Origin of the sequence: Marinilactibacillus piezotolerans (genome assembly GCF_900114235.1) — a bacterium.
In the GTDB taxonomy this organism is placed as follows: Bacteria; Bacillota; Bacilli; order Lactobacillales; family Carnobacteriaceae_A; genus Marinilactibacillus; species Marinilactibacillus piezotolerans.
The window spans coordinates 1-57671 of the sequence record NZ_FOSJ01000005.1 but is presented as its reverse complement, the minus strand read 5'-3'; the positions used below and the strand labels follow the sequence as shown (position 1 = coordinate 57671).

The window sequence follows — 57671 nt, the reverse complement described above, 5'->3', positions numbered from 1 at the left end:
AATCGTTGATTCTCCTGAGAATGAACTACCAATCCCAAGTAAAAGTCCCATAAATGCAAGCAATGCTACAGGTAACATGAATGTTTTACCTAATCCCTGAAAAAACTCCCAAAAACTTACTTTTTTCTTGTTTTTCATTTTTATCCCTTCCTTTGCTAAATTTGCCCGGGCATTTAATATACTTTTATTATATGGACTATAATAGCGAAATGCTACCGCTTACATAACGTTGGAAGTTCTTACACGATTATGTACCGATTTACATTATCTAATGCTTCTCTCCAGCATATCGAATCAACAATAAATCTAATATACCAGTTAGTGCTACTCTAGAACTCAAATCTACTTCTCCAAAATATAGGGGTTCAACAATTGCCTTTAGAGTATAGGTAGCCATTTTCTCTAAAGAACTATTATTGACTCCTACAACAGCAATAATAGGTACATTATTTTTTACAAAATTAGTAGCATATTCAGTAACATGGATTGTTTCCCCACTTAAACTGACTATTATAGCTAAGTCTCTTTGAGTTAATGATCTGGAAATCGATCTTAATTCATCCCAGTCTGTTCGAGCTGTAGCTTTTTTCCCTAATGCTATAAGTTTTTTTGCTGTATCTATACAAGTTGGTAAACTTCCACCTACTCCTATAATTTCTATCGTATCAGCTTCTTTCATTAGCTTTGTTACTTTACTGACAACTTCATCATTAACATTTTCAAAAGACTTAGAAATTTGGAGCTTTAAATTATCACTAAAAAGAGAAGTTTCTTTTGATAACTCTTTAATATTGGTCTGGCCTCGCTCTTTATTTGTATAATGTAAGATAGCATATTTCAACTCCTGAAACCCTTTAAAACCAAGATGCTTTGCTGTACGAGAAATTGTTGCAGTAGAGATAAAAAGTTTATCAGCTAATTGCTCAATCGTAATCTCTGATACTTCAATAGGATTTGCTAAAATATATTCCAAAACTTGATTTTCTAGGTTACTTAATTTTGATTTCTTTTTTTGCAACTTACTAATTAGAGAATCCATCAGTTTCCTTCTTTCAAGTATGTTTATAAAAAGCATACCACATAAAAGAGGTATCCGCTTTATTTGAATGTACTTTACTATTTGTTTGTGCTACATTAAAAATAAAGGAGTCCTAACCTGTGAAAGAAGATAAAAATAATGAGTTCTCAAAAGAAAAAGATACTTCTGCTGATTCAAATACGGGTATGGGAATTGGTGTAGGTGTAGCTTTAGGAGCTGCAATTGGGTTAATGATGGATAATCTAGCTGTTGGTCTAGCCATTGGTATTGCCCTAGGTACCGTTATCGGGGCTGCAACTTATACAAGTAAAAACAATAAAAATGATGAATGAATTAAAGCACAGTATCCTTATTTTCTTGGGTACTGTGCTTTATTCTTGAGAAAAATGTTGTATTTATTATTCTTATTTTCTTTACTAGACCTTCAATCCTTTTCCAGATTCTCTGTTATTGAATATAGATTTTTTTTATTCAGCAGTCATCAATTCTAATGGAGAAGAAATTACGTTTTCTACATCTTTTCCTGAGACATAGTCATAGGCTGCTTGCACTGCTAATGAGCCCATTTCATATGGTTGTTGCGCTACTGTTGCATCTAATCGACCTTCTTCGATTTGAGCAAGTGCATCTTCATTTCCGTCAAATCCGATTACTACAATATCTTCTAATCCTGCTGCTTCTATAGCTTCTATAGCACCCAATGCCATTTCATCATTTTGAGCAAATACAGCATCAATATCTGAGTTGGATTGTAGTAGGTTTTCCATTACGGTTAATCCTTCTGATCGGCTAAAATTAGCAGATTGACTATCTACAACATCTAATTTTTCATTTGCTACATTATTAAATCCTTCACCACGTTCATTAGCAGCAGAAGCACCTGGAGTTCCTTCTAATTGAACAACTTTAGCATTTTCTCCAACTAACTCAACAATGTGCTCTGCAGCCATTTCTCCTCCTTGAACATTATCTGAAGCAATTAATGTAACGACTTCTCCACCTTCACTTGAACGATCTAAGGTAATGACAGGGATACCTGCTGCATTAGCAGATTCAATAGCTGGCGTGATGGCATCAGAATCTACTGGATTAATTAAAAGAACATCTACGCCTTGTTGAATCAAATCATCAATCCCATTGATTTGTGTAGCTGTATCGTCTTGAGCATCAACCGTTCGCACTGTCGTACCATTTTCTTCGGCTTTATCTTCTACCCCTTCTTGCAGCTGACCAAAAAATGGATTGTTTAATGTTGAAATAGATAGACCAATAGTCATTTCATCTGGAGATATTTCTGCTACTTTTTCACTTTCATCAGATTGTTCTCCTTCTAATGTTGCTGAACCACAAGCTCCTAAAAGAAACATTGTAAAGATTGTTAATAGTCCAAAAAGTTTTTTCATGTTAATTCCTCCATTTATTCTATTTTTTTCTGTCTAACAATACTGCAATAATAATAACGATTCCTCTAACTACTTGCTGATAAAAACTAGATACGCCAAGGAGATTTAATCCATTATTTAATGTACCAATAATCAATGCTCCAATAAGTGTTCCCACTATACGTCCTTTTCCTCCTGCTAAGCTTGTGCCACCAATTACTACAGCAGCAATTGCATCTAATTCATAAGCGGTCCCGGCAGTAGGTTGTGCAGAATTTAATCTCGAAGTTAAAATCAGTCCGGCTAATGCTGACATCATTCCTGAAATAGCATAGACGGTATATTTAACTCTATCACTTTTGATTCCAGCTATATAAGATGCATTTTCATTCCCACCAATCGCAAAAGTCTTACGACCAAATGTCATTTTGTGTAAAAGAACAAATAGTATCCCGAAGGCAATAGCCATTAATACTACTGGGAATGGTATTCCAAATAGATACCCCCTTCCAAAAAATAAAAATGTGAAATCATCACTAAATCCTGTGATGGGATTCCCTTCTGTATAAACTAACGTTAATCCACGAAATATTGTCATTGTCGCAAGCGTTGCAATAAATGGAGCTACTTTACCTTTGGTAATCACAATCCCATTCAGTAACCCTAACGCTGCCCCTATTAATAGACCAGCAAAAATTGCGACAACAGGTGGTACACCTGCAGCTAGAATCCCAGCAGTCAAAGCTCCACTAAGCGCTAGTGTGGATCCTACTGATAAATCAATTCCTCCGGTAATAATAACGAATGTCATACCAAAGGCAATTAAAGCATTAACAGATACTTGTCTTAAAAGATTTAAAATGTTTGTCGGATTGATAAAATTTGTATTCAAAAATGTTACCACAACAACTAAAACTATTAGGGCAATTAGTGGCCCTAACTTCCTAAATAATTCACTTCTTTTGGCTTTTGTTTGAGTAATGCTTTTAGATTTAGCTTCCATTAAGATCCTCCTGTTGCTAATGTCATAATTTTTTCTTCAGATAAAGATTCTTTTGAGAGTTCTCCTGCTATTTTTCCTTCGTGAACTACAATTACACGATCACTAACACCGATTACTTCTGGTAAGTCACTCGATACCATAATAATCCCTACGCCTCTTTCCGTTAATTCTTTCATCAAACTGTAGATTTCTTTTTTTGCTCCTACATCCACTCCACGAGTTGGTTCATCTAGAATCAATACTTTCGATCCAGCACCAATCCATTTGGCAAGCACAACTTTCTGCTGATTCCCTCCAGAAAGAGCAGAAGCTGGTAACTCCATATCTGTTGTTTTAACCGTCAGTCTTTTAATTAGTAAATCAACAAAATCTGCTTCTTCTTTACGATTAATCCAACCATATTTAGAAAATTCTTCAAAAGCCGTCATGCTGATATTATCTCGTATAGAGAAATCTAAAAATAACCCTTCATCTTTACGATTTTCTGTTAGGAATCCAATCCCTTTTGAAATAGCATCATTCGGCGTTTTTATCTCTACTTTTTTACCTTCTATAAATATTTCTCCTTTTTCTAATCGATCAATCCCAAATATTGCCCGCATGATTTCCGTACGACCCGATCCCATTAATCCAGAAAATCCAATTATTTCACCTGAATGTAGCTTAAAAGAAATTTCATTAAAAAGGGTTGATCGAGATAGTTCTTTAACCTCTAATACCACCTCTCCCTTCTCGCTTTCGATAGTTGGGTAATAGTCCTCTAAGTCTCTTCCAACCATTTGACGAACGATTTCGTCGTAATAAGTTTCCTTGGTTGGTTTAGTACTGATTGAGATTCCATCCCTCATAACTGTTACACGATCACTAATTTTAAAAATTTCTTCCATTCGATGAGAAATGTAAACAATCGCTACATTTTTTTCCTTAAGTTGATTAATTATTTTGAATAATAGCTCAATTTCTCTATCCGTTAATGCAGCTGTTGGCTCATCCATTATGATGACCTCAGTATCATTCATTAACGTTTTTGCAATCTCAACTAATTGTTGCTGCCCTACGCTTAATGTCTTCATTTGTTTCTCAAAGTCAATATTGATTCCCAGTTCTTTAAAAATATTGTTTGCCTTATTTTTCATATCTTTTGTTTTTATCCAACCAAAATTTGTTTTTATTTCTTTTCCCATAAACAAATTTTCTAAAACGGTCATTTCCGGCCAAGTAATCATTTCCTGATGAATAAAGCTAATACCATAATTTTCAGCTTCCTTTGGATTCTCGAATAACTGCTCCTTTCCATCAATAACTATTTGTCCATCATCTTTTTTGTGTAGTCCTGTCATGATATTCATTAAGGTAGATTTTCCTGCCCCATTTTCTCCCATGAGTGCATGTACTTCACCAGCTAGTAGATTAAAGTCCACTCCTCTTAAGACGGTGTTACTCCCAAACGACTTAGTAACCCCTTTCATTTCTATGTTCATTTTTGCACCTCCTAGAATAATACTCCGGATTGTAAAATCACATTTGCATAGGGTGTAGATTCTCCAGTTCGAATAATGGTTTTAGCAAATTTAGACTGTTCTTTAAATTCTTCATGTTGTATATAGATAACTTCAATGTCAGACTTTTTTAATTTATCTACTGTTCTTCTATTTAGATCCGCATTTTTATTTTTTATTTCTTTAGCCAATATTGCTTTTTCTATTTTCATTTCATTCATCATTAAGTTTAAAAGTTCTTCAAAACTGGGTATTCCTTCAGATATCGATAAATCGATTTTTTTCACTCCATTAGGGACTGGAAGGCCGCAATCTGCAATAATCAATTGATCCGTATGTCCCATATCAGCTAATATTTTACTGATTTCACTATTTAATATCCCATTTTTTTTCATATTCTATTTTTCCCTTCATCTCATCTAGTATAGGCATTCCATTTTGTGCTCCTTCATTTTGAATAGCAATAGCTGCGGCCAAGTTTCCGAATTTTATACTCTCTTCCATCTGTAGACCAGAAGTAATTGCTACAGAGAATGCTCCATTAAAGGTATCTCCTGCTCCTGTAGTATCCATTACATTTTCAACAGGTATTGACGGTACTTTAATAATCGTTTTACCATCGTGGAATACTGCTCCTTTTGACCCTAAAGTCACTATTAATTTCTTTGGATACTGCATTAAGACATCTTCCAGAATTTCATTTGGAAACAGCGCCTTAAACTCTGTTTCATTTGGAGTCAGAAATGTTAGTTTCTCAATAGTATCCTTTGTTATTGTTCTAGCTGGAGCTGGGTTTAATAAAACAGGTATATTCTCCAAATTGCATAGATCAATTAAGCTTTCTACAGTTTCTACTTTTGTCTCATTTTGTACTAATACTAAATCAATTTTTTCATCTTTTTTATTTTTAAAGTAAATTTCGACATCTAGTGGACTATACTTAGCATTTGCTCCTGGTACATATATGATAGAATTATCACCTTTAACCAAGGTGATTACTGCTGAACCTGAAGGAGAATGTGTAACCCGTTCCACATTGTTTATATTTATATTATTGTTTTGAAGATTCTGTAAAAGTCTTTCCGCAAATTCATCTCCTCCAACAGCTCCTAGCATCGTTGTATTTGCTCCTAAGCGAGCACAAGCAACTGCCTGATTAGCTCCTTTCCCTCCAAAATCTGTTGTAAAACTTTTTCCTTCTATCGTCTCTCCTACTAAAGGTCTTTTATCTGCTCCGACAATAAAATCGGTTGATATACTTCCTACCACTATAATATTTGACATTTCTAAGCTCCTATCTTAAAGTTTCTCGCTGAACAAATTCCGGCTTTAAAATAACTTTTTTTTGCGTAATTGATTTTTTTTCAATTAAATTAAATAACATTTCCGCTCCTCTATAACCTACTTCATATGCTGGTTGAGCAATTGTGGTTAGGCCTGGAAACATATACCGACTAAAGGGCATATCATCGTATCCGATAATTTGTAAATCCTCTGGAATACGATATTTTCTTCGCATAGCTTCTTTCATAACTGCCAATGCGAATACATCATTACTAGCTATTACGCTATCAAAATTTTCAAATGTCTCAAAAAGATTTCTTGCTATTTTCTCCGCTTTATCAACTTGATAAGTATTGGTTTCAAATATTTTATAATTTATATTAGAATGATTTAGAACTTGAAGATTTCCAGTAAGTCGATCATTCGCTCCAGGTACTTTTTTTGGTCCAGCCATTACAATGACATTTTCAGCCTTCGTTTCTTCTATGGCTCTAGCCGCCAGCTTACCCCCTAAAAGATCATCTGTAGAGATAGAGTAATCTTCTTTTTCCATCGCTCTATCTAACAATACAAACGGTATACTAGATTTTGCATCTTTCTGTATAGCAGATGCAGATAAAACCCCACTAACATTATATTGCGAAAAAAATTTAACATAAGTACTTTCTTTTTCTAAATTGTCTTCTACGTTTCCTAGTATGACCATATACCCTTTTTCTTGAGCACAATCTTCGACACCCTTTGCTAGTAAGGGGAAATATGGATTAGAGATATCAGGCAGTAATAATCCTATCATCTTAGATGTTTTTTGAAACAAGGACCTAGCCACTTCATTAGGGTAATATTCTAAAGTTTTGATCGCTCTTTCTACCTTTTTCCTTGATTCTTCTCCCACATATCCACTATTATTTAACGTTCTTGAGACTGTGGCAACGGATACCCCAGCAAATTCTGCAACATCTTTGATTGTAGTCATCTTATCTCCCTCTATCTGTAACCGATTACACAATTAGTTTACCATCATTTTCTACTTTGTCAACTATAAATAATTATCTTCGAAAAAAGCATGCTTTCTAAAATAGTTTACTAAGGATACACATTGCCTTACTGGCGTTATACTGATTAAAAAACGTTTTTTCAATATACAAAACCAGCTATATTAAGCCTATTAAACTCTAGTCCTAACATAGCCAGTTAACTTTATTTTACTTACTCAATCTCAATTCATACCAATTATTTTAGAACTTAATACATTATTTATTGCCTCATGATTAACATCAGGGTACATTTGCTTCAATAATTCTAACGTTTTTCTGGCTCCGGTATCCATTGAATGGGCTCCAGATATCAATAAAATATCTTCTGGATTTAAACGTTCAACGCCTAATTGCAGTGCATCGTCTAATTCTTCAAAAAAGGCTACGTTTATTTTATTTTTCTGCATCACTTCTAAGAATGCATTCAGCTCTTCTTCCGTAACCTGATCTTTTTTCATTACATGTGATCGACTAGTTGTTAAAATGATGTTTTCTATATTCATTTTGTTAAACCATCCGGCTATAGATTCTGCTATTTCTTTGCTTAGTTCTGGTCCATTACTTCCTCTGATAGCATGCACAAGATGCATATTTTCGTATTTCAGATGTCCAATTGCTTCCATACAGGAATCGATATTGTTTTTATTGAGTAGCAAATCATCAATGACCTTAAATTCTTGATCATAAAGGATTTGAAACCTTCGTTCTACTCCTTTGAAGTTCTCAATCCCTCTTTTAACGTATTCAAGAGGGATGGATATTATTAATTAATGCCGTTAGGATTGCTGTCGTTGCATTATATATAGAATGATAGTCTGGAACCGATAATTGGATTTTGAATGTTTCAGGGTTTATTTGCGTTCCATCTAATGTATTAAAAGGGTCCATAATATTGATGACAAAAGATGGTTTCCCAGAAGATAGGTCAATATCTGTTATTTTAACAGTACTTGAATCGTTCTCAATACCAAAGGTTACAACTTGAGCTTCGGTTTGGTGTATGAGTGGATTTAATAGCGGTTCGTCAATATTAAGAATTGCAAAGCTATCTGCTGATGCATTTCTTATAAGAGAAGCTTTCGCATCAAAATAAGCTTCAAAAGATTCATGTAATTTAATATGTTCTGGGCTTATGTTCGTAAAAGCAACTACATCAAAATCTGTTCTGTGAACACGCTTAAGTTCCAGTGCTGAAGATGAAACCTCCATAGAGACATGAGAAATTTCTTCATCCGCCATTTTTGAAAAATATTTTTGCAAATCATAAGATTCAGGTGTAGTCAGTACACTGGTTTCTACTTCATGATCAATTTTAGTAATAATAGTGCCGATAAGACCGATTTTCAAGTTATATGCTTTAAAGATTTCATCAGTCATATATGTAATTGTCGTCTTACCATTAGTTGCTGTGACTCCAAAAATTCGCATAGACTTAGAAGGATGTTCAAAAAAATTACTTGATATAGTTGCTAAAGCTTCACGACTATCTTTTACTTTGATCTGAAGAACATCCAGTCCATTGATAAACTCCTCTACTACAATGACAGTTGCACCTTTAGCTACAGCTTTTTCTGCATACTGATGACCATCTGCAAGATGACCCTTGATACAAACAAAGAGTGTATCTTGACCAGCTTCTTTTGAATGATATGCTACTTTTTTTATATTCAATTTTTCAGTATACTTTTTTTCTTTAGAAAGACGTTTCGAATCAATCTCTACCGATTTTAATAGTTCAGTTAATTCCATTTAATAGTGTCTCCTCCCAGAGATTGCTTACAGTAGCTTTTAAGGACTAAATAATTTCGTTTCGCGAGTCTATTTAACAAGGGGTATCATTTAGTTTACTATTTAATTGGTATTATGTCATTTTATTTGCTTGTATAAACAAATACTGAGATTATTCTAAATCAGTTTAAAAATTTTATTTTTCGATTTCTATTGATTTATCCAAGTCACAATGAATATTAAGATTCCTTGATGCAGCGGGTAAAACACGTAGGAAAAAATACTTAGATACTTTAGGAAGTTTAATTCTTATATTACCTAGAAACAATGGAAGGGCCATTAAAGAAAATGCTTGAACCGAAACACCCATAATAAATTGTATAATAATGGAAAACAAAATACCTTGGTCGCGATTATACTCCTTCATCCAATATATTCCCCAGCCAAACAACATACCATAAACTCCATATTCCACTGGGATGCTCAAGAGTAAAAACACTATAAAATATTTCTTATATTTTATAGAAAGGGAGAATAAAGCAAGTAAGAAGATGACATTTAAAGTGTTCGGTGTGATCGGCATAGAGATTACTCCAAGTATTAATAGTCGTATAATATACTTTTTATAATTTTTAGTCCGCTTTGTTCCTTCTATAATGCCATATAAAAAACAAGGAAAAGCAATTCGCCCTATTACTCGCATCCATAATAACTGTGGAAATAAAAAATAGCCCATATGATCGATCAGCATTGTAATTATCCCGATCCACTTGATTGTATTTAATTTATGGTCAAACGATTTTTCCATATCCGTTTTCCTTTCAGAGATGCATTTGATCCAGCTTATTATTAAAACAACTTTAGTCTATTATAACAGGTTCCTTCTACTTTTGAGACTGTCACCTCATAGCCCTTCTATAAAGAGTAAAAATCAGTACTCTAAACGATTATATACGTTGAGAGTACTGATCAGTGACTATTCCATTCTTTATGATAAAGGTTTTCTGGCACTCAATACATATCGAGAAGCTTCTTGTCCTGCACTCTCTTTTTCAGCATCATAGAACTGATCGATCTGCATTTTTTCAAACCCGATCGCTGCAAGTTCATGCTTTAAATCTGCACTGTCTATTCCGTGCCCGTGATGAGTGGGATTTGTTTCTTGTTTCTGCATTTTAATGATCAATGGGATGGTAAAGGTATTCTAAACTAAAGTCAATAGGAAAAGGTGGTTTAATATGAAGAACTCGTTACACTAAAAAAACCCCTAAAAGGGTTGTAAAAATACAACTCTTCCAGAGGTTCTCTATAGTTTTAAGACCTTCCAAGACTTATGGTTCGGTCTCTTAATATTAATCTGTAAGTTATATGTCAGAAAATTACTTAGTTCATTACTTAGCTACTTTAGATTCAAGACCTTCAGCTTTTAAGAATTCACTAAATGGTACTAATTCTTCAGCTTCGTATTTTTCTTTGTAAGCTTTGATTTCTTCTGCACTGTATAATGAAGGATCTAATTTTAATGTCTCAACTGGAATAGGACGATCTTTAGTAATTTTAGCATCTACTACGACTGTTTTGCCTTCTTTATAAGCTTTAACAGCATCAGCCATTACTTGGTCGATATCTTCAATACGGCTTACTGTGAAACCAACTGCTCCTTGAGCTTCCCCAATTTTTGCGTAGTCTACATCAGTAAAGTCAGTACCGAAAGTATTTGTGTTTGTATCTTCATACTTATTCTTGATGAATGCATATTCAGTGTTAGTGAATACGATGTTGATAACAGGCATGTTGTAACGTACGTTAGTAACGATATCTTGATAGTTCATTGAAAACGCACCATCACCCATGATGTTAAAGACTTGACGATCTGGATATACGTTCTTAGCACCAATACCCCCAGGAAGTCCAATCCCCATAGTCGCGAACAATGGAGACGTTCTCCACATATTCTTAGGTGTCATGTGTAAGTGACGAATAGAAGTTTGAGTAGAGTTACCAACGTCGATTGAATAAATAGCATCTTCATCAGCGTATTTGTTGATCGCGTTGTATACTTGATAAAGTTGTAACGCTCCGCTTTCTTTTGTTTCCAACTTAGTCATGTAGTCACGCCAGTTTTGAATGTTTTTCAAGTTAGCATTCCACCAAGCTGATTCTGGAACTTCTGTTACTTTTGCAAGTAATGACTGAACAGCTTCGCCTGCATCTCCAAGAATCGCAACATCTGCATTATGACGTTTACCAAGCATAGCTGGGTTATTATCAATTTGGATGAAGTTTTCAGTATTTGAGAATGTACCTTCAATTTCAGCAAACGGGAAGTTTGATCCAACGAATAGAATAGTATCTGCTTCTTTAACTGTTTCATTAGCTGGTTTCCAACCAACACGGTATGTTGAACCTGCTAATGCTTCAAAGTCATATTCGAAAGTTTCAAAGTTTTTACCAGTTACAATGACTGGCGCTTTAAGTTTGCGAGATAATTCTTGAACTGCTGGACCGTGTCCCATAGTTCCAACACCCGCATAAATTGCAGGACGCTCAGCTTTGTTTAAGATTTCAACTGCAGCATCAACATCCGCTTCGTTAATCGCTGGAGATACATAATCACGATAGCTGTGACCTGAAGAATAGAATGCATCTTCATCGATTTCATGGTAACCGAAATCACCAGGTACTTCGATTACAGCTACTCCATTTTTAGCTAGCGCTGTACGGATTGCATCGTCAATCATTTTTGGTAATTGTTCAGCATAAGCCACACGACGGTTGTATACCGCAATACTTGCGAACATTGGATTTTGGTTCAATTCTTGGAACGCATCCATGTTCAACTCTTTCTGAGGGCGAGATCCTAAAATAGCTAAAACTGGAGTGTTATCCATCGCTGCATCATAAAGACCATTGATTAAGTGAGAAGCACCAGGTCCACCTGATCCAACACAAACAGCAATATTTCCGCCGAATTTGCGTTGCATTACAGCTGCCATTGCGCCAACTTCTTCATGTTTTACTTGTAGAAAATTAATGTTTGTTTCTTCTTGTTCACCTAAAGCTTCCATTAGAGGAGCCAAAGTTCCTGAAGGAATACCATAAATTGTATCTATTCCCCATCCTTCAAGAACTTTTAGTGAAGCTGTACTGACTTTAGTTTTTCCGTTCGTCATTTCAAAAATCCTCCTAGATTAATTTCACAAAATTCATGCTAGAATATTTTAACACGTTTAACTCAAGAATCAAAGTATATTTTTCATTAAAAAACATAATCTAATTATCAATCCCGAAAAAAACATCATTTATTCTACATATTTACAATTAAAAATAATAAATCTTTTAACTTACGTAGGTAAAAATGACTTTGTTAATAAATTTACAAATTATATATTATTGGGAAAAGTCGACAAAGATATGCACAAAAGAAAAGTTCTCTTCTACAATATTAACAATCCTTAAAGCGCATCTTCTTTATTCTTTAAATAAAGTTAACTCTGCATACTAGATTTCGGTCTAACATATAAGGTTTGGCACTATTCTACTAGATTTTTCTTTTTAATGGTTCTAAAGAAACTTTTATCTTAGTCTTCTTATAATATATTTATTTTTTTAGAGTATCTACACGTAAAATCTTCTCCATTTTCTTGCCTTTCGCCAGTTCATCGATCATCTTGTCGAGATAGCGGATTTCTTTCATTGTGGGCTCTTCGATTTCTTCAATTCTCACTCCGCATATTATGCCTTTTACTTGTACTCGGTTGGGATTCATTTCCGGCGCCTGCTCAAAGAATGTTTCAAAATCTGTTCCGTCTTCTATTACTGCATCAAGTTCGGCCTGTGAATATCCAGTCAGCCAGCGAATGATTTCATCTACTTCTGCTTTTGTACGTCCTTTTTTCTCGGCTTTGGTAACATAATGCGGATAGACACTTCCAAAACTCATTGTATAGATTTTGTGTTTTGCCATCATTACCCTTCCTTTTTATCAAATATTGGTTTCTTACGGTGATAAGTACTTTGTTCATATGCATAAGCACATTCTAACAGAATTGGTTCTGAGTATTGTCCAGCCGTAAAGGTTATCCCTACTGGTTCGCCAACTGGAGTATAGCCGGCTGGCACCGTGATTGAAGGATATCCCGCTTTAGCCGGAATAGTTGCGCCCACATTGTTCGGTGTGATGATAGCATCTAACTGATTGTCTGCCAGCACTGCATCAATGCCTTTTTCTCGAGATTGTTCCTGGTCAAAAACTAAGCTGTTCAAGTAATCGGAATCTATCAAACGACCGCTCGTTCTTTCTGCTTGATAGAATAATGCTTGCCCGTACTTCAGTGCTTTTGTTCCAAGTCTGCGATTGCCTTGGATTAAATCATTTAATGTATTTAAATCAGTCGACACATTTACGGTCTTCAAATAAGTCTCGACTGCTGATTTGAATTCATACAGCATTACATTGATATCCCAATCATTATTAGCGGAAGGAATTTTGATATCCTCTATTATGATTGCACCAGCTGCTTTTACTTCTTCGATTGCAGCATCGATCACTTTTCGATGTTCTTCACTTACATATTCAAAGAAAGGCTTACGGGCAACTCCGATACGCTTTCCTTTTAAACCATCTTTTTTTAGAGAATCGGTAAAATCTTTTTTCCCGAAAGGGTTGGTACTAGTGATCGGGTCATTTTCATCTTCGCCGTTCAATACATTTAATAAAATAGCCCCGTCTTCAACAGTTCTTGTCATGGGTCCGGCAGTATCTTGAGTAATTGAGATCGGAACAATACCACTACGACTGATCAAACCTACAGTCGGTTTAATTCCAACTAACGAATTCTGACTAGCTGGACTAAGAATCGAACCTGAAGTTTCTGTCCCAACCCCTGCTGTAGCCAGATTGGCTGCAACAGCTGCTCCTGACCCTGCGCTTGATCCTCCGACTATAAAACTTTTTCCATAAGGATTTATTGTCTGCCCACCACGGGAACTATAGCCAGTCGGCATATCTTCCGCAATAAAGTTTGCCCACTCTGTCAGATTCGTTTTCGCTAGAATAATTGCCCCGGATTTACGCAACTGCTCGACAACAAAGGCATCTGCTTTTGCGACATGATCTTTCAACAGTAAAGATCCAGCAGATGTATGCATTCTATCCTGAGTATCCACGTTATCTTTTATGACAACGGGAATCCCATGAAGACTACCGTATACTTTTCCGGCTTTTCGCTGTGCATCCAATTTATCTGCAATATACAAAGCATCTGGATTTACTTCAATAATTGCATTCAATTTCGGTCCTGATGCATCGATTTCTGCAATTCGTTTCAGATAAGTCAAAACCAACTCTCTAGATGCTGTTTCACCTTTAGTTAAGGCATTCTGTAATTGGCGGATCGTCTTTTCTTCAATCCATTCTGTTTGTTTGCTCACTGTTTTTCCTCCGTTAAGGTCGTTTGATTGTTTTATTTGCAAAGACATAATAGTCTGGTTTGTCGTCGTAATAAATTTCTTTCTCAAAGTTCAAAGCTGAGATTTGTTCATCGAACAACTCAGGATTCATTGAAGTCATCTGCTGTTTTGTATTTCGGAAAAATAAGAATGTTCCACACTGATTACAGAATCCTCTTTCAATCTCTTTTGATGAAGGATACACGCCGACTGTCTCTTTTTGGTTGAAATGGATTTGGTTATCTGGGACTCTATCTGTGTAAAACATAGGGCCAGCTGCCTGCTTTCTGCACATACTACAGTGACAGACCGTAACATCACGAGTAATTTGGCTGACGGTGATAATGGTTCTTCCGCATAGGCACTGTCCTTGCAAGTTTTCCATACTGATCGCTCCTCTATGACTATATGTAAGTATTATTTTATAGCACTTTTGGCAGAGTTACAATAAGCGAATACAAGTTGCCAGCTGATAAAAAAAAGTGCCGGCAATCATTCACCGGCACTTTCTAAAAAATTTTATTCAATTAATCATTACTGACGTCTTCACCGTTTGTTGCGATGACTTTTTTATACCAGTCAAATGATTTTTTCTTCGTACGTTTCAATGTTCCGTTACCCGCATTATCACGGTCTACATAGATGAAACCATAACGTTTTTTCATTTCACCAGTTCCGGCACTTACAAGGTCGATGCATCCCCAAGAAGTATAGCCCATGAGGTCAATACCATCTAATTCAACAGCATCTTTCATTGCTTTAATATGTTCAGCCATATATTGTATACGATAATCATCTTCTACATACCCATTTTCATCTGGGGTGTCTACTGCACCTAGTCCATTTTCTACAATAAATAATGGTTTTTGATAGCGATCATATACATCATTCATAGTAATACGCAGCCCAAGCGGATCGATCTGCCATCCCCATTCACTTGCTTCTAGATATGGATTCTTGATTGAAGCAAAAATATTTCCTGCAGTTTTTTCATTCACTTTAGGATCTCCTGATGCTACACGAGATGAATAATAAGAGAATGAAATAAAGTCTACTGTGTTTTCTTTAAGAAGTTCTTTATCCCCTTCTTCAAATGGGATTTCGATTCCATCACGTTCTAATTCTTTAATTGCATATGCTGGATATTCTCCGCGAGACTGTACATCGATAAAGAAGTAGTTTTCATGATCTTCTTGCTGAGCAGCAAATACATCTACTGGGTTTGGTGTATTCGGATAATATTTACCTGCTGCAAGCATACAACCTACTTGGTTTTCAGGATCTACTTCATGGGCTATTTTAGTTGCTAATGCGCTAGCCACTAATTCGTGATGAGCTGCTTGATATTTCACTTGTTTCTGGTTTTCATCTTCATCAAAGGCTAATCCGGCACCCATAAATGGAGCATGTAAAATCATATTGATTTCATTGAAAGTCAACCAGTATTTTACTAAACCTTTATAGCGACTAAAAATTGCACGACAAAGATTTTCATAGAAATCAACCATTTTACGGTTACGCCAGCCACCATACTCTTTAATCAAATGCATAGGGCAGTCAAAATGAGTGATTGTAACTAAGGGTTCAATACCATATTTATGACATTCCTTGAATAAATCTTCATAGAATTTCAATCCTGCTTCATTTGGTTCTGTTTCGTCTCCTTTAGGGAAAATGCGTGTCCATGCAATAGATAGACGATACGTTTTAAAGCCCATTTCTCCAAACAGTGCAATGTCTTCTTTGAAACGATTGTAGTGATCGATTGCTTCTTTAGCTGGATAGAAATGATTGTCATCAAAATCAAAATGTTTCACTTGTCCTGTAATGATCGGTCCTCGGTCTTCTCCAACGGGCACTACGTCAACATTTGCTAATCCACGTCCATCTTGATCGTATCCACCTTCAAGTTGATTGGCAGCTGTTGCGCCACCCCATAAAAAGTCTTTTCTGAATGCCATTATATGTGTTCCTCCTTGAATAAATTATCTGTTTCTAGATAGTAAAACAATTTGTTATAGATTCAGTGTATAGGATGTAATCCATTACATACAAGCGCTTTACTGTAAAGATTGCATGATTTATTGATGATTGCTTAATCTTTGCTTTCTAAAAATGAAATTACACCTCGTATCTGATAGGATTAAATAGTAAAACCCATTTATTGAAAGGAGAGATACACTTGCTGAAAAAAATAAGTATCCTACTTTCTGTTACAACAATCATTATTGCGCTTTACGGATTACTGTCTCAAGATTTCAGATTTTTAGCTTTAGTCTTTTTTCTAGCTGGCCTGTCACAGTTGTTAAACGGATTCGTTGAGTTCACTAAAAATAAAAGACTCGAAGGCTGGCTATTAATAGTATCCTCAGGGATTGTGTTATTTATTTCTATCTATATTTTTCTATTTTAACTTTTAAAGGTGAATGAATAGCAAATCAGTATACTTCAAAAATTATTACATAAATCCGACTATCTCAATCTTTTATAGCCTATTTTTGTAAATTATGGTACAGTAACGGATAGCTTAATGAGTAAGTAGGAGGAAATAATATGACCCACTACGATGTACTTGTCGTTGGAGGCGGAACGAGTGGCATGATGGCCGCAATCTCAGCCGCAGAATCCGGCGCAAAAGTTGCTGTCGTTGAAAAAAACAAGATGCTGGGCAGAAAGCTGCTGGTAACGGGTAATGGTCGTTGTAACGTCACCAACAACCGTGATAAAGAAGAAATTATTACCCATATTCCTGGTAACGGACGCTTTTTATATAGTGCATTTTACCAATATGATAATTATGATATTATGAAATTTTTCCGTTCAAACGGAATTGCTTTAAAAGAAGAAGATCACGGGAGAATGTTCCCGACGACCGACAAATCAAGAACGATCGTTGAAGCATTGAAAAGAATCATGGAAGAAAACAAAGTCGAAATTTTCTTGAATGCTCCTGTAGATACAGTTTTATATGAAGAGGGGAAAAGCAAAGGCGTTCGTTTAAAAGATGGACGTACCCTACTTGCTTCAAGCATTATTCTTTCTACCGGTGGACGTGCAATGCCTAAGACAGGATCCACTGGAGACGGTTATCAATGGGCTAAAAAAGCTGGACATACATTGAAACCTTTGTATCCTACAGAAGTTCCTATCACATCAGACGAACCGTTTATTGAAGCAAGAGTCCTGCAGGGACTTGCTTTGAGAGATGCCAATTTAAGTGTTTTGAACAAAAAAGGAAAAGCCGCAATTTCGCACCGTATGGATATGATTTTTACTCACTTTGGTATTTCAGGTCCTGCCGTTCTGCGTTGTTCAATGTTCGTTCATCAAGTGATGAAGCGTGACAAGACGGATCGAGCTACCATGATGATTGACGCTTTGCCAGACAAGACGATTAATGAACTGAGACAAGAGATCGCTCAGCTGATTAAAGATGCTGGGGATAAAAGTGTGAAAAACTCGCTTAAAGGAATGGTTCCAGAGCGCTATCTATTGTTTGGACTTGAGAAATTGAATATTGAAGATGGAACCCCATTGAAACAGTTGACTCATGCTCAAATCGATTCGGTTATTGAATTCTTTAAAGACTTTCGTTTCACTGTCAACGGCTCACTTCCGATTGAGAAAGCTTTCGTTACTGGTGGCGGAGTCAATACTAAAGAAGTCAACCCCAAAACTTTAGAAAGCAAAAAGATGCAAAATCTTTACTTTACTGGTGAAATTTTAGATTATAATGGCTACACGGGTGGTTATAATATCACGGGTGCCTTTATTACTGGACGCGTTGCCGGTATGCACGCTGCTCAAGCAGCTTTAGGTATTGGTCAATAAAAAGATTTTAAAAAACAGTCACAACTTACACAGAATAGCGTAAGTTGTGACTGTTTTTTGTGACTAATTATTTTCTTCACTTTTCATTTTTGCCAAAACAAATTTGATAGCGTCGTATGAAATCGACTCATCAACTGCTTCTTTGATTGGTTTCAAGAATTCATTTCCTTCTTTTTCTACTGCTGATCTGACCTCTGCTTCTGCGTCAGCTGAAACGAGTTGATTATAGCCTATCTCCATTTCATTTTCGATTGCTTTACAGATGTGATTGACGATTGTATTTGTAGTGTATCCTCTAAGTTCTGCTATTTCTTCAATTGAGTGACCATTCTTTAAAAGGTCAATTGTTTCTTCCATAGAGTTTTTTCCAGAATACTTTGAAGAACTGACTGGTTTGGAAACTTCTTTCTCCGTTACATTCTGTATTCTCAACTCTTCAGTCTGCAAACCCTGTTCTTCCACGTACGCTTTTATAACTGGAAGAAACTTTTCACCATAGTCAGCTAATTTGGTTTCTCCTACTCCATTGATCGCAAGAAATTCCTCATCAGTTTGAGGAAACTTAGCTGCCATATCAATCAGACTTCTATCTGTGAATACGACAAAAGGCGGTTTACCAATTTCCTGCGCTATCTTTGTACGTATATTTCTTAATTTTTCGAATAACTTTTCGTCATAATTTTCGATATTTTCGATTTTTTTCGTTTTGTGTACTGGCTCTTGTTTCAATTGCTTGCGTATAGATAATTTCGTTTTCCCTTTAAGCAAATCAGCTGTTTTTTCCGTAAACTGCAGCACAGGATATTGATCCCCACCTAATCTCAAATAATTATCGCTGACCATTATTGAAATCATATCTTTAATATCCCCATCAGTGTAATCTGACATGATGCCATACGTACTCAGTTCATCAAAGTTCACCTGTTGAATCCGACTGGTCTTTTTACCGCGAAGAACATCCGTCACTAACCCAGCTCCGTACATCTGTTTCATTCGATAAACACAAGATAGTATTTTCTGACATTCGACAGTGATATCGGTCGTGATTGTTTCTTCATCACAGTTAGAACAGTATTCGCATTCCTGCCACTCCACTTCTTGATTAAAATATTTTAAAATACTTTTACGCAGACAGTTTCCCGTTTTACAATAAGTGATCATAGAATTCAGGTTTTTCTTGGCATGGGGTGCTTTTCCTTGTTCAATCAGCATCGTGTTCGTAATGATGTCCTGAGCTGAATAGAAAAGAATTGCTTCAGCAGGTGCTCCGTCTCTTCCAGCACGTCCGGCTTCCTGATAGTAACTCTCCATATCAAGCGGCATATTATAATGAATGACTTTCCGCACGTTAGATTTATCGATTCCCATTCCAAAAGCATTCGTCGCTACCATGATCGGTTTTTCATCGTATAAGAACTGATCTTGATTTATAATACGTTCTTCTGGTTCGATTCCTGCATGATAACGGGTAACAGGAAAACCTTTTTTATTAAGAGATTTGTATACAGTATCGACATTTTTACGGGTATTACAGTAAATGATACTAGATTCTTTTTTATCTAAAATCCGACTCAGTTCATTGCTTTTTTTATCCGGTTTAACTACTGAGAAATATAGATTTGGTCGGTCAAAACTGGCAATATGCACAAAAGGCTGATTTAAATTCAGCTGATCAATCATATCCTGTTGAACAATTGTCGTTGCTGTTGCAGTAAATGCTGCAAAAGGTGGTCGTGAAGGCAATACATCCATGATTTGTGGGATCACTTGATAACTTGGTCTAAAATCATGTCCCCACTGAGAGACGCAATGAGCTTCATCGACTGCAACCAGGTTCACATTCATACGACGTACAGAATATAGAAACTGTTCATTTCCCAAACGTTCTGGAGATACATACAATAGATCCAATTCATTTCTGATTGCTTCATCGATAATTACTTGCTGTTCAAAATAAGATAATTGGCTATTGATATAAGCTGCTCTAACACCCATCGTCTGTAATGCATCGACTTGGTCTTTCATTAGAGAAATAAGTGGTGAAATCACTATCGTTACACCATCCATTATGATTGCCGGAATTTGGTAACATAGTGACTTGCCGCCTCCAGTGGGCATTACTCCTAAAACGTCTCTACCATTTAAAATAGCATTGATCAATGCTTCTTGTCCGGGACGAAACGTATCATATCCATAGTAGTGCTTCAATGTTTTGAAAATTGTATCCATATTGCCTCCAACATTCTAATTCCATTTTTCTACTTTTACAAACTATTCGTATTTTTCTCTTTGCGCTTTATAATTGTAACACAGCTATAAGGTTATTTTTCTACACTACTTTATTTATAGAGCAGGCATTACTGTTCATACTGTCTAATTATTTAATTCCTCTTTTTTTCTTTTGGCCCATGAATAGCTTCCGGGGAAAAACTCTGCTTTTTGTTCATCTATCCAGTATACTTTATTGAATGTTTTATCTAAAAAATAGCGGTCATGAGAAACAGCCAGAATGGTTCCTTGAAAATTTTCCAAAGTTTCTTCTACTAATTCTCTGGATTCGATATCTAAGTGGTTAGTAGGTTCATCTAAAACTAAAAAATTTATATCTTCTTCCATAAGTTGTGCCAACCTCAACCGCATCCGCTCTCCGCCACTTAGTCCTGAAATTTGGTTAAAGACATCTTTTCCATAAAACAAAAATCGAGCTAGTTTCGTCCTAGCCTCCTGTTCAGTCATCTGGAAGTTCTCTTTAAAAACATCAATCACCCTCTCACTTTTTTCCTTAGTAAATAAGTGTTGTGAAAGGTAGCCGACTTTTATATTACTGCCTCTATCTATTTGACCAGAATCTGCTTTTTCTTCTCCTAAAATCATTTTCAACAAAGTCGATTTTCCGGTACCATTCTCCCCTACTAAAACCACTTTTTCTCCGAAACGAATATGAATATTCACATCTTCTAATAGTACTCTTTCATCAAAAGACTTGGTTACTCCTTCAGTAACGATAACATCTTTTCCACTTCGATCTGAAGTCTTTATGTCCAGTTTCATTTGTTTACTTACATGCGGTTTTTTAACTTTCTCCATTCTTTCGATCATTCTTTCCATATGCCGAGCTTTTTTATGCAATCCGGGATTAGGTGGAACTGCTCGATTAGCCCATTCTCTCAGTGTTTTTGCTCTTTCCTTCATCTTCTTTATTTTACGTTGTTGTTCTTCATAAGCTTGAAATTCTCTTAAAACTTTTTCTTCTTTCTCTTTTATATACCCAGTAAAATTAGAATGATAAATTGTACATTCACCATCTTCTAGACAAATTATTTTGCTTACTCCTTCATCCAGAAAGTATCTATCGTGGGAAATAATGACGACTGCTCCATTATAATTTCTGACAAACTGTTCCAGCCATTCTGTAGCTAAAAAATCTAAATGATTCGTTGGTTCATCTAATAACAACAAGTCTGGATTTCTAAGAAGGTTCATTGCTAAACCAATTTTGGTTTGTTCTCCTCCACTTAGTATCTCGAACTTCTTATCCAATAGCCGATTTATATTTAATCCTTGAGTGATCTGCTGGATTTTAGCATCCATCTCATATCCTCCTTCTTGAAGATAGGTTTCTTGGATGTATCCATATTTTTCCACTAGCTGCTCCAGACGATCGGCATTTTTTTCGTTGCTCATTTTCATTTCTAGACTTTGCATTTGCTTTTCTTTTTCTAATAGATCGTAAAATGTGGAACGTAAAACATCTTTCACAATGATTCCTCTAGAATAATTAGGTATTTGTTCTAAATATCCAATTGAGCATCCTTTTTTCCAATGAATCATTCCACTGCTTGGTTGTTCCGCTTGTGCTATCAATTTCATCAGTGTAGTTTTACCACTTCCATTTCTTCCGACTAATCCTATTTTTTCTCCTTCTTTTATTTCTAATTGTATATTTTCAAAAATTTGAGTTCCTCCATATGCTTGAGAAACACCGTTCATTGTACAAATAATCATCATTTTCTCCTTTTGTCCTTCACCCTCAAGCCCTTTGTTAGACAAAAGTTTATATATATACAAACAACCATAGAAAAGAATCCTCTCCTATGGCTGTTCTGCAACAAAAAAAGAGAGCACAAATCTGCTCTCCCATTTTGTATATTAATGGTAGGGGTGAGATGTTTTCGCTGCGATTCTACTATTCAATTGCTAAAAATGGACACACTGATCCAATTATGCAATGACAGTAGAAAATTCAGCACGGCAGAAATACAAATAAAGTTCTTCTTTTCCATGCTTTTTCGCAGTTAGAAACATCTAACCTCCACCTCCGTTCAAATAAGTTAGTATCATTTTATCGGAAGAATGCATTTTTTACAACAGCTAAAACAAACCTTTACAGAATTCATCTGCAAAGGTTTTTGTTTTAATTAATTATTTTTTTCAAGTTCTCCAGTCAATTCAATGATGCGATCAATTGTTTCATCCAGGTATTTGATTGTATCTGAAAGTGGACGATCTGTTGTAATATCTACACCCGCTACAAGAGTTGCTTCAGCGGGAACTTTTTGTCCGCCTAATGCCAGAAATTCTAACCAGCCATCTACTTTTTCTTCTCCGCTCTTGATTTTAAGGAATGCTTGGGTCGCAATCGTTAAACCTGCAGAGTAAGTGTATGGATACAATCCCATGTAGTAGTGAATCTGACGCATCCATGTTAATTCTGCACCGGGTTCTAATTCTACTGAGTCACCCCAGAATTGTTCCAGTACACTGCGCTTGATTTCGCTAAGTTTTTTAGCGTCAAAACTCTTGCCTGCATCGATCAGTTTATACACTTCTCTTTGATAAGCCGCTTCAAGCAAATGCGTTACAAAATTGTGGAAATATGTTTTAGAAATCATTTTAGATAAAACTGAACGTTCCATTCGAGGATCTTCAGCTTTGTTCTGCAGATAATCTGTTAATAATAATTCGTTGAAAGTTGATGGTCCTTCAATTAAATAAAGTGATGGACGAGCACTTGTTAATGGGTTGTTTTCATTTGATAAAACTCCCTGACCGGCATGTCCTAATTCATGGAACAATGTATAAGCATCTGTTAGCTCTCCAGTCCAAGTAATCATTACATAGGGGTGTTTGCCATATGTTGTTGAACAAAATGCACCTGAACGTTTCCCAATATTTTGAGCAAAGTCTGTCCAGCGTTCAGGATATGAACGCAAAATCATGTTGACGTATTCTTCTCCAAGCGGAGCCATAGCTTCTTTGACCAAGTCTTGTGTTTCTTCTATAGTGATTGGTGTGGTATATTCAGGATCCAAGTCAACTTTTAAGTCAGCATAGGTCATTTTTTCAAGTCCGTGAACTTCTTTTAAATGAGTGATGAACTTACGCATGACTGGAGCAAAGTCATTCATAATCATATCGATCTGACGATTATAAAGCTCCTGGCTGACTTCTTGACTTTCTAATAAGTAATCAAAGATCGAATCATATCCACGCATGGTTGCTAATGTTTTTTCACTTTGTAAGTGTGTATAATAAGCTGTTGCCACAACGTTCTGATATTGGCTTAACACTTTACTGAATTGATCATAGGCAGCACGACGAACTTTTGGATCTTCGTGATACATATAAACTTCTTCATAGAGGACAAAACTTAGTTCATATTCTTTTCCGTCTACTTCAAATGTACCGAAGTCTGCATCTGCAGAACGAGCTTGTTCAAAAATTTCAGAAGGAGATTCAAATACAGGACCTAATTGTGCCAATGCTTTTTCAACGCTCGGATCTAGTTTAGCTTTTTTAGCCGCTTTTACTTCACGGACAAAGGGACCGTATTTCGGCTCTTTTTCTACAAGAGCGTTCAAAGTCGACTCGTCAGTTTCTTGAATTTGTGAGTTAAAGAAGCTTAAATCTGCACTCACATTTGCTAGAACATTGGATACGTGACGCGCCTGCTGTTGTGCTTCACCATCAGAAATATCTACTGATACCGGCAACATACCGTATTGTCCCAAGTGAGAAGCTGTCGCTCTTAATGCTTCGTAAGATTGAATGGCTTCAAGTAAAGTATCTACATTAGATAACTTTCCATCATATTTATCCGCAAAAGCTTTTACGTCTTTTGGAAGTTGCTCTGCAGTTTCCTCAAATTCTGCTTGTGTCTTGAAAATTGCTGTTAAATCCCATTTTAACTCTTCTGGTATATCTGTACGTGGTTTTAATTTTTCAGCCAATTTATTCTCCCCTTAAGTCATAATATGTAGTGAAATGCAGTCAGTTATATAATTATAACTCAGTTGATGTATCTGACCTAAAACTTCTTCAATATACAAATACCAAGTTATTCTTCAACTAACCTAAGTTACGCTCTTTTTCAGAGGTAATTCTCATTTACCAATTCACTATTTCAGATAATTATACCACTTATTCTAACATTTGTGTGAGAAATCTTTGTAATTTTCAAATTATATACTAAGAATTAGTTTGTCACTTTACAGCTAGTCGCATAATATTACTGAAAGTTATAATAAATGGTTTATACTAAGCTTTATGGCTCTATATGCATTTTATCTGCTAAGTTTCATTTGTTCCTGCAAAAAACATTTACTAAAAATAGATTTAAAGTAAATGTTTCGGATCAATATTTAGTTGTGTATTCAACTGTTCCATTTGTTGCATAACTGCTTTTGGTGAAGGGCCGCCCTCAATATTGCGTTTGTTTACACAGTTATCTAAATCGATAGCTTCATAGATATCTTCTTCAAACAGATAGTGTAATGATTGATAGGTTTCAAGCGGGACTTCTTCTAATGTGATAGCCTTTTTTATACACGTTTGAACTAATAATCCAATCACTCCGTATGCTTCACGAAATGGCACACCTTTTTTAGTTAAATAATCCGCACAATCTGTCGCATTGATAAATCCTTTTGATGCTGCATCTCGCATGCGATCAGCTTTCACTTCCATAGTATCAATCATTGGAATCATAGCAGATAATGCAATTTTGACTGTATGAATACTATCAAATAATGCCTCCTTGTCTTCTTGCATGTCTTTGTTGTAGGCAAGAGGAAGACCTTTCATCATAGTCAGCAGTGTCTGTAGGTTGCCATAAGCTCGACCTGTTTTTCCTCGTACCAGTTCTGCTACATCCGGATTTTTCTTTTGCGGCATAATGGAAGACCCTGTTGCAAAAGCGTCATTCAATTCTATAAACTGGAACTCCTGAGAACACCATACGATCACTTCTTCAGATAAACGAGACAAATGCATCATAATCATGCTTAAGGCATATACAGTATCCATCACAAAATCACGATCGGAAACACCATCTAAACTGTTGGCTGTCACTTTCTCGAACCCTAACTGATCCGCAACAAACTGACGATCGAATGGATAGGTCGTTCCTGCCAGTGCCCCATTTCCTAGTGGCATCACGTCTGTATGTTCTATTACTTCATCTAGTCGTTTGATATCTCTTGAAATCATTTGTCCATACGCTAAAATATGATGGGCAAACGTAACAGGCTGCGCGATCTGTAAATGCGTATAGCCGGGCATGATTGTATGGATATGACTCTGCGCTTTATCTAGAATAACCTTTTCAAACTGCAGCAATTGCGTTTTGATTTCAGCAATTTGCTTTTTTGTGTACATCCTTAGATCCAGCGCAACTTGATCATTGCGGCTTCTACCTGTATGCAGCTTTTTACCCGCATTTCCAATACGATCAGTCAGCTCAGCTTCAATAAACATATGAATGTCTTCAGCAGTCGGATCGAACTCCAAGTCTCCATTTTTTATATCCATCAGAATGCCTTGGAGACCTTCAACAATACTGTGTTCATCCTCTTTAGAGATAATCTGCTGTTTACCCAGCATTCTAGCATGTGCAATGCTGCCTGTAATATCTTCTTCATAGAGTACATAGTCAAAACTGATGGAAGAATTAAATACATCGACTTCATCTGCGCTGCTTCCGCCTAATCGACCTTGCCACATCTTATTTGAATTCGCTGGCATACATTGGAACCCCCATTAAATGAACTAGAACGGCTTTTTGAACATGAAGACGGTTTTCAGCTTCTTCAAAAATATAATCCGCATGTTGTTCAAATACTTCCGTTGTGATTTCTTCTTCTTTATGAGCCGGCAGACAATGTTGGACCATCACATCTGGCTGGGCAACAGACAAGAGTTCTGTATTTACCTGATACAGATCCTGAAAAATCAGTTTCCTTTTTCCTGCTTCGGACTCATCCCCCATACTGGCCCAGACATCAGTAAAGACGACATCGGCATCTTTGACAGCTTCATATGGATTTTCCGTTAAAGTAAATTTAGGATTTTTACCATACGTTTCAAGAATAAATTCATCCGGCTGATATCCTTTAGGTGAGGCCACCGAAATAGATGCTCCGGCCAACAAGGATCCAACGATCAATGAGTTAGCCATATTGTTTCCATCGCCTATGAAGGCAAACTTCAAGTTTTCAAGCGATCCTTTGACTTCTTGAATCGTCATCAGATCGGCTAAAATCTGACAGGGATGATACAAATCAGTCAATCCATTGATAATAGGAATAGAACCATACTCCGCAAGGCACTCTAAATCTTCCTGTTTGAATGTACGAATCATGATTGCATCAAGATAACGAGACAAGACTCGAGCTGTATCTTCAATCGGTTCACCACGTCCCATCTGCAAATCACTGGCACTTAAATATAACGGCTTTCCACCTAATTGACTCATCCCTACTTCAAATGATACTCGGGTACGAGTAGAAGCTTTCTGGAAAATCATACCCAACGTTTTCCCTTTTAAATAAGGCGTTTCAATTCCATGCTTCAGCTTCTTCTTCAAGTCATGTCCAGTCTCTAAAATAGACAGCAATTCTTCTTTGGTCAAATCAGAAAGTTTTAGTAAGTGGTTCATTTCAAGACCTCCGCTTCTTCCTTTTTCAAAACTTTGTCTAAACAGCTAACTGCTTCATCAATTGCAGCTTTATCTATAATAAGAGGCGGCAGCAGGCGTAATTTATCCTTAGCCGTTAAAAACAGTACTCCTTCCTCCTTTGCTTTAGCTAAAACTTCTTTTGCTGTTGTATGCTTAAAGGTTATCCCAATCATCAATCCTAATCCTGTTACTTTTTCTACTTCTTCTAATCCTTCTAGTTTCTCTATCAGGTAGAGACTGTTTTCATGGACCTTTTCTAAAAATGCGGGTGTGATGGTTTCAAGTACAACATTTGCCCCGGCTGTTACAACTGGATTCCCGCCGAAAGTAGAACCATGGTCCCCTGCTTCTAATACATCTTTGACTTTTTCTCCTAAAATAGCTGCACCAATGGGTAGACCGTTTCCGAGTCCTTTGGCACTCGTAACGATATCTGGTTGAAGTCCGTAATGTTCGTAAGCAAAAAGTTTTCCTGTACGACCAATTCCTGTTTGAACTTCATCTATAATGAGTAAAATATCTTTCTGTTTACAGACGGCCGCTATTTCTTGGATGAAGTCTGACTCTAGCGGAACAACGCCGCCTTCTCCCTGCACGATTTCAATCATAATGGCACAGACGGTCTGATCTATTTTCTGATGCAAGTCTTTTATATTGTTCGTTTCAATAAATTCGAATCCTTCCGTAAAGGGATCAAAGTATTTATGAAATGCATCCTGACCTGTTGCAGATAAAGTCGTTACCGTACGGCCATGGAAAGAATTGCTTAGAGTAAGAATTTTATGTTTATTTGGGCTTTGTTCATGTCCATATTTTCTTGCGACTTTAATCGCAATTTCGTTTGACTCTGCTCCAGAGTTCACGAATAGTACATGCTGCATTCCTGTATGGAGGCAAAGTTTTTCTGCAACTTGTGCGCTAGGTTCTGTGTAGTATAAGTTTGAGATATGCTGCAGTTGGCCTAACTGTTTCTGTGTAGCTTCTACCCAATCTGGATGATGATATCCTAGTGAGTTCACTCCAATTCCTGCTGTGAAATCCAGATATTTTTTCCCATCCTGATCATAAATGTAATAGCCCTCTGCTTTTTCAAATACTATTGGTATACGGTTATACGTTGGAGTTACATACGTATTTGTCAATTCAATACTATTCATCATTTACTCCTTTCTATTCAATCCTTTTTATAGAATAATGTGCCAATCCCTTTATCAGTCAAAAATTCAACGATTAATGAATGAGGAATCCTGCCGTCTAGTATCACTGCTTGTCTTACTGAATGTTTGACTGCATCTGTGCAACACTGGACTTTAGGGATCATACCGCCACTGATGATATTTTTTTCGTATAAATGATTTACTTCTTTTAATTCAATCTGTTTGATTAGTGTAGTAGAATCCGTTGCATCTTCCAGTACACCAGGGATGTCAGACATCAGAACCAAGTTGTCTGCTCCTAAGGCTTTAGCAATTCCGCTGGCCATTTCGTCTCCGTTGATATTGCAGATTTCACCATTTTCATCTGTTCCAATACAGGCGATAACTGGAATATATCCATTTTCCACCAAATCTTCAATGACTTGCGTGTTTACTTTAGTGACTTCTCCTACAGCACCCATGTTTTCAGGATCTCTGAGTTTGGCTGTGACTAATCCGCCATCCACACCACTGATTCCCATGGCTTTTCCGCCAAGAGAATGAATCATACGTGTCAGGTCTTTATTGATTTTTCCAGCAAGTACCATCTGAGCGATTTCCATCGTGTCAGTATCTGTTTTTCTAAGTCCATTCACGAATGAACTTTCTACATTTGCTTTATTGAGCCAGTGATTGATATCCGGGCCGCCGCCATGTACGATAACGACATTGATTCCGACTTTTGCCAGCAGCATGGCATCAGACAAAACAGCCTTTTTCAGTGATTCATTCTGCATTGCTGAACCACCATATTTAATAACGACCATTTTCTGATCGTATCGCTGAATATAAGGTAGGGCATTGGTTAAAATTTCTGCTACTTCAAATGAATCCATCTTGGCTCCTTCTTTTGCCTAAACACCTTATGTTCTATAGGCACTATTAATTTTTATATATTCATATGTGAGGTCGCAGCCCCAGGCAGTCGCCTGACTTTTACCTTCATACAAATAAATATCAATACTCAGTCTATCTGTTCCTAGAATCTCAAATGCTTTTACTTCGTCAAATGACACAGTCGAACCTTCTTCACACACACAGACACTCTGGTAATTTTCTGATCTCAGATAAATATCCAGGTTGTGATAGTCAAACTCCGCATCGCTGTATCCGATTGCGCATAATAAACGACCCACATTTGCGTCTCGTCCATATACTGCAGTCTTGACCAAACTACTACTGATTACCTGTTTCGCTATTGCTTTTGCCTGCAATTTATCTGCTGCTTCTAGTACATTGCAGGTAATTAGCGTACTCGCCCCTTCTCCGTCTTCTGCAATTGCAATAGCAAGTTCTTTACACACTAGATGCAAGGCTTCTTTAAATACTTGCAGAGCAGGTTCTGCTTCTGATTGAATCAGCTGATTCCCGGCTTCACCGTTTGCTAATATCGTAACCATATCATTTGTTGAAGTATCTCCATCCACACTGATCATATTAAAGGTATCCTTTACAACCTCTTTTAAAGTTATCTGAAGCAGTTCTGGTTCAATAGCTAAATCTGTCGTAATAAATCCAAGCATTGTAGCCATATTCGGATGAATCATGCCGCTGCCTTTTGAAATCCCGCCGAGTCTTACAGTTGTATTTTCAAGTTCAAATTCTACTGCATATTCTTTTATATCGGTATCGGTTGTCAATATGGCTTGAGCTGCTTCACTCCCGTCTTCTTCATCAAGCTGTTCTACTAAATCATTCATACCATCCTTAAATGGTTCGATGCTCAGTGGCTGACCAATCACACCAGTAGAGGCAACTAGAACATCCTCTTTTTTGATTTCAAGCGCATCCCCAACTAATGCACAGACTTCATTTGCAATTTCTTCTCCATTTGCGTTACAAGTATTGGCATTGCCACTATTACAGATAATGGCTTGAGCTCTGCCGTTTATACTGTGTGCTTTGGTAACTTGTATTGGAGCACCTTTTACTTTATTCTGTGTATAAACACTAGCTGTACTGCTGATTGTTTTACTATAGATCAATGCAAGGTCTTTTCTTTTCTTTTTGAATCCCGCATGCACTCCCGAAGCCATAAATCCTTGAGGTGCACATACATTTCCTTGGATTAGTTTAAACTGATTTTCTTTTTTATGTTTGATTAGGGTTTCCATTTTTCCACCTCAAAACGATGGGGCTACCATCGACAGTCCTTTAGTTTCATCAATTCCCAACATTAGATTGAAATTCTGTACTGCTTGACCTGCAGCACCTTTTTGCATATTGTCAATGACACTGACTATGATCAATCGATTGGTTCTTTCGTCTATTGTTAATCCTATCTGACAATGATTGGAATGTTGTACATGGCTGATATCTGGTAATTTGCCTGCTTTCAATACCGTTACAAACGGTTCATCTTCGTACCAGTTTTCATATGTTGGCTGAATACTTTTTGCATCGACTCCATCTAAGATATCCACATACATTGTGGATAAGATTCCCCTGTTGACTGGTAGCAGGTGCGGAACGAAGGATACCTTGATTTCTCCAGCTCCCATAAGATTCAATTTTTCTTCAATTTCTGGTGTATGACGATGAGTCGCAACTTTGTAGGCATTGAATCCTTCATTCTTAACTGCAAAGTTCGTTCCTTCTGAAAGAGTTTTACCCGCTCCCGTAACTCCTGACTTTGCGTCAATAATCAGACTGCCTGGATCAACTAGTTTCTTTGAGATCACTGGATATAGTCCCAGTAATATGCTCGTGGAATAACATCCTGGATTAGCTACTAACTTTGTCCTTTTAATTTCTTCACGATTCATTTCTGGAAGCCCATAGACCGCCTGCTCATGTAGTGCTGGAAATTCAACGTCCACTCCATACCACCCTTTATACACATCAAGATTTTTCAGACGAAAATCTGCGCCGACGTCAACGACCTTTTTGTTCTGATCCATACACTGCTTGACTAAATTTTCGCTTTCTCCATGTGGCAAACATATAAACAAGATGTCTGACCGATTAATTACTGTGTCATTTTCTTCAAACTTTTGATCATATTGAGCAGTAAAAGCAGGATACAATTCTGAAATTGCTTTTCCGACATGATTTATGGAGGATAACCCAGATATTTCTACTTCTGGATGCTTGAGCAGGATACCAGTCAATTCAGCTCCAACAAATCCGCTTGCTCCGATTACACCGACTTTGATTTTGCTCATGCCTTGATTCCTTCCTCTTTCAGGATGAAGCTACTGTTTACTTGCTTTGCGAGCTGTGTCTTCTTTTTCATTTCAGCATGAATGACACTTGATAACCCATATAGATTGATAAATCCAGCGGCGTCTCCTTGATTGTAGACATCGTCGTCATCAAAGGTTGCAAAAGCTTCTGAATACAAGCTATAGGGTGAATCCACACTTGAAACAATCATATTTCCTTTATATAATTTCAGTTTCACAGTACCTGTAACGGTCTGTTGAGTTTCATTTATGAATGCATCCAAAGCCTGCTTTAGTGGTGTAAAATACTGACCGTTATATATAATATTGGCATATTTCTGAGCCAGCTCTTGTTTATATTGAAGCGTCTCTTTATCCAAAGTAATCATTTCTAGCTGCTCATGTGCAAAATAAAGCAGCGTTCCACCGGGTGTTTCATATACACCACGGCTTTTCATTCCGACTAGACGATTTTCTATCATATCCAGAATCCCTATAGCATTTTCTCCACCAATTTTATTTAGAGCTTTGATTAATTCTACGCCACCTAGTTCTTTTCCGTCGATTGCTACTGGAACGCCCTGCTCAAAGTCAATACTTACATATGTTGGCTTATCTGGAGCTTTTTCTGGAGTAACACTCATTTCTAAAATAGAATGATACTTCGGTTCATTCAATGGATCTTCTAAATCTAACCCTTCATGAGACAAGTGCCACAAATTCTTGTCTTTGGAGTAATTCGTTTCACGAGAAATCTTCAATGGGATTTCATGTTTTTCTGCATAATCGATTGCCTCTTCACGAGAAGTGATTTCCCACGTTCTCCATGGAGCAATAATATCTAGTTCAGGAGCTAAAGCTTTAATTCCCATCTCAAATCGAACCTGATCATTTCCTTTTCCAGTACAACCATGACAAATGGCATCTGCACCTTCTTGTTTTGCTATTTCTACGAGAGCTTTGGCAATGACTGGACGAGCCGTTGCTGTGCCTAACAGATATTTATTCTCATAGATGGCACCTGCTTTTAATGTTGGAAAAATGGAATCATAAACAAATTCTTCTTCCACTTCAGCTAGATAAAACTTTGAAGCACCTGTCTTCAAAGCTTTTTCTTCTAGTCCTTCTAGTTCGTCTTCTTGCCCGACATTAGCTGTAACTGCAATAATATCGCAGTTATAATGTGCCTTTAACCAATGGATGATTACGGAAGTATCTAATCCTCCTGAATAAGCTAGTACGATTTTTTTGTATTGTTTGTCAGTCATGATGCATACTCCTTTTTTTAATTTTTGTTTTAATTTTTAAAAATGTGTATTAAGAAAAGCTAAGTACACCGTTCAGCCCTGAAAAGAAAATCTAAAACCTCATAGGAAGCGTCGACCTCCCTAAAGGTCGTCGACATAACATATCTGTAACTCACATCCGTTCGAACAGCTATGTCAATAAGCATCCCGCGCAATGGGTAATTTTATCTTTTTCTCGAAGGGTTGGTGTGTGAAGCTAGACAATAAAAAAAACGCCTGCTGTTTTTACACAGAGACGATTTAAATCGCGGTACCACTCTACTTGCAGACAAATATTTACTAACGGGTGTCTGCCACCTCAGTACATTAACGCTGTATGACGGCTGTTTCTCCTTCTCCTGCCCAGACCTTACTTGTCCCAGACAGTACGATTCAAAACAGCATCTTCCAAGTGCGGTTCAATGAGTTTTTCATGCCGATCTTCCACTCTGTATCGGCTCGCTGATTGCCATAGGCATTTATGAAAGTATCTCATCTACTCTCTTGTTCATTGATGTTATGAAATAGTCTACATCAGCCAATTTTCTATGTCAACTGTTTTATTATCTTTTTTGAATATTTTACGCTTTTTAATAAATTAAATCGCCTTTTTAAGTATATTTATACATTATTTTATTTATAAAATTCAAAACAAAAAAACGATTGTGCAATTACTATTGAAACAGTAATTTTACAATCGTTTAAACTTTTATTAAATGTATCATTGTTTAGTAGTGATTAATAGCCGCGAGAATAATCTACTAAATTAATAGGTAATTCTTCTCCGTTCACGTAGGCTTTTAAGTTTTTTTCAAATATCGGAAAGAGACTTTTACTGTAATCCTCTAATCTACCAGCAATGTGCGGCGTAATCAATACATCTTCACGATTCCAAAGTGGATGATCGTTTGGTAAGGGTTCTTCGTGAAATACATCCAATCCGGCATAAGCAATATTAGAGTCCAATGCTTCCAGTAAAGCATCTGTATCTACTGTTCCACCACGACCGACATTAATAAATATACTTTGATCTTTCATTTGTTTAAATAAATTTTTATCAAACAACTTATCAGTTTCATCTGTCATCGGAAGAATATTCACTACAATATCTGCGTGTCCAATTACATTCTCTAAATCATCCTGGGTATATTGTTCATCCATATGCTCCACTTCACCACCACTGCGATTGATACCAATCGTTTTCATATCAAAAGCATGAGCAACTTTACCAGTTTGTTTTCCAATCTCTCCAGTACCCACGATCATCATTGTCTTACCACTTAACTCTAGTAATGTGTCGACTGATATCCATTCACTTTTCAATTGTGCTTTTAAAGAAATATCCATTCCTCTTGTATAATTAAGTAACATTCCGAAGACAGACTCTGCAATACCATTCGAGTGAATTCCGCTTGAATTTGTTAGCAAAATGTCTTGTTTCTTCAATTTCTCCTGGTCTAAATAATCTACGCCAGCAGAAGCCACCTGTATCCATTTTACCTGATTCGCTGAATGGTCGATCAGTTTATTCCCATCTTCACTTTTCCAACCATATACTACCTCTATATCTTCTAGATTATCTGCTTCTTCAAGTGAAGAAATCAGTTTATAATCAGGTGCTAATTCTTTTATTTTTTCTTCTTGCTGCGCTGTAAGGTTACGCCATGTCAAAATTGTTTGAGTCATTTCTTCCACCCCTTTTTTAATATTATGACATAGCTTTTGTAAAATTTCTATGATGTCGTATTTTTAAGATAAAAAAAGGATATACCTAGTATCGGTATATCCTTTTTAATTGAAGTATGGCTATTCAACATCCTGATATTCTCCAGTTACTGAATCCAGTTTTTCGATAGAGTCAGTCTGCAAGTCATATCGATATAACCCAATTAAATTAGACCATTCTACTCCGTCTTGTTTTACGGTTTCTCTTACCTCAATAGAAACCCATTGATTATCTGTTCTATCTACAAAGATTGAATAATTTTCGTTATTTAATTCTAGACGATCTACAGATTGGGTAAAAGCGTAGTCTTCTGCTTCTTTATCTGTGGCAAATGTTTTTTGATCTTGTGTTTCAGTTTCTTCTGTAGCAGTTTCCTCAGAATTAGTTTCTGCTTCAGCTTTTTCTTCTTTTTCAGCTAGCCAATTACCCAGCTCTTCATCTGTTGCATCTTCTATAGATTTACCTGTAGCAGCCAGATACTCTTCTCCTAGTACACTTGACTGACGTTCTGTCTGATATTCAGTTTTATCTGAAGATGCACTGGCCACTTCCCTTGCTTGTTCGGCTTGGGTCAAATTCACTTCTTCTAATAAGCTTTCTGCTTCTGACTGAATATCTGGATACTCTGTCAAATCTTCTTTCAATAAAAGAGATAGCGTTCCAGCTGCTTCATCCAATTTTTCTGCATCATATTGCACTTTTGCCTGGTCCAGCATTGTTTGATAGTCATTATTTACATTTGTTTCAGTATTCGTAGTTTGCTCAGATTCCGGCTCCATCGCTGACTCTTCTGTGTCATTACTGCACGCAGCTAAAGTAGCTCCAATAGTTAAAAATGCCACTAATCTAGTCCATTTTTTCATTGAAATAGCCTCCTTCATTTATTTATATTATACTGTATCTTTTTCAAGAATACTATCTAGTATTTATAACTCGTGATAAGCAGAATAAACTTCTCTTTTTTGTACATTTCTAAGTTGCGCCACTTTTTTAATAGCTGCTTTACTCGTTACGTCCTGCTTGTCGATTATTTTTTCAACATGCTCTTTTAATGTCCAGTTTGTCCATTCCGCCTCTTGTTCATCTAAATCAGGGCTTTTATTTCCTTCTACAATGATACAGAATTCCCCTCTAATCTGTTCGTTCTGTGCCCATTTAAATACTTCAGAAACTGAACCACGAATAAATTCTTCATATCGCTTCGTCAATTCCCTCGCTAGAACAATTTTACGTTCAGATCCAAGTACAGGTTCCATTTGTTCCAACATCGTTTTCAATCTGTGAGGTGATTCATAAAAAATCAGTGTTTCTTGACGATTTTTCAAATTTTCCAGTTCTAACTGTAGATCCTTTTTCTTTCTTGATAAGAATCCATAGAAGCAGAAAGGCTGTGGTGCGATTCCAGAGGCAATTAAAGCAGGTAAGGCAGCATTTGCACCCGGTAATGGAACAACAGCTATTCCTGCTTCTATAGCTGACTTCACTAAGTCAACTCCCGGGTCACTAATTGATGGCATTCCGGCATCGCTAACCTGTGCCACTGTTTCTCCAGCTAGCATTCTTTCTACTAATTGAGTCGTTCTTTCTTTAGAGTTATGTTCATGAAAACTGATTTGTTTTGTTTCTATCTCAAAATGATTCAATAACTTTTGTGTATTTCTAGTGTCTTCAGCCGCAATAATATCTGCTTCTTTTAATAAACGAATCGCTCTAAACGTCATATCTTCCAGATTTCCAATCGGAGTAGGAATTAAGTAGAGAATGCCTTTTTCACTTGTTTCAAAACTCTTCTGTGTCTGCATCATTGGACTCCTCTGTATTATTGATGATTCGATTTAACTGGTCCTTAAATGGAATCGATACACCATTTCTTTTTAAATAATATTCTTTATTTTTACGCGTCAGTTTCTTGAATGCTGCTTCAGCTTTTGTTGCTTCACTTCTGGAAACATAGCTTTCTGCATAAATCATTCGTACAGGTCTCCTATAAGCTGGACGTGTATATTTTGCACCTGTGCCGGTATTATGTTCTTTCAGTCTACGGTCCAGGTTTGTTGTATACCCACCATAAAGTGTATCATCTTTACAAAGCAGTACATAAAAGTAACTAGCTTTCTTTTCTGTTGCTTCCATATATCATCCTTCTAACTTCTGGTAAATATTCATCTTGCTGATCAAATACATATAATGGTGGAAGAACCGTAAATCCAGTTTCTTTGCCATTTTTTATTCCTTCGATCAGCAGCATGTTAGCCTCTTTATGTTCTTTGGGATAAACAAATCTGACTCGCTTTGGTACGAGATTAACTTCTCGCATAGCATCTAAAATTTCAAGAAACCGTTCCGGTCTATGCACAAAATATGCTTTTCCTTTTGTTTTTAATAAAAAAGCAGTCGCTTTCATAAGTTCTTGCAAATTCAAGTAGAGCTCATGTCTAGCGATTGCCAGATGCTGATTAGGATTTTTGGCACTTTCCTTTGTATGTTTGAAATATGGAGGATTGCAAGTCACCACATCCACTGAGTCATGTCTGATCCAGTTTTTTATTTCATTGACGTCTGTATGAATCATATTAACTTTACTTTCCAGCCTATTTAAGCGGATGCTCCTATTCGCCATATCAATTAGTCGCTCCTGAATTTCTACCCCTGTTACTAAGCTCTTTGTCTTTTGGCTCAACATCAAAGCGATTGCTCCGTTTCCTGAGCACAAATCCATTATATTCGCGCGATCATGTCTTGGAACCTGAGCAAAATCTCCTAAAAGTACCGCATCTAATGAAAACGAAAAAACAGTGGGACTTTGAATAATTTTCAGGTCATACTGCATCAGTTGATCAATTCGTTCATCATTTCTAAGTAAATCTTCCACTTGTTCGCTTCCTTATCTATTCATTTATTCCAGTATACCAAAATCCACTTATCAATATTACTCTAGAATTGACAAAAGCCCCTCCAATTAAGGAGCGGCTCTCTAATTAAAAATAAATGACTTATACAGTGATTTTCGTGCTAAAATACTATTCAAATTATATTACTGAGTTTCTCATTTAAACAACACAGTCCCTACCTCTACTATGTCCTTACAACTCTATAGTTGCGCCAGATCGATTAAACTTCGTTAAAACGATTTTATATAATGTTTCATATTTATTCCTAATGTAATTCCATTATACCATATTCTACTAATAAATCAATTTTTAAAGCCTTTGCAAATTCTCTGTAAACACTTTGATTCTACAGTTTATAAAGTATGATTAGATTCTTACTATAAATTTAAATAATTCTATCTGTTAAAATTACCCTTTTAAGGATCCTCGATCTATTGTTTCATTCTCAGGACTCCAATTAATATACGGCAGTTTAGTTCGTTTGAGAGAACTTATTACATTTTTTCCAGTAGTATCCCATTGAATCATTCTATAGAAAGCATCGTGGTAGAATATGAATTTAGCATTTGTTTCTACTGCTTCTTTCATCCAATGCTGTTTTGCTGCAATGGAATCCATTGGATAATCATCAAACCCAAGTACCCATAACGGATTCTGATGAGCATGTGTCGGCATAATATCAGCCATATGCAGTAAAGTCTCTCTTTGCTGAGTTAATTTTACAATCGAGTGCCCCTTACTATGACCTCCAGTATGGAACAATTCGATCCCCGGCACCACTGTAATATGATCATCAAATGTTCTAACCTGATCTTGAATGACTTCCCAGTTCTCTTTCCAGTAAGTACTTTTAGAACGTATATTAGGGTGACGAATTTCGTTCCACTCAACATTATTTACGTAGATTATAGCATTAGGGAAGGTGGAGACATATTTATCTTTAATTAATTGAGTAAGACCACCGGCATGATCAAAATGCATATGGGTCATCAGAACCATATCAATATCATTTGTCGTTATTCCCAATTGAGCCAGGCTTTCTTCTGCTTGTGTTTCTTCCCTCACGCCATAGTTTCTAATCTGTTTTTCAGTCAGCTTCCCTCTACCTACTCCTGCATCAATCAAATAATTTTTCCCTTGATATTGAATTAGAATCGCATCTGTCGGTAACTCTATCTGATTTTTCTCATTTACCGGATATTTTTTTGACCAAAGTGGTTTAGGTACGGGGCCAAACATGGCTCCACCGTCCATTGAAGTAATCCCACCATTTATCCATGTCAGTGTCATATCATGAAAGTCCATTGAATCTAATTCCAGTACCATATAATTACCCCCTTTTTTAAACTAGCCATTCTTATTTTATAACTACAGGAGCTACTGGCTAAATTATACTAAAAATAAAGATCCCTATGCAAAAAAACGCTCAAAAGTAATTTATCTTCTGAGCGCTCTAATTTATTTCATTATTTTATACTTCTACAACTTTTTTCTGATAATAGAAATAGCCCGCAATACAAATCAGCAGAGAAAAGATCAAAAAGAATGGCACGAATGTTGGATTTGAGAAAATACCACCTATCAAGATTACCATTGCCCCAATCGTCCCAAATACTGGCGCAATATATCCTAAGAATACACTCTGAACAATACCTTCTCGTTTTAGTTGAATGACTTTAAGGTAAAGTACTGCATAAGCGAGATAGCTGAAAACAATTGCAATCTCACTAACGTCCCCGCCTGATAACAATCCTGTCTTTTGAGTAAGGTAATGTAGCAGCATCCATACGAGACTAATCATATAAGCTGCCGTAGCAGAAGAAGGTGATAGTTCACTTTTCGGATCTATTTCTGCTATCTTATCACTCATCGGAATCATATTCTTCATTGCCAACGCCTGCGGTAAACGGATAAATCCCAAGGTCAAACCATTAACCACACCTAGTACTGCAATTAATACGAATGTCAACATGATCGATTCTCCATTTGCTCCTAAAATGGCTGTACCGATCTGGTTAATTGCAGCATCTCCTGTGGAAAGGATATATTCTTCACCTACAATTGCTACTGTTCCTAAGAAGTATGCTAGATAAACTGCTAGCACGATCAATGGCCCAATCGTTAATGCAATCGGCATATTACGTTTAGCATTTTTCACTTCTGGAGTAATGGTTGTTGAAATAACCCAGCCTTCAAAAGAAAAGGCCATAGGAGCAAGCGCCGCTAACCATCCTAGCCCAACTGAACTTGTTCCAATTGCTGCAATTCCACTTGGTATTTCCGGTGTAGGCGAACTCCAAAACAGCCCTACAACTCCAATACCAATCAACGGAACCATTTTGATCAAGGTTGTCAAATTCTGAAATCTTCCACCTGTTTTAAGCGAAAGATAGTTTAATGAAAAAAGAAAAGTTAAATAAACTAATCCAATACCTATTTGCATCTCCAATGTTGTTGAAAGTCCAAATAGCATCGTCGTATAAATTCCCGCGACCCAGGCCACTACGACCGTTATCGTTGGAAAGTAGATCCATAACTGAAACCAGCCAAATGCACTTGCAGCTGACGAAGAAATAAATTCTTCAAAGTAGCCTACAACACCACCAGTTTTTGAAGTTCTACTTGCCAGTTCTGTTAAAGTAATACTCCCGAAAATAACACAGAAAGCTCCAATTAAAAATACAATAATTCCTAAGAAAACATTACCACCTGTGTATGTTAAAATGTCGTCTGCTTTAAAAAAGATACCAGAACCTACACATATACCTACAATCATAGATAATGCTGTTAATAATCCGTAATGCTGCTTTATACTTTTATCTTCCACTATTTATCTCCTTAAAATCTGAATATATTATCTATACTTTTTATTTTTGAAGTTGATTTCATTATATAAAGTATACAACAGAATATACCAGAAATCAGGGTTCACGAAAAGCAAGTTTTCATCCTTACTTCATTAAACTCTAAACAAACTCTCTACATTTTCTTTTTTAATATAAAAACATTAAGAGCAGAAATACTTTCGAGTGATTTTTTGAAAGCTGCTCTTAATGCTTTAGAGGTTTACTTATAGTCACCATTATTCCATAACTTTACTGTTTCTGTTTTTAAAGATTGCTGAACGTCAATTATTCTCTGATTTGAACTTCCTCTAAATGCTAAGTTTAAATCTTTTTTATCAAGTTCAAAGCGACCATCCACTATAACATCTAAATAAGTGAGCAATGTCTGTTTATCTTCAGTTCCCCGCATCAATTCATCCCATGTGTAACCTGTCCAAGACCAGATGTCTTTTGCTGATCCAAATTCTTCTCGGATACGTCGACATAGTTGTATCGTAACACCTGTATTCAAAAATGGTTCTCCGCCAAGCAGTGTAAGGCCTTGACAGTATTCAGCTCGTAAATCTTCTACAATTCTATCTTCTAATTCTTTGGAATACGGTTTCCCATAAGTAAAATTTTGGGCAACTTTGTTATAGCATCCTTTACAGGCAAACGGGCAACCACTGACATAAATACTGCATCTAACACCTTCTCCATCTACAAAATTGTAAGGTTTATAGTCTGCAATATAATGCTTACTGAACTGATCTGAGGTCCAGGCTACTGGATCAGTTGGCATTCACGTCAGATCCTTTCATATGCTTCAATCTTGAAGAGATTTCTTTATGTCGTCCATCTACCATTGGCCTTTTTTGCGGATTTCCAAGATAACCACATGTTCTTTTAACGACATCACAAGTCTCCGGATCCGTATTCCCGCATTCAGGACATTTAAAGCCATGTTCAGTAGGAGTGAAGTCTCCTTCAAACCCACACTTATAGCAGTGATCAATTGGTGTATTAGTTCCTAGATATCCAACTTTATCGTAAGCAAAATCCCATACAGTTTCTAATGCTTTTAAGTTTGTTTGTAATTTTGGATATTCACAATAATGAATGAATCCTCCACTAGTATAAGGAGCATATTCTTTCTCAAATTCAATCTTTTCAAATGGTGTCGGATTTTTTCGGACATCATAATGAAAGCTGTTTGTGTAATAGCCTTTGTCCGTTATATCTTTAACTATACCAAATTTTTCTTTATCTAATTTACAGAAACGATCTGTCAGGCTTTCACTTGGCGTAGAATATACACTAATATGCAAATTAGTCTCTTCACTCCAGCTGTCGGCTGTCTGTTTGAGTTTTCGGATAATATCCAGTGTAAATGCTTTAGCTTCTTTATTTTCTTCCCATTCACCACCATAAAACACTGTAGCGACTTCATATAATCCTATATATCCTAGAGAGGCTGTAGCCCTTCTGTTCAAGAATAATTCACTGACACTCTGCTCTTTTGTTAGTCGTTTGCCGAATGCACCGTGCATATACAATATAGGGGCATTTTCTGGTGTAGCATCCATCACCCGTTCAGCTTTAAAAATCAGGGCATCATGAAGAGTATCAAGTCTTTCTTCTAGTAATGACCATAATTTTGACTGATCTCCTTTTGCCTCCAATGCTATTCGAGGTAAATTCAAGGTAACGACCCCGAGATTCATTCTTCCAGAGTTGATTTCTTGGCCTTGCTCATCTTTCCATCCTTGTAAGAATGAGCGACATCCCATTGGCGCTTTGAAACTTCCAGTCAATTCAACAATTTTATCATAAGATAATATATCTGGATACATTCTTTTTGCTGAGCAAGCTAATGCAAGCTGTTTGATTTTATAATTAGGATCTTCCGGATTCAAATTAATGCCACGCTTTAAAGTAAAAATCAGTTTGGGAAAGATCGCTGTTCGCTTTTCTTTTCCCAAGCCTTTCAAGCGTACTTTTAAAATAGATTTTTGGATTTCTCGCTCTAGCCAGTTCGTACCTAATCCAAATCCCACACTTGTAAATGGTGTTTGTCCTTGAGAAGTATAAAGTGTATTAATTTCATACTCTAAACTTTGCATGGCATCATATATGTCTTTTTTTGTTTTCTCGACTGCATACTCTTGTCTCTTTACTTTATCATCTATCCATTTTTCTGCTGTTTGCTGATGTTTTTTATAATTCAGTTTTGCATAAGGTGCCAGTACTTCATCAATACGATCAAAGCTGCACCCGCCATATTGACTGGAAGCTACATTAGCTATGATCTGAGCTGTTTGTGCAGTTGCAGTCTGTATAGACTGGGGTGAATCAACTTCTGCATTACCGATTTGAAATCCTTTTTCAAACATTTCTTTAAAGTCGATCAAACAGCAATTACTCATAGGGGAATAAGGCGTATAATCTAGATCATGATAGTGAATTTCACCTTTTTCATGCGCGTTCGCAACATGTTCTGGCAGCATCTTCAATCCAACTGCCTTACCCACTATTCCAGCCGTTAAATCTCGTTGTGTATTGAACACATTGCTGTCTTTGTTTGCATTCTCATTGACGATACTTTTATCTTTTATTAGTAAACTTTGAATCATTTTGTTTACATCTCGCCGATTTTGTCTTTCGCTTAACTTATTTTCTTTTTCTTCATTATACGAAATAATCAATTTTGGATGCCCTGATTCATTCATTACCTTTTTTAAAATGTGTTCAATTTCACATGTTTTGATGAAAGGTGACACTCTTACTGCTATTTTTTCTTCTATTTTATCTTTAATTATATTTAGCTCATTATCGGTCAACTGTACATTATTCTGTCTTGCTGATTCTATATAAATTCTCAGGACTTTATTTAAATTGAAAGATTGTGTACGACCATCTTGTTTTAATACTTTTAATTTATTTTCTACTTTCTCTTCTAGTAGGATCGTCTCGTTTTCTTTATATGTAGTCTGCATTTATTCTGCCCCTCTCAATTATTTTGTTCCTTTGGTTGTTTTTTCACAAACACTATCAAAAGTATATCCTGCTTAAAATCATAAGCAGGAAGTACTTTTCAGTTAACACGATCAATCTAATACCATTTAACGTAGTCTTCATCTTCCATAGTTTCAACCATTCCCAGTAGATAGCCATTCCCTACTTGAGAGAAGAAATCATGATTGCTGGTTCCTGTGGAAATTCCATTCATGATAATGGGATCAACGTCTTCTGATGTATCTGGAAACAAGGGATCAAAACCTAAATTCTGTAAGGCCTTATTGGCGTTGTATCTTAAGAATACCCCAACACGTTCTGTCCAGCCAATTGCACCGTATAGATACTCTGTATATTCCATTTCGTTCTCATATAGCTTGAATAATAATTCATATGTCCAGTTTTTTAATTCTTCTTGTTCAGGTTCAGATAATTGATTATAGCCAATCTGAAACTTATATCCAATGTATGTGCCGTGTACTGACTCATCTCTTAGGATCAGCTTGATAATCTCAGCTACGTTTGTCATTTTACTGTTTCCCAAATAATGAAGTGGTGCAAAGAATCCAGAATAAAACAAGAATGATTCCAAAAATACACTAGCAACTTTTTTCTGTAAATGTGTACCTTCTTGGTAAATCGCATTGATGATTTGAGCTTTTTTCTGAAGCATTTCGTTTGAATGTGTCCATTCAAAAATCTGATCAATCTCAGATTTAGTGTTTAATGTGCTAAAAATCGCACTATAGCTTTTTGCATGCATAGATTCCATGAACTCAATATTATTATATACAGCTTCTTCATGTTGAGTACGAATACTCTTCTTCAATGCTTCGATCCCATCCTGAGACTGTAAAGTATCTAGTAATGTTAATCCTCCGAATACTTTAGCAATCATATCTTTCTCATCAAAAGATAACTTTTGCCAGTCACTCAAATCATTGGACAATGGAATACGAGTATCAGTCCAGAATTGTTCTACCAATTTTTCCCATGTCAATTTATCAACCATATCTTCGATCTGATTCCAGTTAATGGCTTTATACGTTTCAGTCATTTTATTCTCCTTGTCCATATCCTTTGCTCTGTCTGAGTCATTTACAGCATACAAGGAAATCCCTATAAAAGAACATATAGCTTTTCAGGGATTTCCTCCTGTACGTTTTGACGTGACTTATATCGTGCAGCTTTCACACGCATTTGATCCGATTTCTTCTGCATCGTCCGTAAACGTGCGAACATAGTAGATAGACTTAATCCCTTTTTTATGGGCGTAGTGTCTTAAAATATTCAAATCACGCGTTGTCTGTTTTGTTGTCTTGCCTTCTTTCCATTCATAAATACCTGCTGGAATTTCTGATCTCATGAACAAAGTCAAACTCATTCCCTGATCCACATGTTTTTGAGCTGCAGCATAGATATCAATGACTTTACGCATGTCCATATCATAAGCACTCTTATAATAAGGCATCGTATCATTTGATAAGTATGGTGCGGGATAATAAGTTTTACCAGTCAGTTTTTCTTGACGTTCTTCTACTAAACGGGTGATAGGATGAATACTAGCAGATGTTTCATTCACATAACTGATTGACCCTGTTGGAGCAACAGCCATGCGGTATTGGTGATATAATCCGGATTCCTGGACAGATTCTTTAAGTGTATCCCAGTCAGATGATGTTGGAATACTGATACCACGTTCTTCAAAAATTGCTGCAACTTTCTCTGAAGCAAAATTAAAATCTTCTTTTGTATAGTTATCAAAGTAAGTCCCATTTGCATAATCCGATTTATCAAAATCATAAAATACCTGATTACGCTCTTTTGCAATCTTATTGCTGGCTTTCAATGTATAATAGTTCAGCAGCAAAAAGTACGCATCTGTAAACTCTACTGATTCAGGTGATCCGTAATGCATTTGATTTAGTGCAAAAAATGTATGCAGTCCCATGGCTCCTAAACCAATCGTATGATATCTATCATTTCCATTTTTCACAGAAGGAACAGCTTCGATATTTGAGCGATCTGTGACATAGGTCAATGCACGTACCATTGTATCCACTGAACCCTCGAAATCTGGAGTAGTCATCAAATTCACTACATTTGTCGACCCCAAATTACAGCTAATATCAGTACCAAGAGATTCATATTCTTGATTATCTTTGATTATAGATGGTTCTTGTATTTGCAGTACTTCACTACACAAGTTACTCATTGTAATTGTACCGTATACCGGATTCGCCTTGTTCGCTGTATCAATATTGATTACATATGGATAACCAGATTCCTGTTGCAGCTTGGAGATTTCATTTTCAAGCTCACGAGCTTTGATTTTAGTTTTCTTGATTTCGGGATTTGCGACCATATTGTCGTATTCTTTAGAAATATCTACATAAGCAAATGGTTCACCATAGATTCTTTCTACATCATATGGACTAAATAGATACATATCTTCATTGCGAGCAGCCAAATCGTAGAATTTATCTGGTACCACGACGCCTAGAGAAAGGGTTTTAACGCGAACTTTTTCATCCGCATTTTCCTTTTTAGTTGATAGAAAACTCATAATGTCCGGATGGAATAAATTCAGATATACTGCACCAGCACCATTTCTTTGTCCTAACTGGTTGGAATAACTAAAGCTGTCTTCCAGCAACTTCATAACCGGTAAAACACCGCTGGATGCATTTTCGATTTTTTTGATTGGATCTCCGGCAGCTCTAAGGTTTGTCAGATTCACTCCGACACCTCCACCAATACGAGACAATTGAAGTGCTGAATTGATCGCACGACCGATACTATTCATATCATCTGTCGTCTGAATCAGGAAACAAGAAACTAATTCTCCACGTCGTTTTCTTCCAGCGTTCAAGAAAGTCGGTGTCGCTGGCTGATAACGCTGATGAATGATTTCGTCTGCAATCTTTCTTGCAAGTGTTTCATCCCCATTTGCTAAATACAGAGCATTAAAGCCGATACGATCTTCAAATCTTTCTAGGAATCGATTACCATCATTTGTTTTAAGCGCATATTGAGTATAGAACTTATACGCAGACATAAATGAACGAAAACGGAATTTCTGATTATATAAATCTTCAAATAATTCAGTGATAAATGACCTTGAATATTGAGATAGAAAAGGTTCTTCAATAAAATCATGTTCAATCAGATAATCAATTTTTTCATTGATACTATCGAATTTAACAGTATTAGGGTTTACATGTTCAATAAAGTAAGCTCTAACCGCTTCTCGGTCTTTATGAAGCGGAATTTGATTATTTACTGGTCGATTGATTTCATTGTTTAATTGAAAATACGTCACTTCTTTAGGTATTTCTTTTACTGGACTAGTTGAAGCCAAGATCATCCACCGCTTTCTTTAATTTTTTCACGTCTACTTCATTCCCTTGAAATTCAAAGCTGTGAAGCAGAGGCACATTATAATCTTTCGCTAGATCTTTTGCTGTAAAAACAAATAGCTGACCAAAATTAATATTTCCTCCGCCAGCTACTCCTTTTAGAAAAGATTCATTATGTTCTGTCTCAATAAAGTCATTTAGAATTTCCGTCACTTCCTTATCGTATGTAGGAGTAATGACGATGTAAGGCTCATTTACAGTAATGAAAGGATCTGTTGGAGTTATTTCCAACAAATCCATTCCAAGTTTATTTACAAATTTTCTTGTCTGGCCTGTTAAAGAAAGATAGACTACTTTCATGGCACTACGCTAACTGATTCAGCATATCAGGACGGAATCCGTTGAATGCTTCTAGTCCTTCAGCAATAACAACTGGTAAAGAACTAAATCCTAAGCTTTTCACTTCTTCAATTGCTGCTTCATTTTCAGCAATATCTTTAACTTCGTAAGAGATTCCTTTATCTTCTAAATATTTTTTAGTAAAGTTGCATTGCATACAATTAGGTTTTGAATAGACAATAACTGGTTTATTTGACATGATGATTTCCTCCTAAATAAATGAAAATTACTGCATCGATTTCGTTCGATATCTTCGTGAATTTCTCTGTGAATTAGTTTATTCCAACCAATGAGCTCATCTATATATAGTGATTAGCGCTAATTGTTTGCCATCCTGTTCCAGCGCTAAGCTCGCTTGGTATCGTATCTATTATTTTACATGACTTCAGATTTTTTTCAAGCATAAAACACTGTATGTAGAAAATTAATTTAACAAGAACACAACATGTTGTGTTAAGGCACAAAAAGACACTCTCGCTTTTTTTGCTCAATTTAACAAGCAAAACGAGAGTGTACAAGGAGTTGCACTAATAATATACTTTTTTGTTTTTTTCGATAACCACTATATATAGTACCTGAAAATTTATATGTTTTTCTAATCCGACTGTCTACTTTATTTTCGCTCTCCATAAATAACTTCCAAACAAAATGCGCATGGTTCGTCTCCATCTCTTCTAGAACCATAAAAAAGATTACATACATGAAATCCATCTTCATATATCTTCTCTAGATTCATTCGAGATTTAGTCATTCCAGTATCACTAATTTGTTTTTCAATGGATTGCTGCTTGATGACTTCAGCTAATCTGTCTCGTAAATGCTGGTTCTCCATACTTAAAGCATGGTTCTCTTCGGTTAACTGAGACAGCTCTTGTTTTACTTGCTTGAGTGTCTTCAGAGTGGCTTCTGCTTGGGATTCCAACTCGGAAAATGTGTCATGTAATTCCTTTTTATTCATTGTACACCACTTTTTCATTTCTACAGATTTCTTCACGTTTGATTTCGACTTGAATATTTTAAACGGTCGAGCAGTTAAAAAATTGAATTGGCGATATAGTATCTTTTAATAGCATAACACGATTAGAATTGAATTGGCAAACACTCAATAAAGAAAAATATAAAATCTCAGTCATTATCTGTATTTATATGCTTACTCTTTTTAAATTTAACTAAAAACTATCTGTAATGCAATATCTTCGAAAACACCTTGGGCTGCTACGTTACTATTTAGCTTCTTTTTTGCTTCAAGTAGTTGTTCTAAAACTTCAATTAGTTTTCTGCTGGATAACTGAGCAGCAAATTGCTTCATACTGGATTCTTGATTCAAAAAAGCCAGTATGACTGAATCTGAATACGTCAAGTTAAGAAGGTCTCGATATATAATAATCAGCAGATCAATAACAAATTGATAAGATTCTCTCTCTTTGACCGTACTCATCAGTTCAGTCTGTACAAAAATAAATGCCTGTTCATCCTGCTTAGCTAAAAGTTTGAACCAATTCCAGACAGTCTTAACTGTATCCTGGAACTCTTCATCATTTGCGAGTTCGATTGCTTTATCAGCATCGTGAGTAACTCTAGAAGTTAAAGAAGCTTGTGACAAAGTCAATCCTCTGGCTTCTAGTTCCCGAATTCTTTTTTCAAGAGACTGGACTGGGAAATGAATGACTTGGCATCTAGAAAGAATGGTCGGCAAAAGTCTCTGCTTTGCTGTAGTTAAAAGCAGTGCTGTTGTTTCACCATCGGGTTCTTCCAGAAATTTCAGCAAACTGTTAGCAGCATTCTGGGTCATCTTTTCAACATCTTCGATAATAAACAACTTTCTTTTACTCTCTACTCCACTTTTAGAAAATTCCGCTTTCAATTCTCTAACTTGCGCTACTTTGATTGATAATCCATCTGGTTTGATTTCAATAATATCTGGATGCTGATGCGTATCAATCCTCTGGCACTGATGGCAAGTGCCGCATGGCTCATTATGCTCAAAATAATTGGGACAAAAAAGAGCTTTTGCGATCCACAATGCCATTTCTTTTTTTCCAGCTCCAGCAACACCTTCAAATAAATAAGCATGCTGTATAGTCTGGTTTTGAATCATTTTAGAAAATAATTCATGGATATTAGCTTGCTTTTTAACAATGGTAGACATTAGACGTCTCCCCTAGCTTTAAAATTGTTGGAATTGTTCGATTGGAAGAACAAATAATGTTGCTCCTCCTACTTCTATATCTACCGGATATGTCAAGTCAGATTCTAATGTAAAATCATAAGAAGGCGGGCTCATCATCGTTTGACTTCTAGTTGAACAATTTTCTTTAATCAGAGCTAATACACTTTCTACTCTACGGTCTTCCACTCCAATTAAAAAAGTTGTATTTCCGGCACGTAGAAACCCTCCTGTAGAAGATAGTTTTGTTGCACGGAAGCCTTTCTCTACAAATTCATCGGCAAGTCTTTTGCTGTCTTGATTTTGAACGATCGCTACTATCAATTTCATGTTTTTCATCCTTCCTTAATCGTTATCTTGATTCTTATACTCTTCTATTGCTGTTTCAAGTGCATCAAGTGCATTCTTGTACACGCTATCCTGGTCCAAGCTTGCATCAATAACACGGAAGCGATTCGGGTCTTTTTCAATTAGTAAATGATAGGCCTTGCTTACTTCTTCATGAAATGTCACAGCTTCTAATTCTAGTCTATCCTGTGTTCTTTTAGATTTTTTGTCCTTAATCCTCTTTAATCCTACTTCTGCATCTACGTCTAGATAAAGGGTAATATCCGGTTTTAGTCCTTCTATCGCAAATTCATTTATAGCCATTACCTTTTCCATGCCAATTCCTCTAGCTTGTCCTTGGTAGGCTATTGAGCTGTCAACAAAACGGTCACATAATACAACTTCCCCTCTTGATAAAGCCGGTAGGATTTTCTCTACCACATGCTGTCTACGACTAGCTGCGTAAAGTAATGCTTCTGTTCTAGCATCCATTGCCAAATATGCCGGATTCAAAATAAGCTTGCGAATTTCTTCAGCAATTTCACTGCCTCCAGGCTCACGAGTTACAACAAGTGGATGATTGATCATGGATTGGATGGTCGGAACCAGCCGTTTGACTAAACCAGATTTTCCCGCTCCATCTGGTCCTTCTATTGTAATAAACAGACCTGTCACATTTATTTCCTCAATTCTAAAATAATTATCCTATTTAGTTTATTATACGTGAGATTCATCCCTATTGTCTATGGATTTTATAAAAGGATTTTCTCAGAGATTTTTCTATATAAATAAAAAAAGCAAATGTCTATTTCCAGCGACACTTGCTTTTTCATTTAATATTAGTCAACTAATTTCCTTTTATTTTTCTCACTTTTGCCTCTTTGAATAAATAAAAGTATTTTGCCTGAGCTAGTTTGCGTTCTGCTTTAAGTTTTGGATGTTCTTCTACGATAATTTCTTCCATCACTTTAGAATTTTCCCACAGTGCTTTTTGATGTTGCATTAAAGATAAAAGTTTTTCGTCATATTCTTTTCTCAGTTTTGACTTTCTTTTAAACAATCCCATTTCATCTTCTCCTACATATCCCTGCGGCCTTCAACTGCTTTAAGCAGAGTTACTTCATCAGCATATTCTATATCGCTTCCTACTGATAGACCATGCGCCAGACGCGTGACTTTAATGCCTGATGGTTTAATCAAACGCGACAAGTACATTGCTGTAGCCTCTCCTTCAGCTGTAGCATTGGTTGCAATAATGACTTCCTTTACTTCTTCGTTTTGAAGTCGTTTAATTAAATCCGGTATATTGATATCTTCCGGACCTGTTCCCTCAATAGGAGACAATACTCCGTGAAGTACATGATACAAGCCTTTAAATTCCTGCATTTTTTCCATTGAAATGACATCTTTGGGATGTTCAACAACTAGGATCAATGACTGATCTCTGCTTTTATCTTGACAGATTTCACAAGGGTCTTGTTCGGTCATATTTCCGCATATTGAACAGTAATGCAGATCTCGTTTGACACTAATTAGGGATCTGGCAAAGCCGGTCACATCGTCTTCGTTCATATTAACTGTATAAAAAGCCAGGCGGGCAGCTGTTTTCTCCCCAATTCCTGGCAATTTCATATAACTTTCCATTAATTTCGAGATCGGTTCTGGATAATGCATGACCGTCTCCTTTCTAAAAAGATACTCTCAATCAAAGATTGTGTTAATTGGCTTCTACTTGAATCTCAGTGTTACATTCCAGGCATACCTTTAGTATATTTCCCCATTACACGTTCTGTTTCTGCATCTACTTTTTGAAGAGCATCATTTACTGCAAGTAGCACAAGATCTTCAATAATTTCTACATCTTCAGGATCGACAATTTCTTCTTTGATTGAAACTTTTTTTAATTTTTTATCACCTGTAAAAGTCACAGTTACCAGGTCATCATTAGCTGATCCTGTAAATTCTGTCTGATTCAATGTTTCTTGAGCTATTCCCATTTCTTTTTGCATTTTCTGCATTTTCTTCATCATACCTTGCATATTTCCCATTCCACCGCGCATTATTCATTCTCCTTTATTAATTATTATAATTTTTATTCTTCGATTTTAACGATTTGCTCTCCAAAAATCTTAAGTGCTTCTGATACAATCGGCTCGGTTTCAAGTTCTCTTTTATCTTCTGGAGAAAATGTTTCTGACTGAGTATCGCTAGTATCGGCAGATTCTTCCTTCATACTTTTAATGAATTCCTGACGGATAACTGGCCATTGTTCAGCAGGAACACTAATTAATTCAGCTTTATGTCCAATAACTTTTTCAAGATATTCACCAATAGTATTTAACAGAAGTTTATCGTTAGTTGCTCTCTCACATAGAATATCATAATCAAAGGTCACAACCAACCCTTGAGCACTCGCTGCTACAGGGGTTGAAGTATTCATAATAGCTTTTTGACTGGCTTCCAGCACATTCATCAAATCCGGCCAGACATCTTTCAATTGGGCTAAGTCCTTTTTTGTCGCTTTTTCAAGGACTCTATATACGGATGGACGGTTGACTTTAAAGACTAGGCTGCTTTTAGATCTTTTCGGCTTGGATGGAGAATGTTTTACGGCACCTTCATTCCCAGCCATATTCTGAATCAGCTTCTGCATATCTGCTAATTGTTTTTTTAAATCTGAGATTTCTGCAGATGACGTAGTATCTTCTTCAAGAAAATTTTTAGAATTTTCTCTTTTTGAAGAAGGTTTAGTGGGTTGTGTTAGTCTGACTGTTGCTACTTCAAGATAAACTTCAGCATGGTTGGATAATCTCATTTCTTGCTGCGTCTGGTTAAATACTTGTATCACTTCGTATAAAAGCGGTGAAGCCACTTCGTTTGAAAGTTGTATAAACTCATCATCTGCTTTTCCCATTTTTAATAACACATCTGTTTGTGCTGTTTGATAGAGCAAAACATCTCTGCTGAATAGAATCATATCTTCTACAAAGCGGCTAGGGTCTTTCCCTTCAGCAATCAGTTCATGGAGAATGTTTAAGCCCTGTTCAGTTTGCTGAGTATAAAGCGCACGAATATACTCAATCAAAAGTTCTTGAGTAATACTACCGGTTATTCTCATTGCATCTTCTGTTTTCAGTTTCCCTTCAGAGAATGATAAGGCTTGGTCTAAAATGCTTAACGCATCCCGCATACCTCCCTCTGCCGCTTTCGATATAGTAGTCAGTGCATCTAATTCAAATTCTACTTCTTTTTGATTCAGAATATATTGCATTCGACTAATGATATCTTGAGGAGATATCCGCCTAAAGTCAAATCTTTGTGTTCTGGAAATGATTGTTAAAGGAATCTTGTGAGGTTCCGTCGTTGCCAGAATAAATATAACATTAGCAGGAGGTTCTTCAAGTGTTTTCAATAAGGCATTAAATGCCCCCATTGACAACATATGAACCTCATCGATAATATACACTTTGTATTCTGCTTGCGTGGGAGCATAGTTTGCTTTGTCTCGGATATCACGAATCTCTTCAACCCCATTGTTACTTGCTGCGTCGATTTCAATAACATCTCCAAGTTTTCCTTGGCTGATCGACTGACAAATCTCACAGTCATTACAAGGTTCACCATCTTTAACATGTGGACAGTTGATTGCTTTGGCAAAAATTTTGGCTGCACTCGTCTTGCCTGTACCACGAGGTCCCGTAAATAAATACGCATGACTCGTTTTATCTTGTACAATCGCATTTCTCAGAGTCTTTGTAATTGCCTGTTGTCCAGCAATATCTCCAAATTTTTGCGGACGCCAGACGCGGTACAATGCTTGATAGCTCATGATTCCCCTCTTCTCTACTATAATTTTACTGCATTAGATGATCGCTTTATAAAATTTATATTTACGGTTTTCTATTTTGATTTCTCTACTCTTCATTATAAGCGAAATCAGAGTGAATGAGAAATAGATTTTGTATATTTTTATTCAATTTACCCTTTTATAGAAACTATGCATAAACAGAAAAAAGATGCCCTAATAAAAGGAACATCTCTTTTCTTATATGCACAACTATCAATTGTTCATAACTATGTATACACATAACACATGGAGGAATGTACTTAGTGCTGCTTCCTTCCGGACCTGACACGGTTCATACACCCGCCATTGTCATGCGGCCTTTCGGCACTTTTAATTATACTATAGATAGAACAATTTTTCTAGTACTATTTTAAATTATCTTAACCTTTATACTGAATATTTTCAAAAATCATTCCACTTTTAGGTGTTGTCGGCATGTTGACTAAACTAAATCCAACATCTTGTTCCGGAACGGTATAATCAATTTTGTTGACTAAGAAATCCGTGATTATTTCCATTGCCCGTACTGTATTCCATTCTCCTGGACATCGATGACCAGCAGAATAACTACCTCCGCCTTGTGCCAATAATCTAAACTGAATCTGATCAGTAGGACTCTCATGCCAATTGCTGAATCGCTCTGGCTTGAAGTCTTCAGGATCTTCCCAAACTCTTGGGTCATGGTTCGTTCCATAAAAATCAAATATTGTTAAAGTATCTTTTTCAAACTGATAGCCATTCCATATGAAGTCTGTTCGCGTAATGGCACCATTGAATGGGAAGAACGGATAATATCGTCTGATTTCTTGAATAAACATATGCAGGTAGTAAGGATTTTCTCCATTCAATTTATTTTTTTCTTCCGGAAACTGCTGTAAGGTTAACGCCGTAAATGCAAAGTATAAAGCAATTGCAACAGAAGGTCGAATAACATTCAGTAATTCTACTGCCGCAGTTTTCAAGTCCAATAGCTCTCCGTCTAATTCTTTGTGCCAAGCTATCTGGTATAACGCTGTATCTTCGTCTGGTTGAAGTGTTCCTTCTCTTACCTGCTCAATTAATCCAGAAACCCATTTTTCTCCTTTGATCCTACCGATTCGTCCTTCGATATGGCGTTTACTTACAGCAACAGGTGATTCAATCATACTGATCAATTGCTCTGTCCGTTTATCAATTTCTTTATCTTTTAATGGAACACCACACCATTCACATGCAGCTTGGGTCAGCACTTTCTGGCTTTCTTTATAAAAGTTGATCGAATCTTTTCTGATCCATTCTTTTGTAGCAATGTATAGATATTTCTCCACTAATTTTGCCCAGATTTCAATACGTTCTTTAGACATAAGATCTAAAAACATCTTTTTGCGATGACGATGTGCTTCATCATCTAACTGTTGAACACCACCTTGACCAAGCAAAGTCGATACAGCAGGTTCTGGAGCAGCACCTTCACGCTTAAATTTATCTTCATCATAAAATAGTTCTGCTGCTTCTTCTCCTCCTAGTAATATTGCTTCTTGCCCGAGGACTCTAGTTTTAACTGCATCAGATTGATATGCTTTTCGACGATTGGGTATATACAAATACCCTTCTCTTAATAATCTCAATCCATTTTCAATTCCTTTTTCTCTAGGAAATGGTTTGACTTTTTGCATGGCTTTCTCCTCCTAAATAAATATCTGATTCAACTATAACTTTATTCATCTATTCATTTAGTATATTCTTACTCGGTATGTAGTTTCAAACATTTCTCCTCGAAGGAAAAGTCCCTTATTTCTAATGGTACTTTCTGACGGAGTTAATTTGGAATAAAGATAAATGTAACCAAAATTTATCAAAATAGTTTTATTAAATACTACTAGTAATTTTTGATAGTGCTAATCAAATAAACATCTATGTAGAACGTTTCCTCTTTCGATGTACTAGAGTATATCTTGCGCGTCTTTTAAGGTTAATGGACATGAATACAAATGTGATGTTTCTATTGTGCTATATTTTACGTAAATCATTTCTAATTTTGATATTTTCCACACTCTTTCTACAAGTTTCAATCATCTTGTCATCTACTTACCCTAGTATTTATTCTTCTGATAAATTTGCTACATGCTTCTGTTTTTATTCTCGCTTTTCCAAAAATTATGGTAAGCTAGTAACAACAAAAAGAATTTACATAGTTTCTTAAGGAGGAAAGTACATGAATTTTGAAAAAGCACATTTCGAACAATTCTTCCATACCAACCGTATTGGCAGTTTTGCTATTGCAAACGATGAATCAAAATTGATTTATATGTCTGATATAACTGGAGAGCCTAATCTATGGGCAATTGATTTAAAAGAAAGTACAACACCCTATCTATTCGCCAAGTATGATGAATCTGTCTCCTTTATCAAGATCAGTCCAAACTCTGATTACGTTCTAGTGGGATTTGATAGGGATGGAAATGAAAATACTCAAATTTATGCTCTTCCAATATACGGCGGATATCCAACCCCGCTTGTAACAGGTGATGCTTCAGAAAAATTTTATTTTGCAGACCTTTCTGAAGATGGAAATCGTTTATATTATACTACCTCTCTCGCTAATCCTAACTTCTTAAACACACATGTCAGAGATCTTGAGACAGGAAAAGATACACTTTTAGAAAAGGGGCAGGAAGCTCCAACTTATCTGACAGCCGTTTCCAGAGATGAAGCCCTCTTTATTTACACAAAATTATATTCTAATACGCATCAAAAAGCCTTTTTAAAAGTTGAAGATGAAATGATTCCTTTACTTCCAGAAGATGCTAAACCACCTTATACGATCAGTGGAACAACTATCACTGAGAGCAATATGATCTACTTTGTAACAGACTATCAAAGTGAACAAGCCTATCTGGTCCGTTATGATCTAGCCTCTCGCCAAAGCGAAACAGTACTTTCATTCAGAGATGAAAGCATTACAGAGGTTTCCTGGCACGAAGAATCCGAAACTTTTATCTTAGCGACTACTGCAGGCGTTACAGATAATCTATATCGCTTTAATCCTGAGACACGTGAAGTAGAAGAACTTGTCTCTCCTGTACATGTATTGCAAGAAATAAAAATTGCTAAAAACGGAACAATCTATTTATCGGGATCTAGTGCAGTAATGCCTGTCAATATATTCCGTTCGGTTGATGGGGTTCATTGGGAATCGCTGACAGAAAATCGTGTCCTCGGAATTGACTCAACTGAAATGGTCGAACCCGAAACCATTAAATTCAATTCTTTTGACGAACTAGAAATTGAAGCATTATTATTTAGAGCAACTGAAGATAATGCGAATGGATATACAATTTTCTGGCCTCATGGTGGTCCACAAGCAGCCGAGAGACAAAATTTCCGTGCTTTATTTCAGGCACTTTTATATAGTGGATATAATATTTTCGCACCTAATTTTAGAGGTAGCACAGGATATGGAAAAACTTTTGCTACGCTGGTAGAACAAGACTGGGGTAATGCTCCAAGGTTAGATAATGTTGCAAGTATCGAATGGTTATTCAAACAAGGTATTGCTTCGAAAGATTCTTTATTCCTAGTAGGCGGCAGTTATGGCGGATATATGAGTCTACTGCTTCACGGTCGTCATCCAGATTATTTCCGTGCTGTTGTGGACTTATTTGGACCTTCTAACTTATTCTCTTTTTATGAATCTGTACCGCCGCATTGGAAACCAATCATGAAACTGTGGTTAGGTGATCCAAATCAAGACAAAGAAAAATTCATCGAAGATTCTCCTATTACGTACTTGGATCAAATGACTAAACCGATGTTAGTTGTACAAGGTGCACAAGATCCGCGAGTTGTAAAAAAAGAATCGGATCAAATCGTTGAAAAGTTAAAAGAAAAGCAGCGTGATATCACTTATCTTGTCCTAGAAAATGAAGGACATGGATTTGCAAAAAAAGAAAATGAAATTGCTGTATCTTGAATATACACTTTAAGTGCAACACTTAATCCTTAAAAAAGACCCCTAGCTAAATTCCAGTTAAAATAGGGTTGTCCACACTATTTGAAAGGAAGATAGCTATGAGCCACTATAACCATCTTACAATATTTGAACGAGAAAAACTATTTTTAATGTTCAACCAAGGTCATTCTATTCGCACTATTGCCGCTGCCGTCGACCGAAGTCCGTCAACGATCTCTAGAGAACTGAAACGTAATTTTAAGAAGGGGACTTATTCTCCTATCATTGCTCAGACGTTATATTCTTACAGAAAGCAAAACTGTGGGCG

At 36.4% G+C, this 57671-nt stretch carries 54 protein-coding genes, 1 other RNA gene and 1 other annotated feature (1 of these 56 running past the window's edge); of the genes, 5 read left to right on the top strand and 50 right to left on the bottom strand.

The window, feature by feature from the left end; translation table 11 throughout:
- Nucleotides 1-138, bottom strand: the 5' portion of a protein-coding gene (gene malX / locus BM212_RS02350; RefSeq protein ID WP_072693063.1) for a maltose/glucose-specific PTS transporter subunit IIBC. It extends 1431 nt beyond the left edge of the window; 138 of the gene's 1569 nt are visible here — the first part of the coding sequence; its start codon is at nucleotides 136-138; its stop codon lies off the left edge, out of view.
- Nucleotides 139-268: 130 nt separating this feature from the next.
- Entirely contained in the window at nucleotides 269-1039 is a 771-nt protein-coding gene (locus BM212_RS02345; protein ID WP_072693065.1) for a MurR/RpiR family transcriptional regulator, read from the bottom strand.
- A gap of 119 nt (nucleotides 1040-1158) precedes the next feature.
- Here BM212_RS02345 and BM212_RS02340 point away from each other — a divergent pair, with 119 nt between their 5' ends.
- Nucleotides 1159-1371 carry a glycine zipper domain-containing protein gene (locus BM212_RS02340; protein ID WP_091895931.1) on the top strand — a complete coding sequence of 71 codons (213 nt, stop codon included), beginning with the start codon at nucleotides 1159-1161 and terminating at the stop codon, nucleotides 1369-1371.
- A 135-nt stretch (nucleotides 1372-1506) separates the two neighbouring features.
- Here BM212_RS02340 and BM212_RS02335 read toward each other — a convergent pair whose 3' ends face one another.
- The 15 genes from BM212_RS02335 to BM212_RS02270 form a co-directional block, all read right to left on the bottom strand.
- Nucleotides 1507-2442 (bottom strand): D-ribose ABC transporter substrate-binding protein, encoded by a 936-nt coding sequence (locus BM212_RS02335; protein WP_091895928.1) that lies wholly within the window; start codon nucleotides 2440-2442, stop codon nucleotides 1507-1509.
- A gap of 19 nt (nucleotides 2443-2461) precedes the next feature.
- The gene (gene rbsC, locus BM212_RS02330; protein WP_072693069.1) at nucleotides 2462-3424 is read right to left on the bottom strand and encodes a ribose ABC transporter permease; all 963 of its coding nucleotides are present in this window, start codon (nucleotides 3422-3424) and stop codon (nucleotides 2462-2464) included.
- Nucleotides 3424-4905, bottom strand: coding sequence for a sugar ABC transporter ATP-binding protein (locus BM212_RS02325; protein WP_091895925.1), 1482 nt, complete (start codon nucleotides 4903-4905; stop codon nucleotides 3424-3426). The genes rbsC and BM212_RS02325 overlap by 1 nt, the downstream gene beginning before the upstream one ends.
- Before the next feature lie 11 nt (nucleotides 4906-4916).
- On the bottom strand, nucleotides 4917-5318 hold the full coding sequence (rbsD, locus tag BM212_RS02320; RefSeq protein ID WP_091895922.1) for a D-ribose pyranase: 402 nt from the start codon (nucleotides 5316-5318) through the stop codon (nucleotides 4917-4919).
- Complete coding sequence (locus BM212_RS02315; RefSeq protein ID WP_091895919.1) at nucleotides 5293-6207, bottom strand: ribokinase; 915 nt, start codon at nucleotides 6205-6207, stop codon at nucleotides 5293-5295. Before BM212_RS02315 ends, rbsD begins: the two co-directional genes overlap by 26 nt.
- 10 nt (nucleotides 6208-6217) lie before the next feature.
- Nucleotides 6218-7183, bottom strand: coding sequence for a LacI family DNA-binding transcriptional regulator (locus tag BM212_RS02310; RefSeq protein ID WP_091895916.1), 966 nt, complete (start codon nucleotides 7181-7183; stop codon nucleotides 6218-6220).
- A gap of 243 nt (nucleotides 7184-7426) precedes the next feature.
- Nucleotides 7427-7900, bottom strand: a complete 474-nt coding sequence (locus BM212_RS12800) for a hypothetical protein (protein ID WP_245750917.1) — start codon at nucleotides 7898-7900, stop codon at nucleotides 7427-7429.
- Nucleotides 7901-7988: 88 nt separating this feature from the next.
- The gene (locus BM212_RS12795) at nucleotides 7989-8993 is read right to left on the bottom strand and encodes a Mur ligase family protein (RefSeq protein ID WP_245750916.1); all 1005 of its coding nucleotides are present in this window, start codon (nucleotides 8991-8993) and stop codon (nucleotides 7989-7991) included.
- Between the two features lie 175 nt (nucleotides 8994-9168).
- The gene (locus BM212_RS02300; protein WP_091895913.1) at nucleotides 9169-9780 is read right to left on the bottom strand and encodes a TraX family protein; all 612 of its coding nucleotides are present in this window, start codon (nucleotides 9778-9780) and stop codon (nucleotides 9169-9171) included.
- A 180-nt stretch (nucleotides 9781-9960) separates the two neighbouring features.
- On the bottom strand, nucleotides 9961-10146 hold the full coding sequence (locus BM212_RS02295) for a hypothetical protein (protein WP_091895910.1): 186 nt from the start codon (nucleotides 10144-10146) through the stop codon (nucleotides 9961-9963).
- A 217-nt stretch (nucleotides 10147-10363) separates the two neighbouring features.
- Nucleotides 10364-12145 carry a pyruvate oxidase gene (spxB, locus tag BM212_RS02290; protein WP_072693089.1) on the bottom strand — a complete coding sequence of 594 codons (1782 nt, stop codon included), beginning with the start codon at nucleotides 12143-12145 and terminating at the stop codon, nucleotides 10364-10366.
- A 428-nt stretch (nucleotides 12146-12573) separates the two neighbouring features.
- Nucleotides 12574-12939 (bottom strand): DUF2200 domain-containing protein, encoded by a 366-nt coding sequence (locus BM212_RS02285; protein ID WP_091895906.1) that lies wholly within the window; start codon nucleotides 12937-12939, stop codon nucleotides 12574-12576.
- Nucleotides 12940-12941: 2 nt separating this feature from the next.
- Entirely contained in the window at nucleotides 12942-14405 is a 1464-nt protein-coding gene (locus BM212_RS02280; RefSeq protein ID WP_218149676.1) for an amidase family protein, read from the bottom strand.
- A 13-nt stretch (nucleotides 14406-14418) separates the two neighbouring features.
- Complete coding sequence (locus tag BM212_RS02275) at nucleotides 14419-14808, bottom strand: GFA family protein (RefSeq protein WP_091895898.1); 390 nt, start codon at nucleotides 14806-14808, stop codon at nucleotides 14419-14421.
- A 142-nt stretch (nucleotides 14809-14950) separates the two neighbouring features.
- On the bottom strand, nucleotides 14951-16384 hold the full coding sequence (locus BM212_RS02270; protein ID WP_091895895.1) for a 6-phospho-beta-glucosidase: 1434 nt from the start codon (nucleotides 16382-16384) through the stop codon (nucleotides 14951-14953).
- A gap of 221 nt (nucleotides 16385-16605) precedes the next feature.
- Here BM212_RS02270 and BM212_RS02265 point away from each other — a divergent pair, with 221 nt between their 5' ends.
- Together BM212_RS02265 and BM212_RS02260 are read left to right on the top strand one after the other, a co-directional pair.
- A complete protein-coding gene (locus BM212_RS02265) occupies nucleotides 16606-16836 on the top strand; it encodes a DUF3953 domain-containing protein (protein ID WP_091895892.1) in 231 nt (76 codons plus the stop codon).
- 140 nt (nucleotides 16837-16976) lie between these two features.
- Nucleotides 16977-18254, top strand: coding sequence for a BaiN/RdsA family NAD(P)/FAD-dependent oxidoreductase (locus BM212_RS02260; protein WP_072693099.1), 1278 nt, complete (start codon nucleotides 16977-16979; stop codon nucleotides 18252-18254).
- 63 nt (nucleotides 18255-18317) lie between these two features.
- Here the strand turns inward: BM212_RS02260 and recQ are convergent, their stop codons facing one another.
- The 33 genes from recQ to BM212_RS02095 form a co-directional block, all read right to left on the bottom strand.
- Nucleotides 18318-20483, bottom strand: coding sequence for a DNA helicase RecQ (gene recQ, locus BM212_RS02255; protein ID WP_091895889.1), 2166 nt, complete (start codon nucleotides 20481-20483; stop codon nucleotides 18318-18320).
- Between the two features lie 144 nt (nucleotides 20484-20627).
- On the bottom strand, nucleotides 20628-22259 hold the full coding sequence (abc-f, locus tag BM212_RS02250) for a ribosomal protection-like ABC-F family protein (protein ID WP_177206275.1): 1632 nt from the start codon (nucleotides 22257-22259) through the stop codon (nucleotides 20628-20630).
- A gap of 413 nt (nucleotides 22260-22672) precedes the next feature.
- A complete protein-coding gene (gene pepF, locus BM212_RS02245) occupies nucleotides 22673-24484 on the bottom strand; it encodes an oligoendopeptidase F (protein ID WP_091895883.1) in 1812 nt (603 codons plus the stop codon).
- 385 nt (nucleotides 24485-24869) lie between these two features.
- On the bottom strand, nucleotides 24870-26276 hold the full coding sequence (argH, locus tag BM212_RS02240; RefSeq protein ID WP_091895880.1) for an argininosuccinate lyase: 1407 nt from the start codon (nucleotides 26274-26276) through the stop codon (nucleotides 24870-24872).
- Nucleotides 26257-27189 (bottom strand): ornithine carbamoyltransferase, encoded by a 933-nt coding sequence (gene argF, locus BM212_RS02235; protein ID WP_091895877.1) that lies wholly within the window; start codon nucleotides 27187-27189, stop codon nucleotides 26257-26259. Before argF ends, argH begins: the two co-directional genes overlap by 20 nt.
- Entirely contained in the window at nucleotides 27186-28367 is a 1182-nt protein-coding gene (locus BM212_RS02230) for an aspartate aminotransferase family protein (protein WP_091895874.1), read from the bottom strand. Before BM212_RS02230 ends, argF begins: the two co-directional genes overlap by 4 nt.
- 17 nt (nucleotides 28368-28384) lie before the next feature.
- Nucleotides 28385-29242, bottom strand: a complete 858-nt coding sequence (gene argB, locus BM212_RS02225) for an acetylglutamate kinase (RefSeq protein WP_091895871.1) — start codon at nucleotides 29240-29242, stop codon at nucleotides 28385-28387.
- A gap of 27 nt (nucleotides 29243-29269) precedes the next feature.
- Nucleotides 29270-30520: a bifunctional glutamate N-acetyltransferase/amino-acid acetyltransferase ArgJ gene (gene argJ, locus BM212_RS02220; RefSeq protein WP_091895868.1), complete on the bottom strand. Its 1251-nt coding sequence runs from the start codon at nucleotides 30518-30520 to the stop codon at nucleotides 29270-29272.
- Nucleotides 30521-30529: 9 nt separating this feature from the next.
- Nucleotides 30530-31570 (bottom strand): N-acetyl-gamma-glutamyl-phosphate reductase, encoded by a 1041-nt coding sequence (argC, locus tag BM212_RS02215; protein ID WP_091895865.1) that lies wholly within the window; start codon nucleotides 31568-31570, stop codon nucleotides 30530-30532.
- Entirely contained in the window at nucleotides 31567-32838 is a 1272-nt protein-coding gene (locus BM212_RS02210) for an argininosuccinate synthase (RefSeq protein ID WP_091895862.1), read from the bottom strand. The genes argC and BM212_RS02210 overlap by 4 nt, the downstream gene beginning before the upstream one ends.
- A 267-nt stretch (nucleotides 32839-33105) precedes the next feature.
- Nucleotides 33106-33377: a binding site (T-box leader), on the bottom strand.
- Nucleotides 33378-33594: 217 nt separating this feature from the next.
- Nucleotides 33595-34542 carry a phosphoglycerate dehydrogenase gene (locus BM212_RS02205; RefSeq protein WP_091895859.1) on the bottom strand — a complete coding sequence of 316 codons (948 nt, stop codon included), beginning with the start codon at nucleotides 34540-34542 and terminating at the stop codon, nucleotides 33595-33597.
- A gap of 120 nt (nucleotides 34543-34662) precedes the next feature.
- Nucleotides 34663-35445: a hypothetical protein gene (locus BM212_RS02200; protein WP_072693116.1), complete on the bottom strand. Its 783-nt coding sequence runs from the start codon at nucleotides 35443-35445 to the stop codon at nucleotides 34663-34665.
- 63 nt (nucleotides 35446-35508) lie between these two features.
- A complete protein-coding gene (gene rsmI, locus BM212_RS02195) occupies nucleotides 35509-36384 on the bottom strand; it encodes a 16S rRNA (cytidine(1402)-2'-O)-methyltransferase (protein ID WP_072693118.1) in 876 nt (291 codons plus the stop codon).
- Nucleotides 36362-36715 (bottom strand): GIY-YIG nuclease family protein, encoded by a 354-nt coding sequence (locus BM212_RS02190; RefSeq protein ID WP_072693138.1) that lies wholly within the window; start codon nucleotides 36713-36715, stop codon nucleotides 36362-36364. Before BM212_RS02190 ends, rsmI begins: the two co-directional genes overlap by 23 nt.
- Complete coding sequence (locus tag BM212_RS02185; protein WP_091895975.1) at nucleotides 36690-37412, bottom strand: tRNA1(Val) (adenine(37)-N6)-methyltransferase; 723 nt, start codon at nucleotides 37410-37412, stop codon at nucleotides 36690-36692. The genes BM212_RS02190 and BM212_RS02185 overlap by 26 nt, the downstream gene beginning before the upstream one ends.
- 469 nt (nucleotides 37413-37881) lie before the next feature.
- Nucleotides 37882-38799, bottom strand: coding sequence for a YtnP family quorum-quenching lactonase (locus BM212_RS02180; RefSeq protein WP_218149675.1), 918 nt, complete (start codon nucleotides 38797-38799; stop codon nucleotides 37882-37884).
- A gap of 145 nt (nucleotides 38800-38944) precedes the next feature.
- Entirely contained in the window at nucleotides 38945-40300 is a 1356-nt protein-coding gene (locus BM212_RS02175) for an APC family permease (RefSeq protein WP_091895856.1), read from the bottom strand.
- 239 nt (nucleotides 40301-40539) lie between these two features.
- Nucleotides 40540-41100: an anaerobic ribonucleoside-triphosphate reductase activating protein gene (gene nrdG / locus BM212_RS02170; protein ID WP_091895853.1), complete on the bottom strand. Its 561-nt coding sequence runs from the start codon at nucleotides 41098-41100 to the stop codon at nucleotides 40540-40542.
- On the bottom strand, nucleotides 41090-43294 hold the full coding sequence (gene nrdD / locus BM212_RS02165) for an anaerobic ribonucleoside-triphosphate reductase (protein WP_091895851.1): 2205 nt from the start codon (nucleotides 43292-43294) through the stop codon (nucleotides 41090-41092). The genes nrdG and nrdD overlap by 11 nt, the downstream gene beginning before the upstream one ends.
- 116 nt (nucleotides 43295-43410) lie before the next feature.
- Nucleotides 43411-44370 carry a class 1b ribonucleoside-diphosphate reductase subunit beta gene (gene nrdF / locus BM212_RS02160; protein WP_091895847.1) on the bottom strand — a complete coding sequence of 320 codons (960 nt, stop codon included), beginning with the start codon at nucleotides 44368-44370 and terminating at the stop codon, nucleotides 43411-43413.
- 117 nt (nucleotides 44371-44487) lie between these two features.
- Nucleotides 44488-46674 carry a class 1b ribonucleoside-diphosphate reductase subunit alpha gene (gene nrdE, locus BM212_RS02155; RefSeq protein WP_245750915.1) on the bottom strand — a complete coding sequence of 729 codons (2187 nt, stop codon included), beginning with the start codon at nucleotides 46672-46674 and terminating at the stop codon, nucleotides 44488-44490.
- On the bottom strand, nucleotides 46661-47032 hold the full coding sequence (gene nrdI, locus BM212_RS02150; protein WP_091895842.1) for a class Ib ribonucleoside-diphosphate reductase assembly flavoprotein NrdI: 372 nt from the start codon (nucleotides 47030-47032) through the stop codon (nucleotides 46661-46663). Before nrdI ends, nrdE begins: the two co-directional genes overlap by 14 nt.
- A gap of 4 nt (nucleotides 47033-47036) precedes the next feature.
- Complete coding sequence (gene nrdH, locus BM212_RS02145; RefSeq protein WP_072693153.1) at nucleotides 47037-47270, bottom strand: glutaredoxin-like protein NrdH; 234 nt, start codon at nucleotides 47268-47270, stop codon at nucleotides 47037-47039.
- Between the two features lie 414 nt (nucleotides 47271-47684).
- Entirely contained in the window at nucleotides 47685-48029 is a 345-nt protein-coding gene (locus BM212_RS02140) for an initiation-control protein YabA (RefSeq protein ID WP_072693156.1), read from the bottom strand.
- Nucleotides 48030-48236: 207 nt separating this feature from the next.
- Nucleotides 48237-49220, bottom strand: coding sequence for a DNA polymerase III subunit delta' (gene holB, locus BM212_RS02135; RefSeq protein WP_091895840.1), 984 nt, complete (start codon nucleotides 49218-49220; stop codon nucleotides 48237-48239).
- 18 nt (nucleotides 49221-49238) lie between these two features.
- Nucleotides 49239-49568, bottom strand: coding sequence for a cyclic-di-AMP receptor (locus tag BM212_RS02130; protein WP_072693160.1), 330 nt, complete (start codon nucleotides 49566-49568; stop codon nucleotides 49239-49241).
- Nucleotides 49569-49583: 15 nt separating this feature from the next.
- On the bottom strand, nucleotides 49584-50240 hold the full coding sequence (gene tmk / locus BM212_RS02125; RefSeq protein WP_177206274.1) for a dTMP kinase: 657 nt from the start codon (nucleotides 50238-50240) through the stop codon (nucleotides 49584-49586).
- Nucleotides 50241-50412: 172 nt separating this feature from the next.
- Nucleotides 50413-50631, bottom strand: coding sequence for a YaaL family protein (locus BM212_RS02120; protein ID WP_072693164.1), 219 nt, complete (start codon nucleotides 50629-50631; stop codon nucleotides 50413-50415).
- An 11-nt stretch (nucleotides 50632-50642) separates the two neighbouring features.
- On the bottom strand, nucleotides 50643-51239 hold the full coding sequence (gene recR, locus BM212_RS02115) for a recombination mediator RecR (RefSeq protein ID WP_072693166.1): 597 nt from the start codon (nucleotides 51237-51239) through the stop codon (nucleotides 50643-50645).
- Nucleotides 51240-51310: 71 nt separating this feature from the next.
- Nucleotides 51311-51625: a YbaB/EbfC family nucleoid-associated protein gene (locus BM212_RS02110; protein ID WP_091895833.1), complete on the bottom strand. Its 315-nt coding sequence runs from the start codon at nucleotides 51623-51625 to the stop codon at nucleotides 51311-51313.
- 32 nt (nucleotides 51626-51657) lie between these two features.
- The gene (gene dnaX, locus BM212_RS02105) at nucleotides 51658-53394 is read right to left on the bottom strand and encodes a DNA polymerase III subunit gamma/tau (RefSeq protein ID WP_091895830.1); all 1737 of its coding nucleotides are present in this window, start codon (nucleotides 53392-53394) and stop codon (nucleotides 51658-51660) included.
- A 249-nt stretch (nucleotides 53395-53643) separates the two neighbouring features.
- Nucleotides 53644-53730: signal recognition particle sRNA small type (gene ffs, locus BM212_RS02100), an RNA gene on the bottom strand.
- 62 nt (nucleotides 53731-53792) lie between these two features.
- Nucleotides 53793-55067, bottom strand: coding sequence for a cytochrome P450 (locus BM212_RS02095; RefSeq protein ID WP_091895827.1), 1275 nt, complete (start codon nucleotides 55065-55067; stop codon nucleotides 53793-53795).
- 539 nt (nucleotides 55068-55606) lie between these two features.
- On the opposite strand from BM212_RS02095, the gene BM212_RS02090 reads away from it, so the two are divergent.
- Both BM212_RS02090 and BM212_RS02085 read left to right on the top strand, forming a co-directional pair.
- Nucleotides 55607-57364 (top strand): S9 family peptidase, encoded by a 1758-nt coding sequence (locus tag BM212_RS02090; protein ID WP_091895824.1) that lies wholly within the window; start codon nucleotides 55607-55609, stop codon nucleotides 57362-57364.
- A gap of 98 nt (nucleotides 57365-57462) precedes the next feature.
- Nucleotides 57463-57671 (top strand): helix-turn-helix domain-containing protein (locus BM212_RS02085; protein WP_143744890.1); only part of this gene is annotated, 209 nt, incomplete at its 3' end.

What these genes read in the sequence shown, in the direction of transcription:
- abc-f (WP_177206275.1), bottom strand. Translation starts at nt 22,259, where the DNA reads ATGATTATTTGTACAATGAACGGTGTTTCTCAAGCATATGGAGGAACT.
- BM212_RS02120 (WP_072693164.1), bottom strand. Translation starts at nt 50,631, where the DNA reads ATGGGATTGTTTAAAAGAAAGTCAAAACTGAGAAAAGAATATGACGAA.
- nrdF (WP_091895847.1), bottom strand. Translation starts at nt 44,370, where the DNA reads ATGACTGAAACGTATAAAGCCATTAACTGGAATCAGATCGAAGATATG.
- nrdH (WP_072693153.1), bottom strand. Translation starts at nt 47,270, where the DNA reads ATGTCAAATAAACCAGTTATTGTCTATTCAAAACCTAATTGTATGCAA.
- argH (WP_091895880.1), bottom strand. Translation starts at nt 26,276, where the DNA reads ATGCCAGCGAATTCAAATAAGATGTGGCAAGGTCGATTAGGCGGAAGC.
- BM212_RS12795 (WP_245750916.1), bottom strand. Translation starts at nt 8,993, where the DNA reads ATGGAATTAACTGAACTATTAAAATCGGTAGAGATTGATTCGAAACGT.
- BM212_RS02130 (WP_072693160.1), bottom strand. Translation starts at nt 49,568, where the DNA reads ATGAAATTGATAGTAGCGATCGTTCAAAATCAAGACAGCAAAAGACTT.
- BM212_RS02345 (WP_072693065.1), bottom strand. Translation starts at nt 1,039, where the DNA reads ATGGATTCTCTAATTAGTAAGTTGCAAAAAAAGAAATCAAAATTAAGT.
- BM212_RS02300 (WP_091895913.1), bottom strand. Translation starts at nt 9,780, where the DNA reads ATGGAAAAATCGTTTGACCATAAATTAAATACAATCAAGTGGATCGGG.
- BM212_RS02200 (WP_072693116.1), bottom strand. Translation starts at nt 35,445, where the DNA reads ATGAAAAAATGGACTAGATTAGTGGCATTTTTAACTATTGGAGCTACT.
- BM212_RS02260 (WP_072693099.1), top strand. Translation starts at nt 16,977, where the DNA reads ATGACCCACTACGATGTACTTGTCGTTGGAGGCGGAACGAGTGGCATG.
- BM212_RS02210 (WP_091895862.1), bottom strand. Translation starts at nt 32,838, where the DNA reads ATGACTGACAAACAATACAAAAAAATCGTACTAGCTTATTCAGGAGGA.
- argJ (WP_091895868.1), bottom strand. Translation starts at nt 30,520, where the DNA reads ATGGAAACCCTAATCAAACATAAAAAAGAAAATCAGTTTAAACTAATC.
- nrdD (WP_091895851.1), bottom strand. Translation starts at nt 43,294, where the DNA reads ATGCAGACTACATATAAAGAAAACGAGACGATCCTACTAGAAGAGAAA.
- BM212_RS02140 (WP_072693156.1), bottom strand. Translation starts at nt 48,029, where the DNA reads ATGAATAAAAAGGAATTACATGACACATTTTCCGAGTTGGAATCCCAA.
- BM212_RS02335 (WP_091895928.1), bottom strand. Translation starts at nt 2,442, where the DNA reads ATGAAAAAACTTTTTGGACTATTAACAATCTTTACAATGTTTCTTTTA.
- BM212_RS02325 (WP_091895925.1), bottom strand. Translation starts at nt 4,905, where the DNA reads ATGAACATAGAAATGAAAGGGGTTACTAAGTCGTTTGGGAGTAACACC.
- BM212_RS02270 (WP_091895895.1), bottom strand. Translation starts at nt 16,384, where the DNA reads ATGGCATTCAGAAAAGACTTTTTATGGGGTGGCGCAACAGCTGCCAAT.
- BM212_RS02285 (WP_091895906.1), bottom strand. Translation starts at nt 12,939, where the DNA reads ATGGCAAAACACAAAATCTATACAATGAGTTTTGGAAGTGTCTATCCG.
- BM212_RS02315 (WP_091895919.1), bottom strand. Translation starts at nt 6,207, where the DNA reads ATGTCAAATATTATAGTGGTAGGAAGTATATCAACCGATTTTATTGTC.
- recR (WP_072693166.1), bottom strand. Translation starts at nt 51,239, where the DNA reads ATGCATTATCCAGAACCGATCTCGAAATTAATGGAAAGTTATATGAAA.
- rsmI (WP_072693118.1), bottom strand. Translation starts at nt 36,384, where the DNA reads ATGCAGACACAGAAGAGTTTTGAAACAAGTGAAAAAGGCATTCTCTAC.
- rbsD (WP_091895922.1), bottom strand. Translation starts at nt 5,318, where the DNA reads ATGAAAAAAAATGGGATATTAAATAGTGAAATCAGTAAAATATTAGCT.
- BM212_RS02205 (WP_091895859.1), bottom strand. Translation starts at nt 34,542, where the DNA reads ATGACTCAAACAATTTTGACATGGCGTAACCTTACAGCGCAGCAAGAA.
- argB (WP_091895871.1), bottom strand. Translation starts at nt 29,242, where the DNA reads ATGGATTCATTTGAAGTAGCAGAAATTTTAACCAATGCCCTACCTTAT.
- spxB (WP_072693089.1), bottom strand. Translation starts at nt 12,145, where the DNA reads ATGACGAACGGAAAAACTAAAGTCAGTACAGCTTCACTAAAAGTTCTT.
- dnaX (WP_091895830.1), bottom strand. Translation starts at nt 53,394, where the DNA reads ATGAGCTATCAAGCATTGTACCGCGTCTGGCGTCCGCAAAAATTTGGA.
- BM212_RS02190 (WP_072693138.1), bottom strand. Translation starts at nt 36,715, where the DNA reads ATGGAAGCAACAGAAAAGAAAGCTAGTTACTTTTATGTACTGCTTTGT.
- recQ (WP_091895889.1), bottom strand. Translation starts at nt 20,483, where the DNA reads ATGGATACAATTTTCAAAACATTGAAGCACTACTATGGATATGATACG.
- BM212_RS02180 (WP_218149675.1), bottom strand. Translation starts at nt 38,799, where the DNA reads ATGGTACTGGAATTAGATTCAATGGACTTTCATGATATGACACTGACA.
- BM212_RS02110 (WP_091895833.1), bottom strand. Translation starts at nt 51,625, where the DNA reads ATGCGCGGTGGAATGGGAAATATGCAAGGTATGATGAAGAAAATGCAG.
- BM212_RS02310 (WP_091895916.1), bottom strand. Translation starts at nt 7,183, where the DNA reads ATGACTACAATCAAAGATGTTGCAGAATTTGCTGGGGTATCCGTTGCC.
- rbsC (WP_072693069.1), bottom strand. Translation starts at nt 3,424, where the DNA reads ATGGAAGCTAAATCTAAAAGCATTACTCAAACAAAAGCCAAAAGAAGT.
- BM212_RS02295 (WP_091895910.1), bottom strand. Translation starts at nt 10,146, where the DNA reads ATGCAGAAACAAGAAACAAATCCCACTCATCACGGGCACGGAATAGAC.
- holB (WP_091895840.1), bottom strand. Translation starts at nt 49,220, where the DNA reads ATGTCTACCATTGTTAAAAAGCAAGCTAATATCCATGAATTATTTTCT.
- nrdG (WP_091895853.1), bottom strand. Translation starts at nt 41,100, where the DNA reads ATGCCAACTGATCCAGTAGCCTGGACCTCAGATCAGTTCAGTAAGCAT.
- BM212_RS02095 (WP_091895827.1), bottom strand. Translation starts at nt 55,067, where the DNA reads ATGCAAAAAGTCAAACCATTTCCTAGAGAAAAAGGAATTGAAAATGGA.
- BM212_RS02230 (WP_091895874.1), bottom strand. Translation starts at nt 28,367, where the DNA reads ATGAATAGTATTGAATTGACAAATACGTATGTAACTCCAACGTATAAC.
- argC (WP_091895865.1), bottom strand. Translation starts at nt 31,570, where the DNA reads ATGAGCAAAATCAAAGTCGGTGTAATCGGAGCAAGCGGATTTGTTGGA.
- BM212_RS02090 (WP_091895824.1), top strand. Translation starts at nt 55,607, where the DNA reads ATGAATTTTGAAAAAGCACATTTCGAACAATTCTTCCATACCAACCGT.
- BM212_RS02185 (WP_091895975.1), bottom strand. Translation starts at nt 37,412, where the DNA reads ATGCAGTATGACCTGAAAATTATTCAAAGTCCCACTGTTTTTTCGTTT.
- nrdI (WP_091895842.1), bottom strand. Translation starts at nt 47,032, where the DNA reads ATGAAAGTAGTCTATCTTTCTTTAACAGGCCAGACAAGAAAATTTGTA.
- BM212_RS02275 (WP_091895898.1), bottom strand. Translation starts at nt 14,808, where the DNA reads ATGGAAAACTTGCAAGGACAGTGCCTATGCGGAAGAACCATTATCACC.
- argF (WP_091895877.1), bottom strand. Translation starts at nt 27,189, where the DNA reads ATGAACCACTTACTAAAACTTTCTGATTTGACCAAAGAAGAATTGCTG.